This window comes from Chelatococcus sp. GCM10030263 (assembly GCF_042666455.1).
In the GTDB taxonomy this organism is placed as follows: domain Bacteria; phylum Pseudomonadota; class Alphaproteobacteria; order Rhizobiales; family Beijerinckiaceae; genus Chelatococcus.
In genome coordinates, this window is the sequence record NZ_JBHTDB010000002.1 from 739,296 (window position 1) to 796,114 (window position 56,819).

General features: G+C 65.2%; 50 protein-coding genes and 1 tRNA gene (2 of these 51 cut by a window edge). 41 read left to right on the forward strand and 10 right to left on the reverse strand.

Going from position 1 to position 56,819, the window contains the following annotated elements:
* The 4 genes from ACFQU1_RS03310 to ACFQU1_RS03325 form a co-directional block, all read left to right on the forward strand.
* A protein-coding gene (locus tag ACFQU1_RS03310; RefSeq protein ID WP_378129185.1) for a Re/Si-specific NAD(P)(+) transhydrogenase subunit alpha crosses the window boundary here: on the forward strand, positions 1-1,079 show its 3' portion. It extends 73 nt beyond the left edge of the window; only the last 1,079 of its 1,152 coding nucleotides appear in the window; the start codon falls outside the window, past its left edge; it ends in the stop codon at positions 1,077-1,079.
* Positions 1,080-1,131: 52 nt separating this feature from the next.
* The gene (locus tag ACFQU1_RS03315; RefSeq protein WP_378129187.1) at positions 1,132-1,581 is read left to right on the forward strand and encodes an NAD(P) transhydrogenase subunit alpha; all 450 of its coding nucleotides are present in this window, start codon (positions 1,132-1,134) and stop codon (positions 1,579-1,581) included.
* Between the two features lie 5 nt (positions 1,582-1,586).
* Positions 1,587-2,984, forward strand: a complete 1,398-nt coding sequence (locus ACFQU1_RS03320; RefSeq protein ID WP_378129189.1) for an NAD(P)(+) transhydrogenase (Re/Si-specific) subunit beta — start codon at positions 1,587-1,589, stop codon at positions 2,982-2,984.
* Positions 2,985-3,066: 82 nt separating this feature from the next.
* Complete coding sequence (locus tag ACFQU1_RS03325) at positions 3,067-4,026, forward strand: alpha/beta hydrolase (protein WP_378129191.1); 960 nt, start codon at positions 3,067-3,069, stop codon at positions 4,024-4,026.
* Between the two features lie 241 nt (positions 4,027-4,267).
* Here ACFQU1_RS03325 and ACFQU1_RS03330 read toward each other — a convergent pair whose 3' ends face one another.
* Positions 4,268-4,456 carry a YdcH family protein gene (locus ACFQU1_RS03330; RefSeq protein WP_378129193.1) on the reverse strand — a complete coding sequence of 63 codons (189 nt, stop codon included), beginning with the start codon at positions 4,454-4,456 and terminating at the stop codon, positions 4,268-4,270.
* A 162-nt stretch (positions 4,457-4,618) separates the two neighbouring features.
* Here ACFQU1_RS03330 and ACFQU1_RS03335 point away from each other — a divergent pair.
* A tRNA-Glu gene (locus ACFQU1_RS03335) sits at positions 4,619-4,694 on the forward strand.
* A gap of 80 nt (positions 4,695-4,774) precedes the next feature.
* Here the strand turns inward: ACFQU1_RS03335 and ACFQU1_RS03340 are convergent.
* Positions 4,775-5,872, reverse strand: coding sequence for a LacI family DNA-binding transcriptional regulator (locus ACFQU1_RS03340; protein WP_378129195.1), 1,098 nt, complete (start codon positions 5,870-5,872; stop codon positions 4,775-4,777).
* A gap of 87 nt (positions 5,873-5,959) precedes the next feature.
* On the opposite strand from ACFQU1_RS03340, the gene ACFQU1_RS03345 reads away from it, so the two are divergent.
* The 8 genes from ACFQU1_RS03345 (at position 5,960) to ACFQU1_RS03380 (ending at position 14,398) form a co-directional block, all read left to right on the forward strand.
* Entirely contained in the window at positions 5,960-6,811 is an 852-nt protein-coding gene (locus ACFQU1_RS03345; RefSeq protein WP_378129197.1) for an ABC transporter permease, read from the forward strand.
* A complete protein-coding gene (locus ACFQU1_RS03350) occupies positions 6,808-7,578 on the forward strand; it encodes an ABC transporter permease (RefSeq protein WP_378129199.1) in 771 nt (256 codons plus the stop codon). Before ACFQU1_RS03345 ends, ACFQU1_RS03350 begins: the two co-directional genes overlap by 4 nt.
* The gene (locus tag ACFQU1_RS03355; RefSeq protein WP_378129201.1) at positions 7,566-8,414 is read left to right on the forward strand and encodes an ABC transporter ATP-binding protein; all 849 of its coding nucleotides are present in this window, start codon (positions 7,566-7,568) and stop codon (positions 8,412-8,414) included. The genes ACFQU1_RS03350 and ACFQU1_RS03355 overlap by 13 nt, the downstream gene beginning before the upstream one ends.
* Positions 8,415-8,453: 39 nt before the next feature.
* On the forward strand, positions 8,454-9,680 hold the full coding sequence (locus ACFQU1_RS03360; protein WP_378129203.1) for an ABC transporter substrate-binding protein: 1,227 nt from the start codon (positions 8,454-8,456) through the stop codon (positions 9,678-9,680).
* Positions 9,681-9,712: 32 nt separating this feature from the next.
* Positions 9,713-10,615: an NAD(P)-dependent oxidoreductase gene (locus ACFQU1_RS03365; protein ID WP_378129205.1), complete on the forward strand. Its 903-nt coding sequence runs from the start codon at positions 9,713-9,715 to the stop codon at positions 10,613-10,615.
* A 1-nt stretch (position 10,616) separates the two neighbouring features.
* A complete protein-coding gene (locus tag ACFQU1_RS03370; protein WP_378129207.1) occupies positions 10,617-11,639 on the forward strand; it encodes an aldo/keto reductase in 1,023 nt (340 codons plus the stop codon).
* Positions 11,640-12,025: 386 nt separating this feature from the next.
* Complete coding sequence (locus ACFQU1_RS03375) at positions 12,026-13,216, forward strand: mandelate racemase/muconate lactonizing enzyme family protein (RefSeq protein ID WP_378129209.1); 1,191 nt, start codon at positions 12,026-12,028, stop codon at positions 13,214-13,216.
* A 384-nt stretch (positions 13,217-13,600) separates the two neighbouring features.
* Entirely contained in the window at positions 13,601-14,398 is a 798-nt protein-coding gene (locus ACFQU1_RS03380) for a cell wall hydrolase (protein WP_378129211.1), read from the forward strand.
* A 79-nt stretch (positions 14,399-14,477) separates the two neighbouring features.
* Here the strand turns inward: ACFQU1_RS03380 and ACFQU1_RS03385 are convergent, their stop codons facing one another.
* The gene (locus ACFQU1_RS03385) at positions 14,478-15,161 is read right to left on the reverse strand and encodes a Fe2+-dependent dioxygenase (RefSeq protein WP_378129213.1); all 684 of its coding nucleotides are present in this window, start codon (positions 15,159-15,161) and stop codon (positions 14,478-14,480) included.
* Between the two features lie 106 nt (positions 15,162-15,267).
* The gene (locus tag ACFQU1_RS03390) at positions 15,268-17,502 is read right to left on the reverse strand and encodes a TonB-dependent receptor (RefSeq protein ID WP_378129215.1); all 2,235 of its coding nucleotides are present in this window, start codon (positions 17,500-17,502) and stop codon (positions 15,268-15,270) included.
* Between the two features lie 230 nt (positions 17,503-17,732).
* Between ACFQU1_RS03390 and ACFQU1_RS03395 the strand changes: the two genes are divergently transcribed.
* Positions 17,733-18,578, forward strand: a complete 846-nt coding sequence (locus tag ACFQU1_RS03395; RefSeq protein WP_378129217.1) for a tetratricopeptide repeat protein — start codon at positions 17,733-17,735, stop codon at positions 18,576-18,578.
* 16 nt (positions 18,579-18,594) lie between these two features.
* Here the strand turns inward: ACFQU1_RS03395 and ACFQU1_RS03400 are convergent, their stop codons facing one another.
* Entirely contained in the window at positions 18,595-20,058 is a 1,464-nt protein-coding gene (locus ACFQU1_RS03400; protein WP_378129219.1) for an MFS transporter, read from the reverse strand.
* A 278-nt stretch (positions 20,059-20,336) separates the two neighbouring features.
* Between ACFQU1_RS03400 and ACFQU1_RS03405 the strand changes: the two genes are divergently transcribed.
* The 18 genes from ACFQU1_RS03405 (at position 20,337) to ACFQU1_RS03490 (ending at position 38,680) form a co-directional block, all read left to right on the forward strand.
* The gene (locus ACFQU1_RS03405) at positions 20,337-21,083 is read left to right on the forward strand and encodes a YebC/PmpR family DNA-binding transcriptional regulator (protein ID WP_378129221.1); all 747 of its coding nucleotides are present in this window, start codon (positions 20,337-20,339) and stop codon (positions 21,081-21,083) included.
* 107 nt (positions 21,084-21,190) lie between these two features.
* A complete protein-coding gene (gene ruvC / locus ACFQU1_RS03410) occupies positions 21,191-21,712 on the forward strand; it encodes a crossover junction endodeoxyribonuclease RuvC (RefSeq protein ID WP_378129223.1) in 522 nt (173 codons plus the stop codon).
* Entirely contained in the window at positions 21,709-22,326 is a 618-nt protein-coding gene (gene ruvA, locus ACFQU1_RS03415) for a Holliday junction branch migration protein RuvA (protein WP_378129225.1), read from the forward strand. The genes ruvC and ruvA overlap by 4 nt, the downstream gene beginning before the upstream one ends.
* Positions 22,327-22,825: 499 nt before the next feature.
* Entirely contained in the window at positions 22,826-23,869 is a 1,044-nt protein-coding gene (gene ruvB / locus ACFQU1_RS03420) for a Holliday junction branch migration DNA helicase RuvB (RefSeq protein WP_378129227.1), read from the forward strand.
* Positions 23,870-23,911: 42 nt separating this feature from the next.
* Complete coding sequence (locus ACFQU1_RS03425) at positions 23,912-24,541, forward strand: TetR/AcrR family transcriptional regulator (protein ID WP_378129229.1); 630 nt, start codon at positions 23,912-23,914, stop codon at positions 24,539-24,541.
* A gap of 81 nt (positions 24,542-24,622) precedes the next feature.
* Positions 24,623-25,045 carry a DUF2852 domain-containing protein gene (locus ACFQU1_RS03430; RefSeq protein WP_378129231.1) on the forward strand — a complete coding sequence of 141 codons (423 nt, stop codon included), beginning with the start codon at positions 24,623-24,625 and terminating at the stop codon, positions 25,043-25,045.
* A gap of 214 nt (positions 25,046-25,259) precedes the next feature.
* Positions 25,260-25,736, forward strand: coding sequence for a tol-pal system-associated acyl-CoA thioesterase (gene ybgC, locus ACFQU1_RS03435; RefSeq protein ID WP_378129760.1), 477 nt, complete (start codon positions 25,260-25,262; stop codon positions 25,734-25,736).
* Between the two features lie 249 nt (positions 25,737-25,985).
* Complete coding sequence (tolQ, locus tag ACFQU1_RS03440) at positions 25,986-26,702, forward strand: protein TolQ (protein WP_378129233.1); 717 nt, start codon at positions 25,986-25,988, stop codon at positions 26,700-26,702.
* A 27-nt stretch (positions 26,703-26,729) separates the two neighbouring features.
* Complete coding sequence (tolR, locus tag ACFQU1_RS03445) at positions 26,730-27,182, forward strand: protein TolR (protein WP_378129235.1); 453 nt, start codon at positions 26,730-26,732, stop codon at positions 27,180-27,182.
* Position 27,183: 1 nt separating this feature from the next.
* Entirely contained in the window at positions 27,184-28,299 is a 1,116-nt protein-coding gene (locus ACFQU1_RS03450; RefSeq protein WP_378129237.1) for a cell envelope biogenesis protein TolA, read from the forward strand.
* A gap of 44 nt (positions 28,300-28,343) precedes the next feature.
* On the forward strand, positions 28,344-29,696 hold the full coding sequence (tolB, locus tag ACFQU1_RS03455) for a Tol-Pal system beta propeller repeat protein TolB (RefSeq protein WP_378129239.1): 1,353 nt from the start codon (positions 28,344-28,346) through the stop codon (positions 29,694-29,696).
* 169 nt (positions 29,697-29,865) lie between these two features.
* A complete protein-coding gene (gene pal / locus ACFQU1_RS03460; RefSeq protein ID WP_378129241.1) occupies positions 29,866-30,384 on the forward strand; it encodes a peptidoglycan-associated lipoprotein Pal in 519 nt (172 codons plus the stop codon).
* Between the two features lie 277 nt (positions 30,385-30,661).
* Positions 30,662-31,594 (forward strand): tol-pal system protein YbgF, encoded by a 933-nt coding sequence (gene ybgF, locus ACFQU1_RS03465; RefSeq protein ID WP_378129243.1) that lies wholly within the window; start codon positions 30,662-30,664, stop codon positions 31,592-31,594.
* Between the two features lie 46 nt (positions 31,595-31,640).
* The gene (gene tilS / locus ACFQU1_RS03470; protein ID WP_378129245.1) at positions 31,641-32,705 is read left to right on the forward strand and encodes a tRNA lysidine(34) synthetase TilS; all 1,065 of its coding nucleotides are present in this window, start codon (positions 31,641-31,643) and stop codon (positions 32,703-32,705) included.
* Between the two features lie 165 nt (positions 32,706-32,870).
* Positions 32,871-34,793: an ATP-dependent zinc metalloprotease FtsH gene (gene ftsH / locus ACFQU1_RS03475; RefSeq protein ID WP_378129247.1), complete on the forward strand. Its 1,923-nt coding sequence runs from the start codon at positions 32,871-32,873 to the stop codon at positions 34,791-34,793.
* Between the two features lie 263 nt (positions 34,794-35,056).
* Positions 35,057-36,406: a phosphoglucosamine mutase gene (gene glmM, locus ACFQU1_RS03480; protein ID WP_378129249.1), complete on the forward strand. Its 1,350-nt coding sequence runs from the start codon at positions 35,057-35,059 to the stop codon at positions 36,404-36,406.
* Positions 36,407-36,825: 419 nt separating this feature from the next.
* Positions 36,826-37,653, forward strand: a complete 828-nt coding sequence (locus ACFQU1_RS03485; protein WP_378129251.1) for an outer membrane protein — start codon at positions 36,826-36,828, stop codon at positions 37,651-37,653.
* Positions 37,654-37,816: 163 nt separating this feature from the next.
* Positions 37,817-38,680 carry an outer membrane protein gene (locus ACFQU1_RS03490; protein ID WP_378129253.1) on the forward strand — a complete coding sequence of 288 codons (864 nt, stop codon included), beginning with the start codon at positions 37,817-37,819 and terminating at the stop codon, positions 38,678-38,680.
* 362 nt (positions 38,681-39,042) lie between these two features.
* On the opposite strand, the gene ACFQU1_RS03495 is transcribed toward ACFQU1_RS03490, so the two are convergent.
* Positions 39,043-42,762 (reverse strand): hypothetical protein, encoded by a 3,720-nt coding sequence (locus ACFQU1_RS03495; protein WP_378129255.1) that lies wholly within the window; start codon positions 42,760-42,762, stop codon positions 39,043-39,045.
* Positions 42,763-43,136: 374 nt separating this feature from the next.
* On the opposite strand from ACFQU1_RS03495, the gene ACFQU1_RS03500 reads away from it, so the two are divergent.
* Both ACFQU1_RS03500 and serA read left to right on the forward strand, forming a co-directional pair.
* Positions 43,137-44,312, forward strand: a complete 1,176-nt coding sequence (locus ACFQU1_RS03500; protein WP_378129257.1) for a phosphoserine transaminase — start codon at positions 43,137-43,139, stop codon at positions 44,310-44,312.
* A gap of 180 nt (positions 44,313-44,492) precedes the next feature.
* On the forward strand, positions 44,493-46,082 hold the full coding sequence (gene serA / locus ACFQU1_RS03505; RefSeq protein WP_378129259.1) for a phosphoglycerate dehydrogenase: 1,590 nt from the start codon (positions 44,493-44,495) through the stop codon (positions 46,080-46,082).
* Between the two features lie 20 nt (positions 46,083-46,102).
* Here serA and ACFQU1_RS03510 read toward each other — a convergent pair whose 3' ends face one another.
* Positions 46,103-47,008, reverse strand: coding sequence for a DMT family transporter (locus ACFQU1_RS03510; RefSeq protein ID WP_378129261.1), 906 nt, complete (start codon positions 47,006-47,008; stop codon positions 46,103-46,105).
* 332 nt (positions 47,009-47,340) lie between these two features.
* On the opposite strand from ACFQU1_RS03510, the gene ACFQU1_RS03515 reads away from it, so the two are divergent.
* Both ACFQU1_RS03515 and ACFQU1_RS03520 read left to right on the forward strand, forming a co-directional pair.
* On the forward strand, positions 47,341-48,633 hold the full coding sequence (locus tag ACFQU1_RS03515; RefSeq protein WP_378129264.1) for an adenylosuccinate synthase: 1,293 nt from the start codon (positions 47,341-47,343) through the stop codon (positions 48,631-48,633).
* Between the two features lie 31 nt (positions 48,634-48,664).
* A complete protein-coding gene (locus tag ACFQU1_RS03520; protein ID WP_378129266.1) occupies positions 48,665-49,903 on the forward strand; it encodes a histidine kinase in 1,239 nt (412 codons plus the stop codon).
* A gap of 99 nt (positions 49,904-50,002) precedes the next feature.
* Here ACFQU1_RS03520 and rpoH read toward each other — a convergent pair whose 3' ends face one another.
* Both rpoH and ACFQU1_RS03530 read right to left on the reverse strand, forming a co-directional pair.
* Positions 50,003-50,905 carry an RNA polymerase sigma factor RpoH gene (rpoH, locus tag ACFQU1_RS03525; protein ID WP_378129268.1) on the reverse strand — a complete coding sequence of 301 codons (903 nt, stop codon included), beginning with the start codon at positions 50,903-50,905 and terminating at the stop codon, positions 50,003-50,005.
* Positions 50,906-51,069: 164 nt separating this feature from the next.
* Entirely contained in the window at positions 51,070-52,149 is a 1,080-nt protein-coding gene (locus tag ACFQU1_RS03530) for an RluA family pseudouridine synthase (protein WP_378129270.1), read from the reverse strand.
* 191 nt (positions 52,150-52,340) lie between these two features.
* Between ACFQU1_RS03530 and ACFQU1_RS03535 the strand changes: the two genes are divergently transcribed.
* The 5 genes from ACFQU1_RS03535 to ACFQU1_RS03555 all read left to right on the forward strand — a co-directional run bounded on the left by ACFQU1_RS03535 (position 52,341) and on the right by ACFQU1_RS03555 (position 55,938).
* Positions 52,341-52,559: a YdcH family protein gene (locus ACFQU1_RS03535; RefSeq protein ID WP_378129272.1), complete on the forward strand. Its 219-nt coding sequence runs from the start codon at positions 52,341-52,343 to the stop codon at positions 52,557-52,559.
* Positions 52,560-52,713: 154 nt separating this feature from the next.
* A complete protein-coding gene (purE, locus tag ACFQU1_RS03540) occupies positions 52,714-53,211 on the forward strand; it encodes a 5-(carboxyamino)imidazole ribonucleotide mutase (protein WP_378129274.1) in 498 nt (165 codons plus the stop codon).
* Complete coding sequence (locus ACFQU1_RS03545) at positions 53,208-54,299, forward strand: 5-(carboxyamino)imidazole ribonucleotide synthase (RefSeq protein ID WP_378129276.1); 1,092 nt, start codon at positions 53,208-53,210, stop codon at positions 54,297-54,299. Before purE ends, ACFQU1_RS03545 begins: the two co-directional genes overlap by 4 nt.
* 169 nt (positions 54,300-54,468) lie before the next feature.
* A complete protein-coding gene (rpsU, locus tag ACFQU1_RS03550; protein WP_378129762.1) occupies positions 54,469-54,699 on the forward strand; it encodes a 30S ribosomal protein S21 in 231 nt (76 codons plus the stop codon).
* Between the two features lie 402 nt (positions 54,700-55,101).
* Positions 55,102-55,938 (forward strand): tetratricopeptide repeat protein, encoded by an 837-nt coding sequence (locus ACFQU1_RS03555; protein ID WP_378129278.1) that lies wholly within the window; start codon positions 55,102-55,104, stop codon positions 55,936-55,938.
* A 385-nt stretch (positions 55,939-56,323) separates the two neighbouring features.
* Here the strand turns inward: ACFQU1_RS03555 and ACFQU1_RS03560 are convergent, their stop codons facing one another.
* On the reverse strand, positions 56,324-56,819 hold the 3' portion of the coding sequence (locus ACFQU1_RS03560; RefSeq protein WP_378129280.1) for a sulfite exporter TauE/SafE family protein. Its footprint extends 260 nt past the window's final position; 496 of the gene's 756 nt are visible here — the last part of the coding sequence; its start codon lies off the right edge, out of view — the gene reads right to left on this strand; it ends in the stop codon at positions 56,324-56,326.

Sequence of the window (56,819 nt, forward strand, 5' to 3'; positions counted from 1 at the left end):
AATTTGCGGCGCTCGGCGCCGAGATCGTCGTGCAGAGCGGTGCTGGGACCGCCTCCGGCATCACCGACGCCGATTACATCGAAGCGGGCGCCCGCATCGCCGTCACGGCGGCCGAGACCCTGACCGGCGCCGATGTGGTGCTCAAGGTGCGCCGCCCGAATGCGACGGAACTCGCCGGCCTCAAGCGCGGCGCCATTGTCGTCGCGACCCTCGACCCCTATGGCGACGACCAGGCGGTGAAGACCTGGGCCGATGCCGGCATTGCCGCCTTCGCCATGGAATTCATGCCACGCATCACCCGCGCGCAGGTCATGGACGTGCTCTCCTCCCAGGCCAATCTCGCCGGCTATCGCGCGGTGATCGACGCCGCCGCCGAATATGGTCGGGCGCTGCCGATGATGATGACCGCCGCCGGCACCGTGCCTGCCGCACGCGTCTTCGTCATGGGTGCCGGCGTCGCCGGCCTGCAGGCGATCGCCACCGCCCGGCGCCTCGGCGCCGTGGTCTCGGCCACCGACGTGCGGCCCGCCGCGAAGGAGCAGGTCGCTTCCCTCGGCGCCAAGTTCATCGCCGTCGAGGACGAGGAGTTCAAGGCGGCCGAGACGGCGGGCGGCTATGCCAAGCAGATGTCGGCTGAGTATCAGGCCAAGCAAGCCGAACTGACGGCCAGCCACATCGCCAAACAGGACATCGTCATCACGACGGCGCTCATCCCGGGCCGTCCGGCGCCGAAGCTCGTCACATCAGCCATGGTCGCTTCCATGCGGCCGGGGTCGGTGATCGTCGACCTCGCGGTTGAGCGCGGCGGCAATGTCGAGGGCGTCAAGCCCGGCAAGGTGGCGGTGGTGAACGGCGTGAAGATCGTCGGCCATCTCAATATGGCGGGGCGGCTCGCGGCGACTGCGTCGAGCCTTTATGCCAAGAACCTCTACGCCTTCGTCGAGACGCTCATCGACAAGACCACGAAGGCGCTCGCCGTGAACTGGGACGACGAGCTCGTGAAAGCGACCTGCCTGACGCGTGACGGCACGGTCGTCCATCCCACTTTCGCTGCGCCGGCGCCCGCCGTCGCGAGCTGATCCCAATCGAACCGATCGAACAGAACACAGACTGAACGAGGGAGTGCGAGCCATGGCCAATCTCACGCCGGAGCAAGCGCTGGAGCGCGCCCGTGCGGCGGCCGATGCCGCCCGGCAGGCGGCCGAGGCTGCACAGTCCTATGCCGACTACGCCGCCGATGCATTGGGCAATGCCGCCCATGCGGCAACCGGTGGCGTGGTCGACCCGACGGTCTTCCGGCTCGCCATTTTCGTGCTCGCCGTCTTCGTCGGCTACTATGTCGTCTGGTCGGTGACGCCGGCGCTGCATACGCCGCTCATGTCCGTCACCAATGCGATCTCCTCGGTCATCGTGGTGGGCGCGCTGCTGGCCGTCGGCGTCTCGGCGGCGCCGGAACTCGGGACCGGGCCCTGGTGGGCGAAGGCCTTCGGCTTCATTGCCCTGATCCTCGCATCGGTGAACATCTTCGGCGGCTTCCTCGTCACCCAGCGAATGCTCGCCATGTATAAGAAGAAGGGCTGAGCGCTATGTCCGCCAATTTCTCGGCCCTTCTCTATCTCGCCTCGGGCGTCCTCTTCATCCTGGCGCTGCGTGGACTCTCCTCGCCGGCGACGTCCCGTCAGGGCAATCTCTACGGCATGGTGGGCATGGGGATCGCGATCCTCACGACCCTCGTCTTCCATCCGCCGACGGATGTCACGAGTTGGCTCGTCATCATCCTCGGCATTGCCATCGGCGGCGGCATCGGCGCCGTTATCGCCCGGCGCGTGCCGATGACGGCCATGCCGCAGCTTGTCGCGGCCTTCCACTCGGGCGTCGGCCTCGCCGCCGTCTTCGTCGCCGCCGGCGCGCTCTATGCCCCTTCGGCCTTCGGCATCGGCGATGCCGGCTCGATCCACGGCGGCAGCCTGGTCGAGATGTCGCTCGGTGTGGCGATCGGCGCCGTCACCTTCACCGGTTCGGTCATTGCGTTCCTCAAGCTCGACGGGCGCATGTCGGGCAAGCCGATCATCCTGCCGCAGCGCCATGCGCTCAATATCGCGCTGGGAGCGCTGCTCGTCCTGCTCGTGGTCGTCTTCGCGGCGACCGAGAGCCATCTCGCCTTCTGGCTGATCACCCTGGTTGCCTTCATCCTCGGGGTGACGCTCATCATCCCGATCGGCGGCGCCGACATGCCGGTCGTGGTCTCCATGCTCAATTCCTATTCGGGCTGGGCGGCCGCGGGCATCGGCTTCACGCTCGGCAATCTCGCGCTCATCATCACGGGCGCGCTGGTCGGCTCCTCCGGCGCCATCCTCTCCTACATCATGTGCAAGGGGATGAACCGCTCCTTCATCTCCGTCATTCTCGGCGGCTTCGGCGGCGACAGCGCCACGGCCGCCGCCGGCGTGGTGGAAAGCCGGCCGGTGAAGCAGGGCTCGGCCGAGGACGCGGCCTTCCTCATGAAGAATGCGTCGAAGGTCATCATCGTGCCCGGCTACGGCATGGCGGTCGCTCAGGCGCAGCATGCGCTGCGCGAGATGGCCGACAAGCTGAAGGAAGAAGGCGTGGAGGTGAAATATGCCATCCACCCGGTGGCCGGCCGCATGCCCGGCCATATGAACGTGCTGCTTGCCGAGGCCAATGTGCCCTATGACGAGGTCTTCGAGCTCGAGGACATCAATTCGGAATTCGCTCAGGCCGACGTCGCCTTCGTCATCGGCGCCAACGACGTCACGAATCCGGCGGCGAAGACTGATCCGACCTCGCCGATCTTCGGCATGCCGATCCTCGATGTCGAGAAGGCCAATACGGTTCTCTTCATCAAGCGCGGCATGGGCTCGGGCTATGCGGGCGTCGAGAACGAGCTGTTCTTCAAGGACAACACCATGATGTTGTTCGCCGACGCCAAGAAGATGGTGGAGAGTATCGTCAAGTCGCTGTGACGGGCTTCTCCCGCCTGAGCCAAAGGCGCGGCGCCGAGGGAGTTTCCCGCGCCGCGGCCGCGTGAACTGGATCGAGGATTGCGTGCCCGAAATCCCCTCCCGCCCGTCCGCCGAGGACTTCTCCGAGGGTGCACGACGCCGGGCGCGGCGGCTTCGTCGCGGCTCGCTCTGGCGCCGGGGAGGCGCCGCCGTTCTGGTCGTCGCCGCGCTCGCCTATCTCGCGGCAGTGGCGGCCCTCTACACGCAACAGGACGAGTATCTTTTCCCGCGTGATCCGACGCGCGCCGATCCGGCGCTTGCCGGCATCCCCGGCCTTCAGGAAGCGACGGTCACGACCACGGACGGTCAGCGCCTCGTCGCCTGGGTGCTGCCGCCGCGCGACGGCAAGCCGGTGATCCTCTATTTTCCCGGTCAAGCCGGCAATATCGGCCGTCCGGGCCGTCTAGACCGCTATCGCGCGCTCGCCGAGGACGGCGAAGGGCTCTTCGTCCTGAGCTACCGCGGCTATGGCGGCTCCACAGGCATACCCTCGGAACAGGGGCTCCGCGAGGATGCCCGCGCCGCCTACAAGGAGGCCGTCGCGCGCTTCGGCGACAATATCGTCCTTTACGGTGAGTCGCTCGGCACCGGCGTGGCGGTCGGGCTCGCTGCGGAAGTACCCGTGAAAGGGGTGATCCTGGAGGCGCCTTATCTCTCGGCCGCCGCCGTCGGCGCGGAGCGATACCCTTGGGCGCCGGTGCGGTTCCTGATGCGCGACCAGTTCCACTCCGACGCGTTGATCGGCAAGGTGACGGCACCGATTCTCATTCTTCACGGCGAGAAGGATGCCATCGTCCCCTTCGCCCAGGGTGAGGCCCTCTTCAATCTTGCCAAAGGGCCGAAACGGCTGGTGCGCTTTCCAGACGGAGGCCACGGGGATCTGCCCGATCAGGGCTCGATCCCGCAGATCCTCACCTTCCTGCGCGACATCGCCGGGCCGACCCCCCTGCCGCCGGCGCAGACCCGCGTCGTGCGCGAGGTGGCGGAGCCGCCGCAACCCTGAGCGGCCAACGGGCTTGCTTTCGGAAGAACAACCTGCAGCTCGTTCGCGCCTTATCGACGCGAACAGACATCTACTTCGCTCGAATATGCGCTGGTGTCGCGATGCTGCAAGACAACATCGACCACAGCCGTCGAGCTTACTGCTTCAGCGCTGGCGCACCTGGCAGCACGAGCGTGATATCCTAGAAAAAGAAAGACGCTGATCTTGGGACATCACGCTCGGGATCAGGCGTGAGCCCTGCTCAATGCACCGATTTGGATGCCATACCGAGCTTCAATTGCTCCAAGGTATCCTTGAGCTGAAGTTTCTTGCGCTTGAGTTCCGCGATCTTGAGGGGACTGGCGGAGGGGCATGCGAGTGTCGTCTGGATTTCCTCTTCGAGTGCCTGATGCCGCCGCTTGAGCTCCATCACGTGGGCTTCTAAAGACATCGGCTCATCTCCTCTCGTGAGTTTCAGCACAGAGTATTCTGACACAAGAGATGGGCGCTGTGGAGCCTTCCGCAACCGCACCTGAGGAAAACTTTATGGCGCTGGTGCCTGTCTGCCCTTGAACCGCGAGAGCTCGCGATATATAGGGACGGGCACTGCCGCGCTCCCATCGTCTAGCGGTCTAGGACGTCGCCCTCTCACGGCGAAAACAGGGGTTCGAGTCCCCTTGGGAGCGCCATTCCGGCGCAGAATCACCTCGAAAATCAACGTTGTCAGGACCTAAGGCGGCCGACTTTGCCGCGCGCTGCGCTGCCGCTCTCACTCTCCAGGTGAGCGCCGTCGGAAGGTGGTGCCCGCGACGGCGGGGCGGTTTGCGGCCTCGCGACTGGTCGATTCCCGCTCGATAATCTCGAAACCCATGTCGACCACCGGCGTCTCGATGGACCGGCCGGCAATGCGGTCGAGCAGCATCTCGCCGGCCTTGATGCCGATCTCGTAGCGGGGAATACGCACCGTGGTCAGCGACGGATTGAGATTCTCGGCGATTTCGAGCCCTTCGAAACCGGCGATCGCCAGGTCCCGCGGCACGGAAACCCCTAGTCTCTGGGCTTCGAACAAGGCACCCGCCGCAATGAAATCGCCCGTGCAGAACAGGGCCTCGACATCTGGACGCCGCGCCAGGAGCAGGCGCAGCTGCTGCGCGGCTGCCTTCAGGTCCATTTCGAGCTCAGCGATCAGACTCGGATCGTCGTCGAGGCCGAATTCCCGCACCGCGGCGCGATAACCGGCCTGGCGCTCCACCTGCCGTTCGTTATCCTTGGTGAAGGTCGAGAACAGGGCGATGCTCTGGTGGCCCTGTTCGGCGAGCATTTTCGTCACGGCATAGGCGGCGCCGAAATTCGAGAAGCCGACCGCTATATCGATGGGATCCTCGGGAAGGCTCGCGATCTCGACCGTCGGCACCGCATTGTCGCGCAGGAACTTGCGCGTGCGCTCGGTGTGGGTCGCGCCGGTGAGATAGATGCCATCGACCCGGCGCGCCAGGAATTCGACGACGATCGCCTCCTCGTCACCGGGCACGAATTCGCTGTTGCCGAGGAGGAGGTGATAGCCGCGGGCCCGCAGCACCCGGCTGAAGCCTTCGGCGAAATCTGCGGCGATCGAATTGCGCAGAGTCGGGATAACGGCGCCGATCGTCATCGTATGATTGGACGACAGGCTGCTCGCCACACGATTGGGAATATAGCCGATCGCCGCGACGGCCGCGGTGATCTTCTCGCGTGTTTCGGCCGAGACGAGGTCGGGAAATGACAAGGCGCGCGATACGGTCATGGGCGCCACCCCCGCCAGCCGTGCCACGTCGCGGATGCCGGCGCGTTTGATACCGCGACCCGCAGGATCGGAGATCTTTGCCATGCCCGCTCCATAGCTCCGGCGCTTGACGCTGTCGAATGATACCGGTACCATAGATCGTCAACAAGAAAAAACGCGTGGGAGAGGCCGTTGGCGGCTCAGGACGAGAATGGCGCCGCCGTCGCGCCGGGCGATACGACCGCCTATTGGCCGACGCCGCTGGCGGCGCGCCTCTATGCCTCGGTGGCCGGCGTGCTCGTCTATCTGCGCGCCATGGCCGTGTTCCTCGTCGTCTGGCATCTCGCCTCCCTGTGGATCGGCAATCCCATTCTCCTGCCGTCGCCCCTCGATGCGGCACGCGCATTGGTCGATCTCACCCTTCAGGGTGAGGTCTTCAGCAATGTGGCGGCAAGCCTGACGCGGCTCGGCGCGAGCTTCGCGCTCGCCGTCCTCCTCGGCGTGCCGCTCGGCTTCGCCATGGGCTTGAGCCGTGCCGTCTTCGAGATGGTCGATCCCTTGATCGAGCTCCTGCGGCCGATCTCCGGCATCGCCTGGATCCCGCTCGGCATGTTCATCCTGGGCGTCGGCGAGGCGCTGCCGACGGCCATCATGTTCTACGGCGCCTTCTTCCCCATCGTCATCAATACGGTGGTCGGCGTGCGCTCGGTCAATCCGAGCCTGGTGCAGGCGGCGCGCGTGCTCGGCGTCGGCCATGCGCAAATCGTGCGTCACGTGGTCTGGCCGGCGGCGCTGCCCAATATTCTGGTCGGGGCGCGGCTCGGCGCCGGCGCGGGCTGGATGGCGATGGTCGCGGCCGAGCTCATCGGCGCCCCCTCCGGCCTCGGCTTTGCCGTCGAATGGTACCGCGAGCTCCTCATGACGCCCAGCGTGCTCGCCTTCGTCTTCCTCATCGGCCTGCTCGGCTATCTCTTCGATCGGCTGTTGCGTTGGCTGCAGCGTGTCTTGACGCCATGGTCGCAGGCGGAAGGAGGCGTGTCGTGAGCTTCGCCGTCCGCCTTCGTCCAATCATCCTGCCGCTCCTCCTGCTCGCGTTGTGGCAGATCGGGGCGATGCGCGCCGCTCCGGCCGATCGCATGCCCGTGCCGGCCGAGGTCATCGCCACCGGCTGGCAGCTCATCGTGAGCGGCGAGCTGCCGCTCGCACTGCTGCAGAGCCTGCAGCGCGTCATGCTCGGCTTCGCCTCCTCTGCCGTCCTTGCGCTCGTCCTCGGCATGGCGATGGCGACCTATGCTCCCATCGGCCGCAACCTCGACCCGATCATCGAGAGCTTCCGGCCGATCGCACCGATCGCCCTCCTGCCGCTCGCCATCCTCTGGTTCGGCACGGGCACGCCGGCCGCCGCCTTCATCGTCGGCTATGCGGCTTTCTTCCCGATGATCGTCAACACGATCTACGGCGTGCGCAGCATCGATCCCGGCTTGATCCGCGCCGCACGCACCCTCGGCGTCGGCCGCCTCACGATTTTGCGCACCGTCGTGCTGCCGGGCGCCCTGCCCAATCTCTTCGTCGGGGGGCGCCTGGCGCTGGGCGTCGCCTGGACGTCGATCATCGCCGCGGAGCTTGCCGTCGGCGCCAAGGCGGGCGGCGGCGGCTCGGGCGGCGTCGGCCAGATGATGTTCGTCTTCTATGCCTATAGCGTCGATCTTTCGGGCATCATCGTCTGCATGATCGGCGTCGGGCTCGTCGCGCTCGTCATCGATCGCGGCGTGCGCGCTCTCGAACATTGGATGATTCCATGGAAGCGATAGATCCGGCCGCGGCGCCCAAGATTCGCCCGAAGATCCGTCTCGACGCCATCAGCAAGGAATATGTCGTCCCGCGCACCGGGCAGCGCACGCTCGCCATCACGGATGTTTCGCTGGATATCCACCAGGGCGAGTTCCTGTGCATCGTCGGCCCCTCCGGCTGCGGCAAGAGCACGATCCTCAATATGATCGCCGGCCTGGCGCAGCCATCTGGCGGGATTGTTGCCATGGACGGCGCGCCGATCCGCGCGCCCGGCGCCGAGCGCGGCGTGGTCTTCCAGGACTACGCCCTCTTTCCCTGGAAGACGGTGCGCGAGAACATCGAGTTCGGTCCGCGCTTCCGCGCCGATGCGCGGCTGTCGGCCGCGGAGCGCGACAAGCTCGTGCGCCATTACATCGATCTCGTCTCGCTCACCGGCGCCGAGAACAAATATCCGCACGAGCTCTCCGGCGGCATGCGCCAGCGCTGCGCCTTCGCGCGGGCGCTCGCCAACGAGCCCGAGGTCCTGCTCATGGACGAGCCCTTCGCGGCGCTCGATGCGCAGACGCGACTCATCCTGCAGGAGGAGCTTCTGCGCATCTGGGGCGAGGATCTGCCGCGGGCCGACCGCAAGACGGTGATCTTCATCACCCACGGCATCGACGAGGCCGTCTTCCTCGCCGATCGCGTCGCGGTGATGAGCAATCACCCCGGCCGCATCAAGACGGTGATGAATGTGGATCTACCGCGGCCGCGGCGCGAGAGCCTGCGGGCCACGGGCGAATTCCAGAAGCTCGCCGACGACATCTGGCAGCTCATTCGCCGCGAGGCCTACGAGGCCACCATCGACCGACACTGACGAGGGAAACCCGCGGCAAGCGGGCAAGGGAGGAATGACATGAGGGGTATTATTCATCCATCGCGCCGCCGCTTTCTGGCGACGGCCGGAGCGGCGGGGCTTGCGGCGGTGGCCGCGCCGCGCATCGCGCGTGCGCAGGCGGTCACCGTCTCCGTCGGGCGTCAGCCCTGGGCGGCCGGCAATTCGCCGGTCACCCAGCATATGATCAACAACAAGCTCTTCGAGAAGAAGGCGAAGGAGCTCGGTTACGAGCTCACCGTCGACTGGCGGGATTATCCCTCGGCGCAGCCGATGGTCGAGGCTTTCGTCAGCAATAATCTCGATCTCGGCATGTGGGGCAATACGCCGATCATCCGCGGGCTCGCGGCCAAGCAGCCGTGGAGCATCCTGAATGTCGGCGAGGGCCATTTCCGCTTCGTGGTCGCGACGCGAAAGGATTCCGAGATCCGCACCATCGCCGATCTCAAGGACAAGACGGTGGGCGCGCTCCTCGGCGGCGACCCCTACAACGCCTTCTCGCAGATCCTGCTGAGCGAGCTCGGCTCGGGCAATCCGCGCGATTTCGGCATCAAGATGATCAATACGCCGACGCAGGCGCAGGCCGCGACGATCCCGCGCGGCATGGACGCGGCCGTGCTGATCTATCCCGCTTTCCTGAAGGCGCAGAAGGAGGTCGGCACCGTCGGCATCGTCAATTCCTTTGGCTACACGGAAGACCATTACAAGGGACCGGCCGGGGATGGCGCGGGGCATCTCCTCGAATCGGTGAAGAAGTCGCCGTTCTACCCGGATGGCTATTATCTGCACCGCTCCTTCTGGATGGCGCGGGACGAGCTGCTGAACAAGCATCCGAAGCTCATCACGGCCTTCGTCGCGGCCCAGCAGGAGGCGGTCGATGCGCTCAAGGGCCTATCGCCCGGCGCCATCTCCGACACCGTCGAGAAATATTGGGGGCTGCCGTCCGATCTCGGCGCGAAGGTGGTGGAAGACGAGGTGCTTTTCCGCCGCGGCTGGGTCTGGCCCACCGAAGGCGATGTCGGCGCCGTCGTCGAGACCTCGAAATTTATGGTAGCGGGCAGGCTCATCCCGGCCCCGCTCGAGTGGAAGCTCGTGCTCGACAATGTGGCCAAGGCCGCTCCGCTCCTGCGCGAGGCCTATGATTTGTCCGGCAAGAAGCCCGACGAAAGCGCCTTCACGGCGACGGACGCCGGTGATCTGCGCGGTCTGCCCACCTGGCAGAAGGATCGCTGGAAGGCGAGAGACTGATCCCGCGAGGCGGGCAAGACAGGAAACCAAAGATGGACATGATCGGGTTTTTGGGGCTCGGCACCATGGGCGGCCCCATGGCGCGCAACATCCTGCGCAAGGGCTACCGGGTGAAGGGCTTCGACCTCAATCCGGCGGCCATGGAGGCGCATGTCGCCGCCGGCGGCGAGGCGGCAACATCGCTCGCCGGCCTCGCCGAAGGCTGCGATGTGGTCGTCACCATGTTGCCGGACGGACCTGATGTGGAACGAGCGGTGCTCGGCGAGGGCGGGCTCGCCCACGCCATGCGGCCGGGCACCGTGCTGATCGACATGAGCACCATCGATCCGGCGGTCACCCGCCGTGTCGGCCAGGCGCTCGCCGACAAGGGCATTGCCATGGTCGACAGCCCCGTGGGCAAGACCCAGGACCATGCGATCGCCGGCACGCTCACCCTGATGGTGGGTGGCGACCCCGCCGTGGTCGAGCGGGTGCGGCCGATCCTCGACTGCATGGGCAGCGATTTCTTCTACTGCGGCGGGCTCGGCATGGGCGAGGCGCTGAAGCTCACCAACAACTTCCTCGCCGCCACCATCCTGTCGGCAACGAGCGAGGCGCTCGTCATGGGCACCAAGGCGGGCCTGTCGCTCGAACTGATGACCGAGGTCATGCGCACGACGATGGCCTGGAACAACCAGTTTGCCGTCGCCCTCCCCAAGAAGGGCCTGGCCGGCGATTTCTCCCCCGGCTTCATGGTGAAGCTCGGCGAGAAGGACCAGCGGCTCGCCATCGGCATGGCCAAAGCGCTCGGCGTCGAAACACCGGTGGGCGCGGCCGCCCATGCGGTGCTTGCCGAGGCGAAGACCACGGGCTTTGCCGATCTCGACGTCACATCCGTGCTGCGCCTGCGCGAGGAGCAGGCGGGCGTCACCGTTCGCGCCAAGAAGGGCGTCTGAAATGGCGGTACATGGCGTTCCCAGCCGTAAGCTCGGCCGGACGGGGCTCTCCGTCTCGGTGCTCGGCTTCGGCGCCGCTCCGCTCGGCGGCATCTACCGTGCGCTCTCCGATGCCGAGGCGGATGCGACCGTCACGGCAGCCTTCGAGGCGGGCCTGCGCTACTACGATGTGGCGCCTTTCTATGGCCTCGGCCTGGCCGAGCACCGTCTCGGCCGCGCCCTGCGCAAGCGCCGCGACGACTGCGTCATCTCGACCAAGGTCGGTCGGCTGCTCCGGCCACTGCGCGGCCGCCAGCCGGACGGCATGTATGTCGATCCGCTACCCTTCGAGGTCGTCTACGACTACAGCTACGACGGCGTCATGCGCTCGATCGAGGATAGCCAGCAGCGCACGGGCCTCGTCGATTTCGACATCCTGTTCATTCACGACGTCAACCGACGCTGGCACGGCGATGACGTGGACCGCCGCTTCGACGAGGTGATGGCCGGTGGCTATCGCGCGCTCGATGAGCTGCGCCGCAATGGCCACGTGAAGGCGATCGGGGTGGGCGTCAACGACAACGACATTCTTCTGCGTTTCGCCGATGCCGGCCGCTTCGACTGCTTCATGCTGGCGGGACGCTATACGCTCCTGGAACAATCGCCGCTCGATGAGCTCTTTCCGCGCTGCGAGCGCGAGGGGATCGCGATCGTCGCCGCCGCTCCCTTCAACTCGGGCATCCTGGCGACGGGCGCTCGCCAGGGCGCCAAATATTTCTACACCGACGCACCGCCCGAGATCCTGGAGAGGACGCGCCGCATCGAGGCGGTCTGCGAGCGTCATGGCGTGCCGCTGGCCGCCGCGGCGCTGCAATTCGCGCTCGGCCATCCGGTCGTCGCGAGCGTTGCGGCAGGCTTCAGCTCGCCCGCCGAGGTCGAGACGAATGTCGCGATGATGACCTTGCCCATCCCGGCAGCCTTCTGGGAGGAGCTCAAGACTGAGGGCCTCATCCGCCAGGACAGCCCGACCGCGGCTGTGGTGTGAGCAGGGTTAGCGCCGTTGAGCAAGAGCCGGCGCCTCCAGTGCCCCTCCCCGTTGTGGGGAGGGGTGAGGGGTGGGGGTGAAAGATCGTCCTGCACGTCGGTCGAGGCCCTGGCCGCAGCCAGCGGAATTTCCTCGTCACCCCACCCCGGCTCGCTGGCGCTCGCCGACCCTCCCCATCGAGGGGAGGTCGGACGCCTAATCGGATGGTGAACCGCTTCGAACCTCGGTCCGTTCAAATGCTCTTCTCCCGGAATCGGCGAGAAGCTGGCCTGACGCCGGCGCCTGCCCCGACAAGCCGGCGGGCAGCCGGACCAGGTCGAGGTGAGGTGGAACGTGCCATCCCTCATGATATGGAACAGAGAAGCATTTTCGAGGAAGCCGATCCCATGAATGGCCAGTGGCCGCCCACCATCCGTTCCGTCGAGGCCTTCACCGTCCCGGTCTCCGTGAAGTCCGTCTGGATCTTTCTGGAGCTCAGCTTTGCAGACGGCACTGCCGGCTGGGGCGAGGCGACGCTTGCCGGTGCGGAAGAGGCGGTGCTCGCCGAAATCGGCCATGCGGGGACGCTTCTGTCCGGCCGTTCCTTCGCCGGTGCGGGCGAGGCGGTCGCGGTGCTGCGCATGGCGCATGCGTCGGAGGCGCGCGTCACGGTCATGCGCGCCGTCGAGCAAGCCTTCCTGGACGCCTTGGCGCGCCGGGCCGGCATGCCGCTCGCTGCCTTGCTTGGCGGGCCGGAACGGCCGACCGTCCCCGTCTATGCCAATATCAACCGCGGCATTTCGGATCGTTCTCCTGCCGGATTCGCAGCCCGGGCGCGGGAGGTCGTGACGGAGGAGGGCTACAAGGCCGTCAAGATCGCCCCCTTCGACGGGCTCGACTGGGCTCGTGTCGACCATGCCACCGGAACGCGCCTCCTTCGCGCCGGGATCGAGCGCATCGCCGCGGTGCGCGAGGCGATCGGCCCGGAATTGGCACTTCTGGTCGACTGTCATTCCCGCCTTTCGCCGGTCATGGCGCGCACCGTCCTGCGGGAGGCGGAAGCCTCCGGCCTCTATTGGCTGGAGGAGCCGCTCGCCGAAGACGCCTTCGAGGCTGAAATCGGCCGGGCGCTGCGCAGCTTCGCCAATGATCGCGGCATCCGCATTGCCGGCGGTGAAAATCTCACGACCATGGCCGAGGCGCGCCAATTCCTGGCACGCGGCATCTGCGACGCCATCCTGCCGGACATACGCTGGTCCGGCATCCGAACCGGCTTTGCCATGCTTGAGCTCGCGGCCGCCTCGGGTGTCGGCGTCAGCCTGCACAACCCGGTCGGCCCGGTGCTCGACCGCATCAGCGTCCAGGTCGCCGCCGCGCTGCCCTCCCTGCTCATTCTCGAACGGCAGGTGCGGGAAAGCCCGCTGTTCGACGAGATCCGCGGCGGCCCGCAACCACTCAACGACGGCGCCATCGTCCTCGATGCGACGCCCGGTTTCGGCCCCGCGCCGGATCGCGCTGCACTCGAACGCTACACCCGCCAGGGCTTCAGCCGCCCCGCGAGCCTCGCCGGTATCGGCGGCTCCGGGGCGGACGCATGACCGTGCCGGTGCGCCATCTCTCCAGCCCCGGCGCTCGGTGCGACCTCACCGGTCGGCGGGGGCTCGTCATTGGCGGGAGCAGCACCAGCGGCTTTCAGCTTGACAGCGCAGCCTGAGCCGACTTTTCTGATGGCCGTCTTTTGGGTGGGATTCCCGATCATTACGGCCGCTGCGATCTGCGGCCGTTTCCGAAGCAGGGCCATGTGCCGGCTGCGCCAATCTGCGGCCCGGTACGGGGTTAATTCTTTGGTGACGTATTGAAGCGTTTCTTATGGTGTGGCGTCAAAAAAATGCGGACGGTGCCATGGACGCGGTTATCCCCGTCAGTATAGTTCCCCGCGCTGAAGCAGGACCAGTGGAGTTGCAAGACGTGGAATCGATGGCATGACCGGGCGCAGCCTCGCTAAGGTCTTCCTGACGATCGCCATGCTGTCCGTGTCACTGTCGCTCGGTGGCTGCGGACTTTTCCGAGGATCATCGCTCGAAACGCGCGCCGACCTGGGCAGCCGTGAGTGCCTGGCGCGCGTGATGTATTTCGAATCGAACCGCTCCAGCGAGGACGGCATGCTCGCCGTCGGAACGGTCGTGATGAATCGCGTCAAATCACCGAAATTTCCCAAGACGGTCTGCGGCGTCGTGGGGCAGCGCAATCAGTTCGCGGATGGCGCCCTGAGGAAGCCGATGACCGAGAAGGCATCCCGCGCGCGCGCCTATCGCGTCGCCGATGCGGTCCTGTCCGGTCGCCGTCACGGGGGAGTCGGCACCCAGGCGATGTTCTTCCACACCGCCGGCCTTACCTTCCCTTACAAGAACATGCATTACGTCGTTGTCGCCGGCGGCAATGCCTTCTACGAGAAGCGCAGCAGGAAGCCGACCATCCCGCTCACGCCGGTCGAGCCCGCTTCGCCCGTCATCATGGTCGCCGACGCCCGCTCTGCGCCACGGCCGGAACCGCGCGAGGCGCCGGAAACGCGGAGCCGCTACGAGGTGGCGAGTTTCATGCCGCTACCGAATCCAACGTCGCGGATTGCCTCGAAACCCGTACTCACGCCGAAGCCGGTGGTCGTGGCTTCGCTCGCGGCGCCTCTGCCGCCGAGCCGTCCGGCGCGAGCCCCGAAGAGTATCGCCGATCTCATCCAGCAGACGTCGAGTTCCAGTTCGGCGCTTGGGCCGATCTATTGAGGACCCGGTGCGGCTGAGCCGCAGGTCCTGTGAACAGATCGCCGCCTGAACACAACGGCAGGCGGCGCCATTGCGGTCTTTACATCTCCGCCCAGCGCCGGAGCAGGTTGTGGTAGACGCTGGTCAGCGCCACCACGGCCCGGTTGTCATCCGGCAGCTGCTGGCGCGTCTTGATGATTGCCATGTCGAGGTCGTAGAGCAGCGTGCGCTCGCCGTCGTTCTTGACCATGGACTGCGTCCAGAAGAACGACGACCAGCGGCTGCCGCGCGTCACCTCTGTCACGGAATGGAGGCTGGAGGCCGGATAGACCACCATGTCGCCGGCCGGCAGCTTGACCACCTGCTTGCCGTAGGTGTCCTCGATGACGAGCTCGCCGCCATCATAATCCTCGGGCGGCGTCAGGAAGAGCGTGGTCGACACGTCGGCGCGCATGCGCATGCCGGCACCGGGGATGGCGCGGACAGCTCCGTCGACATGGGCGTCGAACTTCATGCCCACATCGTAGCGATTGAACATCGGCGGCAACACGCGCAGCGGCAGCGCGACGCTGTTGAACAGAGGGTTGCGCCCGAGCGCCCTGAGGACGAGGCTGCCGACCTCGCGCGCCGCGGGCGAATCTTCCGGGATCTGCAGGTTGAACTTGGCCTTGGCCGCCTGTTCGCCGGCCGTGACCTTGCCATCGACCCAGGCCGCCTCTTCGAGCACCCGGCGGGCATGGGCCACTTCCTCGGGCGTGAGCACGTGGGGGATGTGAACGAGCATGCGGTTTCCAGACTGGCTATGTCAGTGGGGCGCGGCTCGAGCCCTCCTGAGGAAGAGGCCCGAGCCGAGCTTCAACGTCGTGCGTTGTTACGCACCCGGCATGGGCTCAAAACGTCGCGCCGACGGTCAGCAGCAGCGTGCGGCCCGAAGCCGGGATGGCGCGCGCATTGAAGGAAGCGTTGTAGTTCAGCTCGTCCGTCAGGTTGTAGCCGTTGAGCGCGATGCGATAGTTCTGGTATTCATAGGAGATCATCGCATCGATCGAGAAATTGGCGGGCACTTCATAGAGATTGCTGCTCGCCGTGAACACCCCGCTCTGGTAGAATACGCCGCCGCCGAGGAGAAGCTTGCCGGGAAGCCTGGCGAGCGGGGCGATATCATAGGTCGTCCATAGCGAAGCGGCATTCTCCGGCACGTTGCCGACCTCGTTGCCGGTGAAATCGCCCGTCTGAACCTTGCTCTTCATGTAGGAATAGGCGGCATTGACCGTCCATTCCGCCGTGATCTGGCCCGTCGCGCCGAGCTCGATGCCGCGCACGCGCTGCTTTTCGCCGGTGGCGACCACGTCGCCCGACAGGGGATCGGTGTAGCGGGCATTGTCCTTTTCGATCTGGAAGAGCGCGCCGGTCAACCCGAGCTGCCCGTCGAGAAGCCCGATCTTGGCCCCGATCTCGTAGGACTTGTTCTTTTCCGGCTCGAGCGCGGACTGGTTCGGGTTCAATGGATTCGGCGCATTCGCCACATATTGCCCGGGCGGAGAGGCCGAGGTTGCATAAGAAATATAGTAGGTCTGGTTCTTCGTCGGCTCGAAGATCAGGCTCGCCTTGGGGCTCGCGAAGGTTGTATCTTCTTTGTATTGGTTCCAGCCGGTCGCATTGTGAAGGTTGTATTCGGAGGAATACTTGTCCCAGCGCACCCCACCCAGAATGGAGATCTGGTCCGTGAACCAGATGCGGTCGCTCGCGAAGAGGCCGATGTCGGTCCCCTTGGTGCGCTTGATGTTGTCCGGGTTCATGGCGAGGTAATAGGAGCCGACGGCACCCCAGTTCGGCATCCAGGCCGTCGGCGGCACCTTGCCCGGCGTGCCCGGCACGGCGACCGTGCTGATGCCATAGCGGTTGTCGTGCTGGTAGAACAGGTCGAGGCCGGCGACGAGCTCGTGGCGCAGGAAGCCCGTGTTGAACTTCATCACCGCGGTCGAGATGTTCTGGATGCCCCAGGACCGCTGCTGATAGGCGGGATTGCCGCCACCATAGGTGAATTGCGGATTGCCCCCGGCGAAGAAGCTCGCGCTGCAGGCGGCATTACAGCCCGGCGCGCTCGTCGAGAAATCGCGCGTGTAATAGGCGAGCCGCGTGTCGTTCTGCACGGTGAGCCAGTCGTTCACCGTCTTCGAGTAGCGTGAGGTCAAGAGATCGACGTCGGAGACGTCCCTGTCGGTCGCCTTGCCGTAGTTGAACGCGCGCGGCACGCCGAATTCGGTGATCGGCCTGCCCACGGCCGCGCCTGGGGGCGTCACGATGGGCACGCCGTACTCCGGCGTGCGGTCGCCGTGCTGGTGCAAGTAGTTGAGACGCCAGGTGGTGTCCGTGCCGAGGCCGAAACCGAGTGCGGCGCTGAAGCCCCAGCGGTCGGATTTCACATGGTCCCGGTCGGCGATGTCGGACTGGTGCATCATGCCGTTGAAGCGCGCGGCCGTGGTCGCGTCGAGCTGCTTGTTGATGTCGAAGGTGCCGCGGGCGAGCGGGCCCGTGCCGAACTGGCCTTCGATCTTATAGGCGTCGCCGAGATGCGCCTGTTTGCTCTGGATATTGATGGCGCCGCCGGTCGTGCCCATGCCGAAGCTTTCGGACGAAGGGCCCTTGAAGACCTGGACGGCGTCCATGTTGAAGCTGTCGCGCACATAGACGCCGAAGTCGCGCAGGCCGTCCAGATAGATGTCGCCCTTGGCATCGAAGCCGCGGATACGGAACTGGTCGCCGTTGAGGCCGCCATTGCCCTCGCCGATCGAGACGGTGACGCCCGGCACGTTGCGCAGCGCCTGGTCGAGCGTCGTCACGCCCTGCTGCTCCATGACGACCTGGGGCACCACATTGACGATCTGCGGCGTGTCCTGGATCGTGCCGGGCAGCCGGCCGAGGCTGGTGGTCGCCTCGAGCGTATTGGCGGGCGTACCTTCGCCGGTGATCACGACGGGCGGCAGTTCGACCGGCTCCTCCGCCGACGAGGCCGCCTGCTGCGCCATGGCCTCGAAGGGAATCATCGACGACAGGCCCGCCGCGATACCGAGCCACATGGCTCCCTGAGGCGTGTTCTCGCGCAGATCGGTTGCAGCAGTCATCGGATTTCCCCAGCTATTGACGCTGATCGCCCTATAAGCACCACTGCAAATGTCTGCAACATCTATGTTTTTGAAATGCTCTACAGTAGAAGAATTCAAACTATAATAGTTCTAGACTAGGTGTGTGGACGCTTGTCTTGACTGATAACGGCGTTCTATAGAGAGCGGTATCGTATGACGTGATCCAAACATCACGTCTGCGAATTCCTCAACACCACGACGGGTGAAGCGTGTTGAACATCCTGGCTGCCGCAGCGGCGAATGCGGGGGAGCCGGCGCTCGCTGCCGGCGGCGAGCCCGCAGTGGCAGCCCGGGCGGTGGCGGAGGTCATGCGTGCCCTGCGGCGCTCGGAGAGCGATGCCGTCACGGCACGGCTCGCGGCCGATCCCGCCGGCAGCATCGACGTGATCCGGAAGGCGGCACGCCGCGGCTATCTCGACGCGCAGGTGGCGCTCGGCCAATGCCATCTCGTCGGCTGGGGCGTGGCGCGCGATGCCAATATGGCTTTCCGTTGGTTCAGCCTCGCCGCCCATGCGGGCTCTGCGGAGGCGGCCAATCTCGTCGGTCGCTGCCGGGAATTCGGCTGGGGCACAACGGTCGATCTCGCACAGGCGGCCGCCTGCTATCGCCACGCGGCCCGCGCGGGCTTCCCCTGGGCCCAGTTCAACTATGCGGAAATGGCCTTCGCCGGGCGCGGCGTGCCGGCCGACCGCGCTGAGGCGCTCGTCTGGTACCGCCGCGCTGCCGCATCAGGCCATGCCAAGGCCATGAACATGCTCGGCCGCTATCACGAGGAGGGCTGGGAGATGCCGGCCGATCCGAGCGCCGCCGCTCGATGGTACAGGGCCTCCGCCGTGGCCGGCGACTGCCGCGGCCAGGTCAATCTGGCGAGCCGCCTCCTGGGCGAGGGGCGCATCGGCGAAGCGGCCAGCTGGCTGGGCAGGGCGGTGGAGGGGGCCCATCGCGACCTTCTCGCCGACCTTGCCGCAACCCTGGCGGAGAGCCCCCATGCTGCCTTGCGCGAACTGGCCGAGCGAGCGCGCCGCATGCTGGACGCGATGACCGAACTTGGCTGAGCAGTGATCGTGCGCCTCAGCTTTGCGAGCTGCTCCAAACCCTCACGCGCATGACGCCGACGCAGGCCGCGACGCCGGCGACGATAGCAGCGATCAGGATGACGACCATCGGCGCGGTATGGGTGAAAAGCCCGAAGACGGCCGCTGCGGCGGCGACGCCGAGCGTTTGGCCGACGAGCCGGGCGGAGGACTGCATGCCGCTCGCGCTGCCGCTGCGCAGGCGCGGAACGCTGCTGATGATCGTCAGGTTGTTCGGCGTCTGGAACAGCCCGAAGCCGAAGCCGCAGAGCGCGAGCCGCCACAGGAGATCGGCAACTGGTGGGGCGCTCGGCAGAAAGGCGAGGGCGACAAGGCCTGCCGTCATCAGTCCAAGCCCGACCGATGCGACGAAGACCGGCGGGTAATGATCCACGAGCCGCCCGGCGATGGGCGCTGCGACGGCGATGGCGACCGGCCAGGCGGTCATCAGGAGCCCGGCCTGGATCACCGGCCAACCCAGCGCGTCCTGCAGCAGGAAGGCGAGCGCCAGATAGCTCATGCTCTGCGCGCCGAAGGCGCAGATCGAGGTCGCGAGCGACAGGCTGAAGACCGGCCGCCGTAGGAGGTCGACCGGTAAAAGCGGTTCCGGCATCCGGATCTGCCGGCGCACGAAGATGGCGCCGATCAGCACCGCAGCCACGAGCTGGGCGAGCGGAATCGCAAGATCGGTTCCCGACCCGAGAAGATCGACGGAGCGGATGAACAGCCCGATGGTGAGCGCGCTGAGCACGGCGCTGAGCGCATCGAACCGCCGGCCGGAGCTCGGCGTATGCGGCAGATAGCGGGCCGATGCGGCGAAGGCGAAGAGGCCGAGCGGAATATTGATCAGAAACAGCCAGTGCCAGGAGGCGATGGACAGTATGAACGCGCTGATCGTAGGCCCTAGGGCGGTGGCGAGCGCCACGACGACCGCCATATTGCCGGCGCCGCGCCCGAGCAGCCTCGGCGGATAGATGATGCGCACCAGCGCGAAATTGACGCTCATGATGCCGGCCGCGCCGAGCCCCTGCAGGGCGCGGGCGGCGATCAGGATCTCCAGCGTCGGCGAGAAGGCGCAGAGCAGGGAGGCGACCGTGAAGACGGCAAGCCCCGCCATATAGACGCGCTTGTAGCCGCGGCCGTCGCCGAGCGAGGAGAAGGGCAGGAGCGCGACGGTGACGGCGAGCTGATAGGCATTGACGATCCAGATCGCCTCCGGCGCATCGACCGCGAGATCTCTCGCCATGCGCGGCAGGGCGAGATTGACCAGGGCGCCGTCGAGCACCGCCAAGGTGATGGCCGTGGCGATGGCGAGGAAGGCGAGCGCCCGGGCCGTACCTTCGAGACCGACCTCGTGGGCGGCGGGTGCGGCGCTGGCGACGGGGGCTGCTGTCTCGCCGGCCGGAGCAGCCTGGGCCTCCCCTAGGGTCTCCGGCCTGTCCTCATCCTTCGGCTGCTTCATCACCGTTCCATATCCACCGGCAGGGCGGCTCTGTCGCTGGAAGGCGAAGCCGCCACCTGCCGCAGCGCAGCGGCATGCGGAATGTCGGACGGACCTATCCTGTCGCCGAAGCCCCCGCAAGCAGGCTTTGCGCATGGCATGCATGGGCTGCAAGAAGGGCTCGGCCCGCCTTTATTTCCGCGCGCGTGCGGCCTATAAGGCGCTCCATTCCCATTCAAGCTGGACCGGACGCGGGATGGCAGCGCCCGCCGGGCCGGACCAGCCAGCCGGAGCAGACCATGGCCGGGCATTCCCAGTTCAAGAACATCATGCACCGCAAGGGCAAGCAGGATGCGGTGCGCTCCAAGCTCTTCTCCAAGCTCGCGCGCGAAATCACCGTCTCTGCCAAGCTCGGCCTGCCCGACCCCAATATGAACCCGCGCCTGCGCGCCGCCATCCTTGCGGCCCGTGCCGAGAACATGCCGAAGGACAATATCGAGCGGGCGATCAAGAAGGCCTCCGGCGGCGACAGCGAGAATTACGAGGAGATCCGTTACGAAGGCTACGGCCCGGCCGGTGCCGCGCTTATCGTCGAGTCCATGACGGACAACAGGAACCGCACCGCCTCCGACGTGCGCTCCTATTTTACCAAGGCGGGCGGCAATCTGGCGGAAACCGGCGCCGTCGCCTTCATGTTCGACCGGGTCGGCCTTATCGAGTTCGAGACGGGCGTCGCCTCTGCCGATGCCATGCTGGAAGCAGCTGTCGATGCCGGCGCCGACGATGTGGTGTCGAGCGAGAACGGCCATGAGATCTACTGCGATCAGGGCGCCCTCGCCGACGTTTCCAAAGCGCTCGAAGCGCAGTTCGGCGAGCCGCGCACGTCCAAGCTCATCTGGAAGCCGCAGAACACGGTGTCCGTCGACGACGAGACGGCGGAAAAGCTCATGCGCCTCATGGAGACGCTCGAGGACCACGACGACGTGCAGAACGTCTACGGCAATTTCGAATTCTCCGACGCCTTCATGGCGAAGATGGAGGAGTGAGGACTACCCCGGGTTTCACGAACACCGCCGCTCTCATCGTCGCGGAGGGACCGCCGCCCGGCATCGCCGCAGATGCGTTCGCCCTTTGTTTCCGCTAGGCTCCGCCCATGGCGACGCACGCGATTCGCATCCTCGGCATCGACCCCGGCCTCCGGCGCACCGGTTGGGGCGTAGTGACGACCGAGGGCACGCGGCTCTCCTTCGTCGCTTGCGGCTGCGTGGTGTCCACCGGCAGTCTCACCCTGGCCGAGCGCCTGCGCGAATTGCATGACGGCCTCGTCGATGTCTTGAGCCGGCACGCACCGGATGAAGTCGCGGTGGAAGAAACCTTCGTCAACAAGGATGCGCAGGCGACGCTGAAGCTCGGCCATGCCCGCGCGGTGGCGCTCCTCGTGCCGGCGCTGGCGGGGCTTTCGGTTGCCGAATATGCGACCAATCTCGTCAAGAAAACGGTGGTCGGCGTCGGCCATGCCGAGAAGGCGCAGATCGGCGCCATGGTCCGCGTGCTGCTGCCGAAGGCAGCGCCCGACAACGCCGATGCGGCCGATGCGCTCGCCGTGGCCATCACCCATGCGCAGCACCGGCAGGCGCGGGCGCTCGCGCGGCGTGTGGCGGAGGCGGCATCGTGATCGGCAAGCTCAAGGGTGTGGTGGATTCTTACGGCGAGGATTTCATCATCCTCGACGTCGGCGGCGTCGGCTATGTCGTGCATTGCTCGTCGCGCACCCTGCAGAACCTGCCCGGGGCAGGCGAGGCGGCGACCTTGTCGATCGAGACCTATGTCCGCGAGGATATGATCCGCCTCTACGGCTTCCGCTCCGACGCGGAACGCGAGTGGTTCCGCCTGCTGCAATCCGTGCAGGGCGTCGGCGCCAAGGTGGCGCTCGCCATTCTCTCGGTGCTCGACCCCGGCGACCTCGGCACGGCGGTCGCCATGGGCGACAAGGGCGCGGTGGCGCGCGCGCCCGGCGTCGGGCCGAAGCTCGCCGCGCGCATCGTTGCCGAACTGAAGGACAAGGGGCCGGCCTTCGGCGCGGTCGACCCGATCGTCGCGAGCCTCGCCGGCGCGGTCGAGGACCGCCGCGCGCCAAGGCCGGTGGCGGATGCCGTCTCGGCGCTCGTCAATCTCGGCTACGGCCAGCCGCAGGCCTCGGCCGCCATCGCGGCGGCGCTGAAACAGGCCGGGGAGGAAGCGGCGACCGCGACCTTGATCCGCCTCGGGCTCAAGGAGCTGGCGCGGTGACGGGGCCCATGTCTCGGTTACCGCCGCTCATCGCCGCGTCGACGCATGCTGGCAGGCAGATCCTCTCGGGAGGGCAACGGTCGTGCCGCAGGAGGCTCGGCAGCCGGTCGTGGCGGCTTGGAGCCCTGATCGACGCATTGGCCAGGCATCCACCGGTCGCATTCGTGTCCCGGAAACATGTTCGGCCAGCCGATTGGTGGCGTCGTCTCCGGTGCCACCTGTCGACGGAATTCCGCGAGTGCGTTGTTTGCTGTCCCGACGAGCAAAAGACAGGTGAAGTATATAAGTTTCTTACGCAAATACATCGCTGTCCCATGATCACGATTGACAATAGATCTGCGACTGTAATCCTGGTTGCTGGTCGTGGCCGTCGCGAGACGGGGCGAATGTCTGGCATCAGGCGCAGGAGGGCGGCTATCGCTGGTCAGTCAACGCGCCTTATGGAGACGGTCGGGGGCCGAGAAACCTACTGCCAGCGCATCGTATGTAGGCCCGCGTCATGACCACGCCCTCACGCCTCGTGACCGCCGAGAAGCGCGAAGACGATACCGAGACATCGCTCCGGCCGTTGGCGCTCGATGAATTCATCGGCCAGGCCCAGGCGCGCGCCAATCTCAGCGTCTTCATCCAGGCGGCGAAGGCGCGCGGCGAGGCGCTGGACCATGTCCTCTTCGTCGGGCCGCCCGGCCTCGGCAAGACGACGCTCGCCCAGATCGTGGCGCGCGAGCTCGGGGTCAATTTCCGCTCGACCTCAGGGCCGGTGATCGCCAAGGCTGGCGATCTCGCCGCCCAGCTCACCAATCTCGAAGAGCGCGACGTGCTCTTCATCGACGAGATCCACCGGCTCAACCCGGCGGTGGAGGAAATCCTCTATCCGGCGATGGAGGACTACCAGCTCGATCTCATCATCGGCGAGGGGCCGGCGGCACGCTCGGTGAAGATCGACCTGCCGAAATTCACGCTCGTCGGCGCCACCACGCGCCAGGGGCTGCTGACGACGCCGCTGCGCGACCGCTTCGGCATCCCGATCCGCCTGCAGTTTTACACGGTGGAGGAGCTCGAGCTCATCGTCACCCGCGGCGCGCGCGTCATCGGCATCGGCATGAGCGCCGATGGGGCCAACGAAATCGCCCGGCGCGCCCGCGGCACGCCGCGCATCGCCGGGCGCCTGTTGCGCCGGGTGCGCGACTTCGCCGTCGTCGACGGCGCCGAGAGGATCACGCGCACCATTGCCGACAAAGCTCTGCAACTCCTTGAAGTCGATGCCGCGGGCCTTGATCTGATGGACCGGCGCTATCTCACGACGGTCGCCGTTTCCTTCGGCGGCGGCCCCGTCGGCATCGAGACCATCGCCGCAGCGCTGTCGGAACCGCGCGACGCCATCGAGGAGATCATCGAGCCTTTCCTCATCCAGAAAGGCTTCGTGCAGCGCACGCCGCGCGGGCGTGTGCTCACCCCGCATGCCTTCCGCCATCTCGGCCTGCCCGAGCCGTCGCGGGAGGTCGGCCAGTTCGGTCTGTTCGCCGATGACGATGAAGCGTGACGCCATCGACGTGCGGCATCAGGTGATGTAAAGCCTTTTCACATGAGCTGGTCGAGACAGGGTCCGCGCGGCTACCACCACGGCAACCTCCGGGAAGCCCTGATGCAGGCGGCGCTCGATCTCATCGCGGAGAAGGGCACGGCGGGGGCGACCTTTGCGGAGGCCGCGCGGCGAGCGGGGGTCAGCCCCGCGGCGCCCTATCGCCATTTCCGCGATCGTGACGAATTGCTGGCCGCTGTGGCGGCTAGCGGTTTTCTGCGCTTCGCCGAGGCGCTCGAAGCTGCCTGGGACGGCGGCAGGCCGACGCCGCCGGCTGCCTTCGAGCGGATGGGCCGCGCCTATCTGGCCTTCGCCCGGGACAATCCGGCCTTCTATGTGGCCATGTTCGAGTCAGGGCTTCCGAGCGATGCTACGCCCGACCTTTCTGAAGCCGGCCAAAAGGCCTTCGGTGTGCTGCGCACCGCCGCCGAGGCGTTGGTCGCGACCATGCCGGCGCCCGGCCGTCCGCCGGCGATGATGGTTGCCCTGCATATCTGGGCGATGGCCCATGGCGTTGCCGGGCTCTTCGGCCGGGCGGATCCGGCGCGGCGGCGCGTGCCGATGCCGCCCGAGGAACTCCTGGAGGCCGGCTTTCTTATCTATCTCAAGGGACTCGGCGGCTCGCCGACCTAAATTTTCGGGTGCGACGTTGACAGAAGATAGGTCGCGCCCTACTATGTAAATGTGATTAACATTCACACAGGACGGAACGCTATGCAGCTCGCAGCGAAGCTGGACGAATTTGGCAAACCCGCCTGGATCGCCCTCATGGTGCTGGGCTTCGTGCTCTTCTGGCCGCTGGGGTTGGCGATCCTCATCTATTCATTCTGGAGTGGACGCATGGCATGCGGTAGCAGGCGCGGCTTCGGCCGCTGGCAGATGATGGAAGACGGTCGCGGCTGGGGCGGACGCGGCGGTTGGGGCGGACGCTGGGGCGGACCCCCGTCGAGCGGCAACCGCGCATTCGACGAATATCGTGAGGAGACGCTGCGCCGCCTCGAAGAGGAGCAGCGCGAGTTCAGGGAATTCCTCGAGCGTTTGCGGCTCGCCAAGGACAAGGCCGAGTTCGACCAGTTCATGGCCGATCGCCGCAACCGGCCGCCGGCCACGCCCGATCAGCCCGAGGCTAATGGCTGATTGCTCTGAACCAATCGGCTATTCATAGACGCCGCGTCCCTTGAAGACGCGGCGTTTTTTTTATGGCTTCGACACTCACGTCACCGCCGCCGCTTCATGGGACCTGGCATGTCCGGGGCTTGCCAGGCGCGGGGCGATCGTCGCATGGAGGTGGCGATTGGTGCCCCGTCGGGCCGAGACCCGGCGGCAGGAGGCGGGCGAAGGTGAGACGGCGATGAGCGAGCGACCGATGACCGGCGAGACGTCCAACCGGCAGGATGCGTCCTGGCCCGGTCTCGCCGGCCGGCTGGTCGAGGGCACGCATATCCTGCCGGTGCGTGTCTATTACGAGGACACCGATTTCTCGGGCATCGTCTACCACGCCGGCTATCTGCGCTTTCTGGAGCGCGGGCGGACGGACTTTCTGCGCCTCGCCGGCGTCGACCAGTCGGTTTTGCATGATGAAGGCGAGGGGCTCGCCTTCGCCGTGCGGCGTATGACCATCGACTTTCTCAAGCCCGCCCGCATGGACGACGTGGTCGAGGTCGAGACGCGAATCGTCGAGGTGCGCGGTGCTTCGCTCGTCATCGAGCAAGCCATTCGGCGGGGGAGTGACGTGATCGTGAAGGCCGATGTGCGCGTGGCGCTCATTCGTGCCGGTAACCCGGCCCGCATCCCCGATACGCTGCGCCGGATTCTCGGCGGGCGCTGATCGCCGATCGCGTGAAGATTAGCGTCGCAAGCACGCCTGCTAACCCCGTGTTAACCTTGCTACGTGCTTAACTCGAAGGCGGCTCGACAGGTAGCATCTGCCTCGTCCGCCTTGGAAAGCGCCCTCTTTTCGACAGATTCCAGGGCGAGTGAGAGGGCACGCGGATCATCCCACCCCTGTAGAGCCGTTCGGTCGTGCGTGGCTGCGCATGCGCCGTGAAGGTGAGATCGCGCGCTGAAGGAGTAGTCGATGAATCCCGCCGACGTCACGCAAGCGGCGCTCCCCGCTGTCAATGATGGGTCCCTGTTCGAACTGTTCTGGCAGGCCCACATCGTCGTCAAACTGGTCATGCTCGGCCTACTGGGCGCCTCGGTGTGGTGCTGGGCCATCATCATCGACAAGTCTCTTCTTTTTTCGCGCACCCGCCGGGCCATGGATCGCTTCGAAGAGGTGTTCTGGTCGGGGCAGTCGCTGGAGGAGCTCTACCGGTCGCTTCACAACCGTCAGACGCAGGGCATGGCGACCTTGTTCATGGCGGCGATGCGCGAGTGGAAACGTTCCTTCGAAGGCACCGGCCGCTCGATGGCGAGCCTGGCGCAGCGCATCGACAAGGTGCTCGACGTCTCCATCCAGCGCGAGGTGGAACGGCTGGAGCACCGCCTTCTGGTTCTCGCCACGGTAGGATCCGCCGCGCCCTTCATCGGCCTCTTCGGCACGGTCTGGGGCATCATGACGGCTTTTCGCTCCATCGCCGCCTCGAAGAACACGAGCCTCGCGGTGGTTGCGCCCGGCATCGCCGAGGCGCTGTTTGCCACCGCCATCGGCCTTTTTGCGGCCATTCCGGCGGTGATTGCCTACAACAAGCTGCAGGCGGAGGCCGCCAAGGCGCAGGGGCGCCTGGAAGGCTTCGCCGACGAGTTCTCGGCCATCCTCTCCCGCCAGATCGACGAACGGATGGCCGCCTGACGCGGCCTGCGATCAAGGAGATCGACCATGGGCATGTCGTTGGGCAGTGCGGCAGGCGGGGGCGGGCGACGGCGTCGCAGGCGCCGCCACGGCGCGATGGCCGAAATCAACATGACGCCGTTCATCGACGTCATGCTGGTGTTGCTCATCATCTTCATGGTGGCCGCGCCGCTGCTTGCCACCGGCGTGCCCATCGATTTGCCACAGACCGCAGCCAAACCGATCAATGTCGACCAGAAGCCCGTCACGATCGCGGTCGACACCGAAGGCCGCGTGTTTCTGAACGATGACGAGGTCCAGCTGCAAGACTTGGCGTCGCGGCTCTCGGCCTTGGCCGGCACCGGCGCCGCTGAGCAGCGCATCTATGTGCGCGGTGCCAAGGATGTGAATTACGGGCGCGTCGCCGAGGTCATGTCGCTGATCACCGCGGCGGGGTTCAAGAAGGTCGCGCTCATCACCGAACCGGATCAGAGAAGCTGATTTGAGTATTCGTGGTTTCCTGAAGCGTCAGCCCGGCCTCGTGGCATCGGGCACAGGGCATGCGGCGATTCTCGTCGCGAGCCTGGTCGCTTTCGCGTCGGCGCCGCCCTTCGCCGACCAGCAGGAATCGGTCGCGGTCGAGATGATCACGCCGACTGAATACACGGCCATGACGCGTGGAGAGCGTACTGCTCAGGACCTGAAGCCGGAGCCCAAGCCCAAGGTGGACAAGGTGGCCGAGACCGCCGAGGAGAAGCCGCAATCGGCCGAGGCGCCGCGCGACGTGCCGACGCCACCCTCGCGCCCGCCGGCACCTGCCGCCGAGAAGACCGAGGCTGCGCCGCCACCTCCGCCGCAGCAGCAGGCCAAGGCCGAGCCGCCGAAACCCACGCCTCCCAAGCCGGAACCGCCAAAGCCGGAGCCGGCGAAGGTCGAGCCGCCGAAACCGGAACCCGTCAAGGAAGCCGAGCCCAAGCCCGAGCCGCCGAAGCGCCCGGAGCCTCCGAAACAGGCGGAAGCCAAGCCGGAGCCGAAAAAGCCCGAGCCGAAAAAGCCTGATCCGCCCAAAACGGTGGAGAAGCCGGCGCCCAAGCGCGAGGACCTTGCCAAGCTCATCGAGGATAGTGCGCCGAAGGAAAAGCCGGCCACCGCCAAGCCGGCCGAGCAGGAGAGCAAGTTCAATCCGTCGGATATCCAGAAGCTCCTGCAGAGCAAGGAGAAGGCGCAGCGCGCGGCCTCCACGGGGCGTGAGGTGAACCGCACCGCCTCCATCGGCACGCGGACGGGCAGTTCCCCGAAGCTGTCGCTCTCGCAGCGCGACGCGATCGGCAATCTCCTGAAGGAGCAGATCTATCGCTGCTTCAACGCGCCTTTGGGCGCGCAGAGCGTGTCGGTGAAGCCCATGGTGAAGATGGAGCTTAATCCCGACGGCACGCTCGCGACCCAGCCCGTCGTGATGAATTCCTCCGGTGAACCCGGTTTCCGGCCCTTTGCGGAGAGCCTGGCGCGCGCCATCCGTCGTTGCGCGCCTTACCGCATCCCGGCCCAGTTTGCCCCCTATTATGCGGATTGGCGCGACTTCCAGGTCATCGCCGATCCTTCGGATTTTCTTGGTTGAGGCAGCTTGAGTCGAGCCAGACCAGATTGGAGCCTTTGAACCCGATGTTCGACACGCTGACTGCTCGTCGCCATGTCCGGCCCGCGTCTTTGGCGCGGCTTCTTCTGGTGCTCGTCACCGCCTTGGGGATTTTGCCACTCGCGATCCAGCCGCTCCGCGCGGAGATCGTCATCACTCTCGATCGCGCCAATTTCCAACCCTTGCCGATCGCGGTGACCGATTTCTCCGGCGACGGGGAGCTCGGAGCCAAGATCGCCGAAGTGATCTCCAACGATTTGAAGCGCTGCGGCTATTTTCTGCCCGTCGACAGGCAGAGCCTGGCGGGCCGGCCGGTCAATTTCGACGCCGTGCCGCAATTTGCCGATTGGCAGGCGCTCAATGTGCAGGGGCTGGTGACCGGCCGGGTGATACGCGACGGCTCGGGCCGCCTGCGCGTCGAGTTCCGGCTTTGGGATGTGGTCGCCGGCCAGCAGCTCACCGGCCAGCAATATTTCACCGATCCTGGCAACTGGCGGCGTATCGGCCACATCGTCGCCGATGCCGTCTTTTCGCGCCTGACCGGCCTCAAGGGCATGTTCGACACGAAGGTCGCCTTTGTCGATGAGACGGGTCCGAAGGAGCGCCGGCGCAAGCGCCTCGCCGTCATGGATCAGGACGGCGCCAATCTGCGTTATCTCACGCGCGGTGAGGATCTCGTCGTGACGCCCCGCTACTCGCCGACGAGTTCGGAAATCACCTATATGGCCCAGCGCAGCGGGCTGCAGCCGCATGTCCAACTGCTCAATCTCGACACCAATCAGCGCGAGATGGTCGGCAATTTCCCGGATATGACCTCGAGCCCGCGCTTCTCGCCGGACGGCCAGCGCCTCCTCCTCAGCCTGCAGCAGGGAGGCAACGCCAATATCTACATGATGGACCTGCGCTCGCGCACCACCACGCGCCTCACCTCCACCAATGCCATCGACACGGGCCCGTCCTTTTCGCCGGATGGCTCGCAGATCGCTTTCGAGTCCGACCGTGGCGGCTCCCAGCAGATCTACATCATGCCGGCCGGCGGGGGCGAAGCCCAACGCATTTCCTTCGGCGAGGGCGCTTACGGCCAGCCCGTCTGGTCGCCGCGCGGCGACTACATCGCCTTCACGCGCCAAGCCAACGGCAAATTCGGCATCGGCATCATGAAGCCCGACGGATCGGGCGAGCGGATCCTGACCGAGGGCTTCCACAATGAAGGCCCGAGCTGGGCGCCGAATGGCCAATTCATCATGTTCTGGCGCGACAGCGGCGGTGGCGGCAAGCTCTTCATGGTCGACATCACCGGCCGTGTCGAGGTGCCCGTGCCCACCCCGTCCTTCGCCTCCGATCCGGCCTGGTCGCCCATCCTCAGCGAGCTGCGCTGAGTGAGAGCGGCCCTGTTGATCTTTGGTTAACCGTAAGGCCGAAGTTTCGACAGTGGATGTCGTTTTCCCCTTTCGCGTCAAGATCCGGTCAAGGTTGACGGATCATTGAATTACACAACGGGGCCGGCGTGTGCCGCGAACCCTCGAACCTCGTCGACGGAGTGATCCGATGCTGTCCTCAATCTCACGTTCGCGCCGCCTACAGATCGCGGCGGTCTTCGCGGTCGTGTTCGCGCTCGGCGCCTGCGCCAAGGATAACGCCAGCCAAGCCGGTCTCGGTGGCGCCGGTGGTGGCTATGGGGCAGGCGGAGCGAGCACCCCTGGCTCCACGCAGGATTTCGTGGTCAATGTCGGCGACCGGGTCTTCTTCGAGACCGATTCGACCGATTTGACACCGACGGCCGTGGCCACGCTGAACAAGCAGGCGCAGTGGCTGCAGCAGTATCCGCGCTACACCTTCCTGCTCGAAGGCCATGCGGATGAGCGCGGCACGCGTGAATACAACTTCGCGCTCGGCGCCCGCCGTGCCGAGACGGTGCGTGACTATCTCGTGTCCCGCGGCATTGCCGCCTCGCGCATGCGCACCATCTCCTACGGCAAGGAACGGCCGGTGGCGGTCTGCGACGACATCTCCTGCTGGTCGCAGAACCGGCGCGTCGTGACGGTGCTCGACGCGCCCGGCTCCTAGTGGAGCGCTCACTGCGTTCAGAGCGACGAGTGGTCCTTTTGGCCGCATTGCCCGGATTGTGGTAAACAGCGACGAAGGTCGCTCTGGGCGGGTTCTTTCGGCGTGTCCGGCTTCGGCCGGGTACCCCGAGTGCCTGCTGCCATCCTTGGGCATGCCTTGGGCATGATGCCGGAAGCGGTCAGTCGTTTTCGGATCGCAGCATGCTCGAACGAAGAAGACAGAGCGGGATGATGCACGCGACGGCATTCTCCCGCTTTCTCCAAAGGCGGGTCGCTTCATGATTGCAGTTCAGCGTTCGCTCATCGTCATCGCCGGCGTCGTCGCCTTGCATCTCACAGGCAGCGTCGAGGCGAGGGCACAGGACGCCTCGGAATTCTTCCTGCGCCTCAACCGGCTCGAAAATCAGGTTCGCGATCTCTCGGGTCAGGTCGAGCAGCTCAAATTCGAGAACCGTCGTCTCCAGGATCAGGCTCGCAAGTTCCAGGAGGACGTGGACTTCCGCTTCCAGGAGCTGGGTGGTGGGGGCGGCAAGGCAGCGCCTGCGACGCCGCCGCGATCGCGCCCGGCAGCGCCCGAGCGGCGTGGCGATGCCTTCGATCCATCGGCCGACCCGAATGCGCCGGGAGCTCCTCTGCCGCTCGGCCAGCGGCAATCGGATCTCGCCCCGGCGGATCCCGAGGCGACGGGCGGCGTCGCCATTATCGATCAGTCGGCACCGGATGACGAGGCGGGCCGGCCGCTCGACCTGTCCGGTGTCGGGCGCACGCCGCCGGCCACGCGGCCGGCGGCCGGACCGCGCACGGCGAGCATCGCCGCGACGACGACGCTCGATCCCCGCGCGCAGTATCAGAGCGCCGTCGCCCTGCTCCAGCGCAAGCAGTATGAGGACGCGGAAATGGGCTTGCGCCAGTTCCTGCAGTCCAATCCGCGTGATCGGCTGGTGCCGGACGCGACCTATCTGCTCGGCGAAACCTATCTGTCGCGTGGCCGCTACCGTGAGGCCGCCGAACAGTACCTCAAGGTAACGACCGACTACGGCAAGAGCCGCCGCGCGCCCGACGGCATGCTCAAGCTCGCCATTTCGCTCAATGCGCTCGGCGCCCGTTCGCAGGCCTGCGCGACGCTCGGCGAAGTCGACCGGAAGTACCCTCAGGCCAGCGCGACGGTTCGCCAGGGCGTGGCCCGCGAGCAGGCGCGCGCCAAATGCTGAGCGCTTGCTGAAGACCCGGGCTGCAGTTCCAGCGCCCGAGCCGCCGATGAATGCGGCCGGTGGCCAGACGATGCCGATCTTTACGGATGACGAGATTGCGCGGCTTTTCGCGCCGCTTGCGACCGCATCCGGCCTTCTCCTTGCTGTTTCCGGCGGCCCGGATTCGCTCGCCCTTCTGCTTCTCACGCACCGCTGGCGTGCACGGGGCGAGGTGCCGCCTATCGCCGTCGCGAGTGTCGATCACGGCCTGCGGCCCGACGGCGCCGCCGAGGTAGCGGCTGTTGCTGCGCTTTGCGCGCGCCTCGGCTTGCCGCACCGGACCCTTCTCTGGCGCGGGCCGAAGCCGCGGGCCGGGCTCCAGGAGGCGGCCCGCACAGCGCGTTACGGCTTGCTCGCCGAGGCCGCCCGCGATCTTGGTGCGAGCCATATCGTCACGGCCCATCATCGCGACGATCAGGCCGAGACGGTGCTGATGCGGCTGGCGCGCGGCAGCGGCATCGGCGGGCTGGCGGCGATGCGGCCGCTGACGTCTGTCGCGCCGGACCTGATCCTCGCCCGACCGCTGCTCGCCGTTCCCAAGCCGCGGCTCGTCGCGCTCGTCGAGGAGGCGGGGATCAGCGCGGCGGATGATCCGTCCAACCGGGATCCGCGTTTCGCACGGGCGGTCCTGCGCCGTGAAGCCGAGGCGCGGGCCGCGCTCGGCTTGACGGACGAGCGCCTTTCGCTGCTCGCGGCGCGCGCGGCGCGCGCCGACGAGACGCTGGAAACGGTTGCCGGCCTGGCTTTTGCCCGGCTCGCGGATCGGCAGCACGATCAAGGCGAGGCTGGTGACCGGCGGGTCGTGCTCGCGCCCGCCTTCTTCGGGGAGGGGGAGGAGATCCGCTTGCGCGTGCTGCGCCGGGCGATCCTGGAGGTCACCGGTGCGACCGCGCTGGACGCCCACCGGCTGCGCCTGGAACGGCTCGAGGACATGGCCGGAGCCCTTGAGATCGCCCGAGCGGATGGACTGCCCCTTAAACGAAGTCTTGGGGGCGCGCTGCTAACTTTGGATCGAAACGGGCAGGTCGATCTGGTGCGGGAAGGGCCGCGTCGCCGGGGCCGTCCCCGCTGATTCGGCAGGCCAAAACGGGTATTCTGAAACCATAACCGAAGGCCGCTACTAACTTCCTGGGCCGCTTCTCTTGGCAAGGATGAAGCCCGGTCCTAAATTAGCCCTTGGGAGGCCTGCCGAATGACGCAGCCTCACCCCCTGCTGTGACGAGGATGACCTGACCCGATGAACCCCAATTTCCGCAATTTCGCCCTGTGGGTCATCATCTTTTTGTTGGTCCTGGCGCTCGTCACCCTGTTCCAGAACCCAGGTACCCGAGGCAGCGCGAACGACATTCCCTATTCGCAGCTCCTCAATGATGCCGACAGCGGCCGCATCACGAGTGTCGTGATCTCGGGCCAGGACATCACCGGGACCTACACGAACGGCGGGACTTTCCATACATTTGCGCCGAACGACCCGAGCTTGATCAGCAAGCTCAGCCAGAAAGGCGTGCAGATCACGGCCAAGCCGCCGTCGGAGTCGACGCCCTGGTTCATCGCGCTCCTGGTGAACTGGCTGCCGCTGCTCGTCTTCATCGGGGCGTGGATCTTCCTCTCGCGCCAGATGCAGAACGGAGCGGGCAGGGCCATGGGCTTCGGCAAGTCCAAGGCCAAGCTCCTCACCGAAGCGCATGGCCGCGTCACTTTCGAGGACGTGGCCGGCATCGACGAAGCCAAGGAGGATCTGCAGGAAATTGTGGAGTTCCTGCGTGATCCGCAGAAGTTCCAGCGCCTCGGTGGGCGCATCCCCCGTGGTGTGCTGCTCGTCGGGCCCCCCGGCACCGGCAAGACGCTGACGGCGCGCGCCGTCGCCGGCGAGGCGAACGTGCCCTTCTTCACCATTTCGGGTTCGGACTTCGTCGAGATGTTCGTCGGCGTCGGCGCGAGCCGCGTGCGCGACATGTTCGAGCAGGCGAAGAAGAACGCGCCCTGCATCATCTTCATCGACGAGATCGACGCGGTCGGCCGCCATCGCGGCGCGGGCCTCGGCGGCGGTAACGACGAGCGTGAGCAGACCTTGAACCAGCTCCTCGTCGAGATGGACGGCTTCGAGGCGAACGAAGGCGTCATCATCATCGCCGCGACGAACCGTCCCGACGTGCTCGACCCGGCGCTGCTGCGCCCCGGCCGCTTCGACCGGCAGATCGTCGTGCCGAACCCGGACGTCCTGGGCCGCGAGAAGATCCTGCGCGTGCATGTGCGCAAGGTGCCGCTGGCGCCCGACGTCGATCTCAAGGTCATCGCTCGCGGCACGCCCGGCTTCTCCGGCGCCGATCTCATGAACCTCGTCAACGAGGCGGCCCTGCTCGCCGCCCGGCGCGGCAAGCGCATCGTGACCATGTCCGAATTCGAGGACGCCAAGGACAAAGTGATGATGGGCGCCGAGCGCCGCACCCTCGTCATGTCCGAGGAGGAGAAGCGCCTCACCGCCTATCACGAGGCGGGTCACGCGGTCGTGGCGCTCAAAGTGCCGGCGACCGACCCCGTGCACAAGGCGACCATCATCCCACGCGGGCGGGCGCTCGGCATGGTCATGCAGCTGCCCGAGCGCGACAAGCTCTCCATGAGCTTCGAGCAGATGACGTCGCGGCTCGCCATCATGATGGGCGGGCGCGTCGCGGAGGAGATCATCTTCGGCCGGGACAAGGTGACCTCGGGCGCCGCCTCCGACATCCAGCAGGCGACCAAGCTCGCCCGCCTGATGGTGACCCAGTGGGGCTTTTCCGAGCAGCTCGGCACCGTGATGTATGGCGAGAACCAGGACGAGGTGTTCCTCGGCATGTCGGTCGGTCGCCAGCAGAACGTGTCGGAAGCGACCGCTCAGAAGATCGACGCCGAAATTCGCCGGCTGGTGGAAACGGGCTATGAGGAGGCGACACGGCTTCTCACCGATCACCGCGACGAACTCGAGGTCCTGGCCAAGGGCTTGCTCGAATACGAGACGCTGACCGGCGACGAAATTCGCGATCTGCTCAACGGCAAGCCGCCGCTGCGCGATAGCGGCGAGCCGAAGCCGCCGAGCCGCAGTTCGGCGATCCCCACAGCTGGCCGCAATCGTCCGCGCGGGGAGCCCGACACCGGCCTGGAGCCCCAGCCGCAGGTCTGACCCGCTACACGGATCAACGCTCAAGAGAAACGCCCCGCAAGGGGCGTTTTTGCTATGCTCTCCTCGCCAGCACTCGCTTGGCGCGCGTCCCCTGAAAGAAACGCTCATATTTTTTGAACGAAGTCCTGCCAAGAATAGCGATCCGCTCTGCTATAACGCGGATCGCTTCGTGAGTAGCGGAGGATGGTATGGCGCGAAATCGCCGCGGCGCGCGCCCGGAGCAGAACGCCCCGACCAGGCAAGGTCATGTGCAGGAGGCCGAGATGAGGCGCAATTACTTCGGAACGGACGGCATTCGTGGGCGGGCGAATGGCACGATCACGCCCGAGCTTGCGCTCAAGGTCGGCCAGGCGGCGGGGCTTCTGTTTCAGCGCGGCGAGCATCGCCATCGCGTCGTCATCGGCAAGGACACTCGCTTGTCCGGCTATATGATCGAATATGCGATGGTGGCCGGCTTCACCTCCGTCGGCATGGACGTGCTCCTGCTCGGCCCGATGCCGACACCCGCCGTCGCCATGTTGACGCGGTCCATGCGCTGCGATCTCGGCGTGATGATCTCGGCGTCGCACAATCCTTACGAAGACAATGGCATCAAGCTTTTCGGCCCTGACGGCTACAAGCTGTCGGACGAGATGGAGCAGGAGATCGAGTCGCTCATCGGCGCCGATCTCCGCCTCCGGCTGTCGAAGCCGGAGAGCCTCGGCCGGGCCAAGCGCATCGAGAGCGTGCACGCCCGCTATATCGAGTTCGCCAAGCGCACGCTGTCGCGCCAGCTCGATCTCGACGGTATCCGCATCGTCGTCGATTGCGCCCACGGTGCCGCCTACAAGGTGGCCCCCGAAGCGCTCTGGGAACTCGGCGCGGATGTCATCGCGATCGGCGTCGAGCCGGATGGCTTCAACATCAACCGCGAAGTCGGCTCGACGGCACCCAACGCACTGATCGCCAAGGTACGCGAGACCCGCGCCGATATCGGCATCGCCCTCGACGGTGACGCGGACCGCGTCATCATCGTCGACGAGAAGGGACATATCGTCGACGGCGACAGCCTCATGGCGACGATCGCCACGAGCTGGAAGGAAGACGGGCGGCTCGCCCGGCCCGGGATCGTCGCGACGATCATGTCCAACCTCGGGCTCGAGCGCTATCTCGAGGGCATCGGCCTCAGCCTGATCCGCACCGCTGTCGGCGACCGCTATGTGCTCGAGCGCATGCGCCAGGACGGCTATAATCTCGGCGGCGAACAGTCCGGCCATATCATCATGTCGGATCATGCGACGACCGGCGACGGGCTCGTCGCGGCGCTGCAGCTCCTCGCCGTGGTCAAGGGGCGCAACCGCCCCGTCAGCGAGATCTGCCAGTGCTTCGAGCGGCTGCCGCAGATTCTGAAGAACGTCCGCTATCCGAAGGACCGGGTCCCCTCCGAGGAGGCGATTGCGCCTGTGGTCGAAGCGGCCCGCAAACGGCTCGGCGCCGGCGGACGGCTCGTCATCCGTCCCTCGGGCACCGAACCGCTGATTCGCGTGATGGGCGAGGGCGATGACCGCGATCTCGTCGAGCGCGCCGTCGACGATGTGGTCGAGGCGCTGACCCAGGCCGCCGCAGCCGCCTGATTTTACCGACGTACGTCCCCTGGTTCGCCGCAGCAGGCGAGCCCGGGCATAGAGAGCATTGTCGAGCGAAGTGGATCTCGGTTCGCGTTAAGACAACGCGGCGAAGCTTTCGCGATCCAAGGCGCGAAAAGCTCCAGACGCGGGATGAATTCTCATCCCGCTTCAATCTGCATCAAGTTTGATTTTTTCGACCGCGATCTCGGCAGTGCCGAAGGCTTGCCGACCTGTCGACGGATGCGCTTTTGCGCCCCTCTGACCAACTTTGCTGCCGCTAAATAAGGTTCGTTCGATTGTCTTCTGACTTCACGATCAGGGTAAATAATTAAGGTTAAGTCCTGCTTAAGAATTCTATGCGAGCGTCTTCCTGTGCATCGCGGCATCCGCGATTGGGAGTAGCCCCTACAGGAAGGAAACTTAGTATGTGCGGCCTGAAACCTCTCGTTCTGGCGGGCGGCTTGGTGGTCGGCTTTTCGGGCGCCGCCCTGGCTGCCGACCTGCTTCCGCCTCCTCCCCCCCTTGCTCCGCCCGTTCCGATTGAAGTCAGCGGCTGGTATCTGCGCGGCGACATCGGCTTCAGCAACCAGGATGTCGACAAGCTCGACAACGCCCTCTACGGCAACGGCCTTGTCCAGAACCTGAACAAGGGCTTCGACTCCGCGCCCTTCATCGGCGTCGGTGTCGGCTACAAGTTCAACAACTGGATCCGCGCGGATGTGACCGGCGAATATCGCGGCAAGTCCAGCTTCACGGGTCTCGACCGCTATGCTGATTCCTTTCTCCCTACCGGTTGGGGCACGGACAGCTACACGGCCACCAAATCCGAATGGACGACGCTCGCGAATGTCTATTTCGATTTAGGCACGTGGAACGGCGTCACGCCCTTCGTCGGCGCGGGCATTGGCATGTCGCGTAATACGATCTCGGACTTCACCGACACGAATGTCGTGACGGCGGCTCTCGCCTATGGCCGCGAGCATTCGCAGTGGGAGTTCGCCTGGGCGCTCTATGCCGGTCTCGCCTATCAGGTGACGCCGAACTTCACGGTCGAACTGGCCTACCGCTATCTCGATCTCGGCGAAGCCCAATCCGGCGACCTGATCGGCTACAACGGCGGCAACGGCTCCTATAACCCGATGAAGTTCAAGGACCTTACCTCCCAGGACATCAAGATCGGCATGCGCTGGCTTCTCGGGCCGGCGGTCGCCTCCGCGCCGGAGCCCTATCCGCCGCTGGTGCGTAGCTACTGAACCCGCTCGCGGCGCCGGCCTTCCCGCCGGTGCCGCCGCCCGGGCCATTGCAACGATGGCCCTAAGGAATGGTCGATAATCGGTCGAATGGCGTGTGCGCTCTGCCCCGCGGTCTTTGGGCAGGCGCTGCACGGGGCTGCCGGGCAGCTTCGGGGGAGCGACGATGATCCGCAGGATTGTTCTTGGCGCGGGCATGGCGACGGCCGTCTTCGGCGGGGCGCTGGCCGGCTTGGCCGGTACCGCGAGCGCCGCCGACCTCGGCTATGAGGAGTTGCGCGGCGCCATTCTCGACGACGAGCCTGTCGGCCAGCCCGACTGGAGCGGCGTCTATGCCGGCGTCCAGGCCGGCTATGCCAATGCCAATGTGGACTTCGGCAATGCCACGAGCGACCTCGTCGCCCATGTATTGCGCAACACCATCATAGAAAATGAAGCGCAGGTCTCGAATTGGACCACCCTGTCGGACCGGGATGCGCGACGCGGAGCATATGGCGCCTTCATCGGCTATAACAGCCAGTGGGACGATGTCGTTCTCGGCTTCGAGGCCAACTATAATCACAGCGATCTGGAAGCAAAGAGCAGCGATCAGCTCGGGCGCGGCTTTGTCACTTCTGACAACTATACGTATAACGTCGGGATCGATGCCCAGTCCTCAGTGAAAATCACCGATTACATGACGTTCCGCGGGCGCGCGGGCTATGTGCTCGGCAGCTTCCTGCCCTATGCGACGCTCGGTCTTGCCGTTGGCCGCGCCAATGTCCAGCGCTCCGTTGCCGTCTCCGCGGATGCTTTCGACTACAGCGGAGCGGGACGCCCGCCACTCTCGCTCGATCCCAATCCGACGGTTCTCACGGACAATAAGAACAACGATTTCACCTACGGCCTTGCGGCCGGCGTCGGCATGGACGTGCTGGTCGCGCAAAACGTCTTCCTGCGCGGCGAATATGAATATATCCGCTTCACGTCCTTCTCCAAGGCCAAGGCCGATATCAGCACGGTGCGCGGCGCCGTCGGCGTGAAATTCTGAGAGCTTCAGCCTGAACTCCGCCCCCGGCGGGAGGCCGCGCAAAGCGGCAGACTCCCGCTGCTTTGCAGCGTCAGATGAAGGCGGTGTCGTTCTGTAGGGGCGGCGGCTGGATCCCGACGGTTGGCATCGTGAACGCTTCGGCCTCGACCGCAACCGGTTCGGTCGTCATCCAGGAGCCAGCCTGCTGTAAGTCCAACGGCACAGACCGATCGGCCTCACCCGTGAGGTCGGCGGTGCGCTCTAGCGCATCGGCACACCGGTTGGCGTATAGTTCTGCCATGACCCTTGCTGCGCCAGCGGCGCCGGTTCCCTGTGCCGCAGGGGGCGGCTGCGTGCGGGCGGCCTCCCCCTGCTCAGGGGGGTTACAGCCAGGACGAGTTGTTTTGCGCCGACGGCAGCTGAATCCCGATAGTGAACATCGTGAGTTCCTCCTCTGCCTCCACTCCGGCCTCCTGCGCCTCGACCGGAGCGCCGTGCGACACCTCCCCTGTGGGCTCGAAAGGCGCTGTCCTTGACGGCCGCTCGGCGGAGCCAGCCTCTACATTCTGGTTGCCCGCGAGTAACCCGCGGAGATCGATGGTCTCGCCCGCCCCAGCAAAGCCATTGAACAGAACTACCAATACGGCATCGGGTGCTTCCAATTGCGATCCTCGCGCCGCGTCCGAAACTTGCGGGATGTCTGGCAGCGGGTCAGCTGTGCTTTCAGCCTCGGCATGGACCGCCGGCTCCTCGCAAGACACAGACCGCCGATTCCGCGGGGGCGGTGTCAGGCTTGGCGCTGGTAGGCCGTATCTGCCGAACTCTTCGGGCGGTATCCCCGGTATGACGGCGACCAATTCGGGGAGCTGATCCCCCGTCACCCACGCGACGGAGGCCTCCCGGCCAGGCATACCGTAAAGAGCGTTCCAGCTTTGCGCTTCGCTGTAGGCATCCTCAGTGAATTTAACGTATCTTCCATCGAAATAGTAGACGCCAGGATAACCGGAAACCGGATCTCCGTGCTGCTGTATATGAGCTTGGGAATAGTCCCAGGCATCTTCGCGAACATTGTTCGAGGGATAGGGTGGTGCCGGTGTACCTTCCGGGGGCGGTACATAATGTCCTTCCGGCGGAATATGAGGTTCGGGAACGCTCTCCCCTTCGATATCTGTCTCGAACGGTCCGCCGAAGCCGTGCTCCTCGTCGGAAAATGCCTCTCTCCACATCCCTCTGTCCACACCTGGGATAAACAGTCCGATCTCGCCGCTGTTGTCCCAACGCACGACCTCTGCCGTGTTAAGGACTTCGGGCGACAGGTCGCCCAAGCGATTCTCGTAGACATCGCGCCACCTCGTTTGGGCGATTCGGGCCTCTTGCAGATTGGGATAGAAGGCAACGTAGCCAGTATCATACCCATAAACATTGGGGTAATGCGGCACAGGATCGCCTATCTCGCGAATTTCGCGAGGGGAAACGGACCATTTGCTGACGTCGGCAGAGGTGCTCATGTCAGGGAGTCGTCCTCTCACCGGCGGTGGGATATAATATCCGCGATCGGGGAAATCCACCTTGGGTCGATAGTGCCGGACTTCATAAAGAAATTCGTTCGAATCGAGACCGTTAACGCCGGGAGTGTAGACCGCAACTTCGTCGCTGCCTCTCCATCGCAGGATTGCCGCCCTATCGTTTTGCCCGTCCCATCTTGCTTTGTAGGCTTTTGCTTCCTCGAGATTATTCAGGAATGTCACATAGCCTTGTCGATAACCGAAGACGTTCGGGTAGCCCGGAACGGGATCGCCAAGTACCCGAATGCCGTTCGGGGAAACGAACTCCGGGAGCTCTTCGGGGATAGGTTTGGGAACGTTACCGGCTTTCCAGTTCTGATACGCCGGGAAAAAGTGATCTCGTTTTTGCTGCTCTACTAGTCTATCCAAAATACCGCTGGCGGACGCCGGAGCTTCCCGGAAGATGCCCCATCTATCGCCCCTTTCCCAAATGACGATATCGCCAAGGCCCTGGGGCTTCGAAGTTCCCATCAGGAAGTCCCAAGCGGAAGCGATTTCTTCGGCCGCGCTCCGGTCGGCCACATTTGTTAGTTCTACGAACACGCGACCGTCGCGCCAAAGTAATTCGCCGCGTCCGCCTTCTTTAAGACTAATAGCCTCACTCTTATCAGGACTCCAGCTGATCTCCTCGACTCTATACCGGGCTGGGTGGGGATCCCATTCGATAATTACCTCGCCTATGCCCGCCGAAGTCTCAATCCGGTGCGCGACCACAAAGACGCGCCCCTCCTCCACTCTCACCCACACTTCATCTTCACGATAGCCTCCCTCTTCAATGATCCTCGCCCTGGTGATCGCGGCGTTCTGCAGACGGTCATCTAAGGTCCACCCTCCAACTTCCTCTTCAATCTGCTGAGGAGTTAAATCGCCGAAGGGGCCCGGCGCGCCTCCTTTCAACCTAGGCGGGGGCTTCAGCTCGCCGGAGATCTCGTCATAAACGAGCATGGGCCCGCGCTCTCCGTCGGTCTTCTTCCAGTACCTGTCCGTGGTGCCGTACACCTTTTCGAAGGTCTCCAGCTCGCCGGTCCGACTGTTTAGGACTTTCAGTTCCTGCCCGGCATTGGACTTTCCTAAAACCTGCCAAATGCCGCCGCCGCTCTCGATATCCAGCTGAATTATACTGGTCGACATATTTCCCGTTTCTAGCCGAGCGGCTGAGGCTGCCATACGCGTAACGAGCGGCGCGGCCGCTTCCATAGCTGCAGCCCTTACTCCGGCTGCGCGAGGACCTTTACCTAAGCTGGCAAATTCCAGTACCATGCTTGTTGTGCCTAACCCGAGTTTTTTCAGGTCGTTGCACGAATACCCTTCATACATCATCTTGCCTGAGCCGTAGAAGGGAGCCGAAGCAGGGTTGTTGATAATCCCCTTTATCATGCCGAAGCCGGACTGGAGCATTCCCTGCGCGCTCGCTTGCGCGATTTCCAACAGGCTCGGGCCCGGCTGCTTCGAACAGAAGGCGGGCATTTCCGCATGTTCAGTCTTAAGTACATGTGAGGCGTTATCTAACCAGTCCTCGAACACGGATTTAGCCTTGTGCTCGCCGGCGGCGTTCTCGACGCGCATACCGATCGACCGCGCAAGGTGCAGCGCTGCCTGCTCTTTGGGGTCCATTCCTTGCGGATGCTCTTGCCACCGGTTGCACGCAAGTTTGAATTCCTTTAGCAGCTGCGCGCGGTCGCCTAATCCGTTGGGAATGTCCTGGCCGTGAGAGGCCGCACGTTGAAGAAGCGCGGAGGCCATGGCCCACTCGGGACTGCCGATCGGATGGTGGTGATCGAGATTGTGTTTTCGGAACCAGGAAATCAGGAACTCTTCGACGTCCGGTTTAGCCTGCTTCAGCGTCTGTTCGCCCGGTTTCGCCAGAACGCGATTGACGTGAGGCGTCTCGGCGAGTTCCTTATAGGTCATGCCGACGGCGTTGAGGATCGTGCCATGCGCGTAGCGCGGTGCGGTGTCGGCTTCGTCCTCGCGAAGCGGCGGATCGAAAAGCTCTTCATCTTTCCATTGCGCAACGAGGGCATCGAGGAACTTCTTTCTCAAGTTCGCAAGATAATGCTCCGATTGTGGATGGTCGGAGATCTCCTCCGGCTTCACCTTGTTGAACAGCAGCGCGGCTTGGGCGATGTGCTTCTTGTCCCGCCCAGGTGTGCTGTCCAATGGGTCGTTCCAGAGATGTTCGCTTTTGGCGGCGACCATCCCAAGCCTTTTCGGATCCTGGTGAAAATGGCCGGGGTCGTGGTCGGCCAAGGCTTGCAATGCCCCGAACGGTGAATAGTTGAGGCTGCCCCAGTCGGTAACCCAGCTGAGCGCCTTCTTCACGCTTAGCGCCGTCTCGAAAGAAGGTGCCGTTTGCCGTGCCGGGTCATCCCCCGGTACGGATGACGGCTTCGCGATCGGCCCCTGGGCATCCTCTTGTGCTTCGAAATTATTGGCGCGGCTGGGGTCGGGATGTGTCTCTGCTCGTGCTTGCGAGCCCAGCATGCTCTGCTGGTCGTCTTTTGGAGTGGTAGGGTCCTGGGGTTTCGTCGTCGTCATCATGTATCTCCCGTAAAGCCGGCAGATACGCATAGAAAAATTTGCATATCATCTTTAATATTGTGTTGGTCTGTGCATCAAACCGCGTCATACGAGAATATGCGCTAATCATCATATGTATAATATCAGATATATATATGATATAATTTAAATAAAGACAAAAATAAGAGATTTATATACATACGAATCCCTGAGGGGGTGTCGACCTGTTGCGCCTCTCGTAAGCAACCTCTGCTTGCGATCAGTGGGACGTCATCCGCAGCCACAAAACCGCAGGATGCAAAATTCCCTTGCCTCCCGTCCGGGTTTCGACTACCTCCATCCGCGGGACACCTTCCCCCAACGGAAGGCGCCCATCTGTAAGGATGGACCAAATGACAGAGACGATGCCCGCCGCGCGCCCCGCGCGGCCTTACTTTTCGTCCGGCCCCTGCGCCAAGCGCCCCGGCTGGAGCCTCGCCGCCCTCGATGACGCGGCGCTCGGCCGCTCCCATCGCGCCAAGATCGGCAAAGCCAAGCTCAAGCAGGCGATCGATCTCACCCGCGAGATCCTCGACGTCCCCGCTGACTATCGCATCGGCATCGTGCCGGCGTCCGACACCGGCGCCGTCGAGATGGCGCTCTGGTCGCTGCTCGGCGCCCGCCCGGTCGATCTGATCGCCTGGGAATCCTTCGGCGAAGGCTGGGTGACGGATGTCGTCAAGCAGCTCAAGCTCGCCGACGCGCGGGTCATCAAGGCGGGCTACGGCGAATTGCCGGATCTCGCGCAGGTCGACACCAAGACCCGCGACGTCGTCTTCACCTGGAACGGCACCACCTCGGGCGTGCGTGTCGCCGATGCCGACTGGATCGCTGCCGACCGCGAGGGCCTCGCGATCTGCGATGCGACCTCGGCAGCCTTCGCCCAGAAGCTCGATTGGGCCAAGCTCGACGTGGTCACCTTCTCCTGGCAGAAGGTGCTCGGCGGCGAAGCGGCGCACGGCATGCTCATCCTTTCGCCGCGTGCCGTTCAGCGTCTCGAGAGCTACACACCCGCCTGGCCGCTGCCAAAAATCTTCCGGATGACCAAGGGCGGCAAGATCGTCGAGGGCATTTTTCAGGGCGAGACCATCAACACGCCCTCCATGCTGGCCGTCGAGGACTATATCGACGCGCTCCTTTGGGCGAAGCAGATCGGCGGGCTTGATGGGCTCGTCGCCAAGGCTGACGCCAATGCCCAGGTGATCTTCGACTGGGTCGAGAAGACTCCGTGGGTGGAGAACCTCGCCAAGGTGCCGGCGACGCGCTCCAACACCTCCGTCTGCCTGTCCATCGTCGACGCGGACATCGTCGCCAAGGGTGCGGAGGCCGTCGTCGCCGTCGCCAAGGGGCTCGCCTCCGCGCTCGACAAGGAAGGCGTCGCCTTCGACATCGGCGCCTATCGCGACGCGCCTCCCGGCCTCAGGATCTGGTGCGGCGCGACCGTCGAGGCCGACGACCTGAAGGCCTTGACCGCGTGGCTCGACTGGGCCTTCGCCCAGGAAAAGGCCAAGCTCGCCAAGGCCGCCTGACACGCTTTTACCCTCTCCTTGAGGGGAGGGTCGACGCCGTTAGGGCGACGGGACTCAGCTCGCCGCTCGCCGCCGAATAATCACAGCAATTCGCCGCTCACCCCACCCCGGACGGCTGACGCCGTCCGGCCCTCCCCATCAAGGGGAGGGTGGAGGTGGCGCCCTCGCGAGGACGATTCCATGCCCGCTCCAAAGGTTCTCATTTCCGATGCGCTCTCTCCCGCCGCCGTCCAGATCTTCAAGGACCGTGGCATCGAGGTCGATTTCCAGCCCGATCTCGGCAAGGACAAGGACCGGCTCGCCGAAGTCATCGGCAATTATGACGGCCTTGCCATCCGCTCGGCCACCAAGGTCACGCCGAAGATCCTGGAAAACGCCAAGAATCTGAAAGTCGTCGGCCGCGCCGGCATCGGTGTCGACAATGTCGATATTCCGGCCGCGACCGCCAAGGGCATCATCGTGATGAACACGCCCTTCGGCAACTCCATCACCACCGCCGAACATGCCATCGCCATGATGTTCGCGCTTGCCCGCGAGATCCCGGCGGCGGATGCTTCCACCCAGGCCGGCAAGTGGGAGAAGAACCGCTTCATGGGCGTGGAGATCACGGCCAAGACGCTCGGCATCATCGGCTGCGGCAATATCGGCTCCATCGTCGCCGAGCGTGCGCTCGGGCTCAAGATGAAGGTCATCGCCTATGACCCCTTCCTGTCGCCGGAGCGGGCACTCGATCTCGGCGTCGAGAAGGTCGAGCTCGACGATCTGCTCGCCCGCGCCGACTTCATCACGCTGCATACGCCGCTGACGGAAAAGACGCGCAACGTCCTTTCGGCTGAGGCGCTGGCCAAGACCAAGAAGGGCGTGCGCATCGTCAACTGCGCCCGCGGCGGCCTGGTCGACGAGGCGGCCCTGAAAGCCGCGCTCGATTCCGGCCATGTGGCGGGTGCTGCCTTCGACGTCTTCTCGGCCGAGCCGGCGACCGACAATGTGCTCTTCGGTCACCCTCACGTGGTGTGCACGCCGCATCTCGGCGCCTCCACCAGCGAGGCGCAGGAGAATGTGGCGTTGCAGGTCGCCGAGCAGATGTCGGATTACCTCCTGCGCGGCGCGATCTCGAATGCCGTGAATTTCCCGTCGATCACCGCCGAGGAAGCGCCGAAGCTGAAGCCCTTCATCGCGCTCGCCGAAAACCTCGGCTCCTTCGCCGGGCAGCTCACCGAGACCGGCATCAAGAGCGTGCGGCTGACCTATGAGGGGACGGTCGCCAGCCTCAAGATCAAGGCGCTGACGTCATCGGCCGTCGCCGGGCTGCTCAGGCCGATGCTCTCCGACATCAACGTGGTCTCGGCGCCGGTCGTCGCCAAGGAGCGCGGCATCGTCATCGAGGAGACGACGCGCGAGGCGCAGAGCGATTACGAGGCCCTGATCACCTTGACGGTGGTCACCGAGACGCAAGAGCGTTCGGTGGTGGGCACCGTCTTCGCCGATGGCAAGCCGCGCATCGTTGCCATCAAGGGCATCAAGGTCGACGCGGAATTCGCGCCATCGATGGTCTATGTGACCAATGAGGACAAGCCGGGCTTCATCGGCCGCTTTGCAAGCGTGCTCGGCGACGCCGGCATCAATATCGCGACCTTCGCCCTCGGCCGCGATCAGCCCGGCGGATCGGCCATCGCTCTCGTCGAGGTCGATGGCCCGGTGCCGCCGGCGGTGCTCAACGCCACCCAGACGATTCCGGGCGTGAAGCAGGCCAAGGCGTTGAAGTTCTGAAGCGATCTCGGCGCGACTCGTCAGCGGCGTTCGGCAATCAGAATGCCGCTGACGACGAGCACGACGGCGAGCGCCTGATAAAGCCCGAAGGCTTCGCCGACCATGAGCACCGAGAGAATGATGCCGAAGACGGGCACCAGATTGGTGAAGACCCCCGCCCGGTTCGGCCCGACGAGCTGCACGGAGCGGATGAAGAAGAGCTGGGCGAGCAACGACGGGAAGATGGCGATGAACGTGAGCACCGCCCAGCCCGTCGGCGTCGGCCAGAAGCTCTGCCCGAGCGCGATCTCGGCCGCCAGAAGCGGCAGCGACGAAACGAAGGCGGCAAGCGAAAGGCCGGTGAAATAGACGAGGTCCGGCACCTTGGGCTTATTGCGCAGGTGAAGGATGTAGCCTGCATAGATGACGCAGGCGATCAGCATGAAGAGATCGCCGCGGTTGAGCGAAAGGTGGAGCAGCTGTTCCACCTCGCCATGCGAGGCCGTGACGAGCACGCCCACCACGGTCAGGAGCAGTCCCGCGACAATGGCCGGCGTGATGCGCACGCCGAAGACGAAGAGCGCGCCGATCAGAACGAGGACCGGCATGGCGCTCTGAAAAATGGTCATGTTCACAGCGGTCGTATGATAGGCCGCGAGGTAGAACAAAGAGTTGAAGCCGGTGAAGGCGAGCGTCCCCATGATGAGGACGATCCGCCAATGGGGCGCCAGAGCGCGCATCTCACCGGCGATCGCCTGTCGGCGGAAGGCGACGAGAAACAGGCTGACGATCCCCCAGCGCAGGCAGACGATGGCCATCGGTGACACCTCGCCGATGGCATATTTGCTGGCGATGATATTGCCCGCCCACATCAGCATGGTGATCGGCAGGAGCAGATAGGGCTGGTCGTTGATCCAATGCCAGCCGCGTTCGACGATGGCCTTCACGAGTGCCGCCCGATCAAACGTCGCACGGTCCGGCACGCGAGGGCGCCAATGGATGTCGCGATCATGTGATGGGTGCTCCCCGCCCGGAAATCGGCGCGACGATAAAGATAGCCGCTTTCCGGGGTAAGTCGCCGGGGTGCAAAGCAGACATGCGTAGCGACGGCAAGCGCGCAATGGCTGCACCGGCCCGCGGGAGATCGGACGGGTTGACCTTTCAGGCTCAATCGCCGATGAGAGGTTGCAAGGAACCCGGCCTTGCGCCGAGGCGTGCCCCGGCCCTTGCGCCGGGGCTTATCATGTGAGGGGCCGGCGCCGTGCCGGCTTATCGGACAATGGCGAATGTCGTCGTAGTAGGCGCCCAGTGGGGCGACGAGGGCAAAGGCAAGATCGTCGACTGGCTGTCGGAGCAGGCGGACGTCGTCGTGCGCTTTCAGGGCGGTCACAATGCCGGCCATACGCTCGTCGTCGAGGGCACCACCTATAAGCTCTCTCTTCTGCCGTCCGGTGTCGTGCGGCGGGGCAAGCTCGGCGTCATCGGCAATGGCGTCGTGCTCGATCCGCAGGCGCTGGTCGACGAGATCACGCGTCTGAACGAGCAGGGACTGTCGATTACGCCGGACAACCTGCGCATCGCCGACAATGCCTCGCTCATTTTGGGGCTGCATCGCGAACTCGACGCTCTGCGTGAGAATTCCAACAGCGGCACCAAGATCGGCACCACGCGCCGCGGCATCGGCCCCGCCTACGAGGACAAGGTCGGGCGCCGGGCCATCCGGCTGATGGACCTCGCCGATCTCGATACGCTCCAGGACAAGATCGAGCGGCTTCTGGTGCATCATAATGCGCTGCGCCGGGGCTTCAGCCTCAGCGAGATCAGCGCGTCCGAAATCTATGCCGAGCTTGCCGCGGTCGCGCCCAAGGTGCTGCCCTATATGGGCGTCGTCTGGAGGCTGCTGGACGAGGAACGCCGGGCCGGCAAGCGCATCCTGTTCGAGGGGGCTCAGGGCGCCCTGCTCGACGTGGACCACGGCACTTACCCCTTCGTGACATCGTCCCATACGGTCGCCGGCCAGGCTGCGGCGGGTTCCGGCCTCGGGCCGGGCGCCATCGGCTATGTGCTCGGCATCGCCAAGGCCTACACGACCCGCGTCGGCGAGGGGCCGTTCCCCACCGAGCAGGACAATGCCATCGGCGAGACGCTCGGGCAGCGCGGCCGCGAATTCGGCACCGTCACCGGGCGTAAGCGCCGCTGCGGCTGGTTCGACGCGGTTCTGGTGCGCCAGACTGTCAAGACCTCCGGCATCAACGGCATCGCCTTGACGAAGCTCGACATCCTCGACGGCTTCGAGAGCATCAACGTATGCGTTGGCTACCGGCTCGATGGCCAGGAGCTCGACTATCTGCCGGCGGGCCAAGGCCAGCAGGCGCGTGTGGAGCCGATCTACGAGACGATTCCCGGCTGGGGCGGCACGACGGCGGGTGCGCGCTCCTGGGCGGATCTGCCGGCGCAGGCCATCAAATATGTTCGCCGTATCGAGGAATTGATCGGAGCACCGGTCGCGCTTCTGTCCACGAGCCCGGAGCGCGACGATACGATCCTGGTCCATAACCCATTCGAAGGTTGACGGGGCCGGCGATTCGGGACATTCGACCTGAATGGCGGATTACTACACCCTGCTGCAGCGGGCGATAGCCGGCCTGCCGGAAAGCACGCCCGAGAGCCGTGAAGCGATTTATGAACGAGCCCGTGCGGTGCTCGTTCAACAGTTGCGAAATGTTCAACCGCCGCTCGCCGATGCCGAGATCGATCGCGAATATGCCGCGCTCGACGCGGTGATCGCTCGGATCGAAGCGGAAATCCAGCCGCTGCAGGAGCCGGACTGGACGCAGGGCGAGGATCTGCGCGATTTCGAGCTGCCGCCCGACGACACGCAGGCGGCCGATCACGCCATCGCGGAGCCACGCTCCCAGGAAGCCCGGGACGCCGACTATCAGGCAAACGGTTCTCCTTCTCGCGAGCGTCCGCGGCTCACGCCGGCACGGCCCAAAACCGACCTGCGCGTCCGGCTCAGACGCTGGCTGGTGGCCGGCGTTCTCGCCGTCGCGATCGCAGCCATCGCGGGCGTTGCCTACATGCTCCGCGACCAGGCGCCGGACCTGTCGCAACAGACCGGCCAGGCGCCGCCGCAGGAGCAGGGCGACGGCAAGATCGCCGAGCGGCTCGGCGGTCCCGGTGAGGCCGCGTCCGAGGCGGCCCCCGCGGCTCCCGCTCCAGCGGCACCGACACAGCCGGCACCCGGAGAGGCCGCTCCTCCGGCTGGCAGCCCGCCTGCTCCCGGAGCGCCGGCCGTTGCCGTCGCACAGCGGGCGGTCCTCTACGAGGAGAGCCCCGAGAACCCGCAGGTGCCGACCACCCATGCCGGACGGACCGTGTGGCGAATCGACAGCCTCAATCCCGGACAGGGCGAGCAGCTCGAGACGGTCGTGCACGCCGACATCGATATTCCCAGTGCCGGTTTCGCGGTCACCATGGTGATCCGCCGCAATACGGACGCGACGCTGCCGGCCTCGCATACGGTGGAGCTCAGGTTCCGCAACACGTCGGGCGATGCGAACCGCGACGTGCGCGATGTCGGTGTCATGCAGCTGAAGTCCGAAGAGGGCGGCCGCGGCACGCCGCTCGCCGGCTTGCCCGTGCCTGTCACGGAAAACTTCTTTCTTATCGGCCTCTCCAATCTGAGCGCCGACGTGGATCGCAATACCGACCTCCTGAAGACGCGCGGCTGGATCGACCTGCCGCTGCGTTTCGCCAACGGACGGCGGGCAGTGCTGACCTTCGAGAAGGGCGTGGCCGGCGATCAGGCGATCAACGAGGCCTTCCGCCTCTGGCAGTAAGCCTTCCGCCTCAGGCAACAAAAAAGCGAAGGCCGCTTCCGACGGATCGGAAACGGCCTCCGCTGCTGTTCCAGGCTGACGTTAAGGGGATCTCGCCGATTACGCGGCGGGCAAAGCCGCCGCCGGCCCCGTCGTCTCGATTTTGGCAAGGCCCTTCTTCACGGCCTCCTGGATCTTCTCGAAGGCCCGCACCTCGATTTGGCGCACGCGCTCGCGTGAGACGCCGAATTCGGTGGAGAGCTCCTCCAGTGTGATCGGCTCGTCCCGCAAGCGCCGCGCCTCGAAAATGCGCCGTTCACGGTCGTTGAGCACGCTGAGTGCATCGCGAAGGGCGGTGAGGCGATTCTGCCCCTCTTCTTCCTCCACGAGCAGGCTTTCCTGGTCCTTGCTGTCATCGACCAGCCAGTCCTGCCATTCGCCTTCGCCTTCCTGGCGTAGCGGCGCGTTGAGCGACGCATCGCCGCCGAGACGGCGGTTCATGTCCACGACGTCCTGTTCGGAAACGCCGAGGCGCGTGGCGATGCTCTTCACCTGCTCCGGGCGGAGGTCACCCTCCTCATAGGCCGAGATATGGCCCTTGGCCTTGCGCAGGTTGAAGAACAGCTTCTTCTGGTTGGCCGTGGTGCCCATCTTCACGAGCGACCAGGAGCGCAGGATGTACTCTTGAATCGCCGCCTTGATCCACCACATCGCATAGGTCGCGAGACGGAAGCCCTTGTCGGGCTCGAAGCGCTTCACCGCTTGCATAAGGCCGACATTGCCTTCCGACACGACTTCGGAAATCGGCAGGCCGTAGCCGCGATAGCCCATCGCGATCTTGGCTACGAGCCGCAAATGCGAGGTGACAAGTTTGTGGGCCGCTTCTCGGTCGCCATGCTCACGCCAGCGCTTGGCTAGCATAAATTCTTCGTCCGGCTTCAGCATGGGAAACCGGCGGATTTCGTCGAGATAGCGCGACAGGCCGCCTTCATTGAGCAGCGCGGGGAGAACTGTCGAAGCCATGGATCTTACCTCCTTCCGACCCCCCTGTCAGGCAGGTCGTCGTCAGCCGCCAATCTGGCCGGCTAGGGAATTGTAGCATACTTGCCGCTATTTCGATCAGCGGCGAAGGCATGCCTTTTGCGTCGGTTTATAGTGTGCGGCGCAGGGGCTGAAACGACCGTGCGCTACCGCACATCTCTCCGGGCGCCAAACGCTTCAGCGCGGGGCAAAGCCGTGATGAGCCGCGCGAGCTCGGTAGGCGGCGCGCTCTCGAATCGCATGAAAGCCCCCGTATAGGGATGCGCGAAGCCGAGCGTGCTCGCGTGCAGGGCCTGCCGGCCCAGTGCGTTCAAAGCTTCCCGCGCATTCGCTTCGAGAAGCTGTTCCTTCGTCTTGAAACCCCGCCCATAGAGCTGGTCGCCCAAGAGAGGATGGCCGATATGGGCCAAGTGCACCCGGATCTGATGTGTGCGTCCGGTTTCAAGGCGACAACGGACGAAGCTTCCGATCGGTTCCGCCTTCTTGACCTCGATCTTCTCGCCCCCGAAGACGCCGTCGACCTCGTAATGGGTGATGGCGGTCCGGCCGCGGCCGTCGCGCGTCACCGTCATCTTCTCACGGTTGTGAGCGGCCCGTTCGATCGGCAGATCGATCGTGCCCTTCTTCGCCGGCATGGCCCCCCACACGACGGCGGTATAGATTCGCTCCAGCGGGCCGGTGCGGCCGTGGTCGGCGAACTGCGCCGACAGTGCCAGATGCGCCCGATCGGTCTTGGCCACCACCATGATCCCGGAGGTGTCCTTGTCGAGCCGGTGCACGATGCCGGGCCGGCGCACCCCACCGATGCCGGAGAGGCTTTCGCCGCAATGCGCGATCAGCGCATTCACCAGCGTGCCCGCCGCATGGCCTGCAGCCGGATGAACGACGAGCCCGGCGGGCTTCTCGATGACGATCAGCGCATCGTCTTCGTAGAGCACGATGAGCGGAATGTCCTCGGCCTCCGGCACTGCGGGTTCCGCCGGCGGCACTTCGAGCGTTACCACCGATCCGGCCGCAACCTTACGCTTCGGGTCGCTGATCACCTCGCCGTTGATCGTCACCTGGCCGGCGCGCACGAGCTGCTGCAGGCGCGACCGCGATAGATCGTCGAGTTCGGCCGCGAGGAAGCGGTCGAGCCGCTCCCCGGCCCGATGCTCGGCGACCGTCAGGATGCGAGTGGCAACCGCCTCGGTGGCCACGGCTCGAGGATCATCGATTGAAGTCATTATTGCCGGTGTGGTGGATCGAAAAGGTGACCGCCTGGGCTTGATTGCCCTGCGACATTGATGACGCCTATACCGCACAGCCTGCCGTTTCCGGCCGCTTGCGGGGGTTCGCACCACGCGGCATATATAGGGTCGCTACATGAGAATCGCAAGGTTTGTTCGGGGCGGCGCACGTGAGGGCGGCGAGGGTGATGGCGGTCGATCTGAACGATGAGGAACGATCGACGCTGGCAGCCGAGCTCCACCGGCTGAGGCAGGAGCACCGGGATCTCGACGCGGCGATCGCCGCCCTGGAACTCGTCGGCCAGGCCGAGCAGTTGCAGATCCAACGGTTGAAGAAGCGCAAGCTCGTCCTCAAGGATCGCATCTCCTTCATTGAGGACCAGTTGACGCCCGATATCATCGCCTGATCAGCAGAAGGCTCGGCCCTCCTGGATCATCGGCTCCGGAGGGGCTTGCGCCGGCGGGCGGCAGGCGTTAAGCGGCGCGATCCGACGAGGAGCTGAGCGCCATGGACAGCGCCGTGAACAAGGATTTTGCAGGCGGCATCGGGGAGACGAGGCGATGAGCGCCGTCGCACGCCCGGTTGCGGTCATCATGGGCAGCCAGTCCGACTGGGCGACGATGCGCCATGCGGCCGAGACGCTCGAAGCTCTCGGCATCGGCTTCGACGCCAGGATCGTCTCCGCCCATCGTACGCCGGACCGGCTCTATGGATTCGCCAAGGGTGCGGCCGCGGCCGGCTACAAGGTCATCATAGCGGGTGCCGGCGGTGCGGCCCATCTGCCGGGCATGACGGCGGCGCTCACGGCCCTGCCGGTTTTCGGCGTGCCGGTGGAATCGAAGGCCCTGTCGGGCCAAGATAGCCTCCTCTCCATCGTGCAGATGCCGGCCGGCATTCCCGTCGGCACGCTCGCCATCGGCCGTGCTGGTGCGGTCAATGCCGCGCTCCTTGCCGCGGCCGTTCTCGCGCTTTCCGACGAGGATCTCGCCGCGCGGCTGGCCGAATGGCGGGAAAAGCAGACCGCGGCCGTTGCCGAAGAACCCGAGACCGCGGCATGACGCAACGCCTTTCTCCCGGTGCGACGGTCGGCATTCTCGGCGGCGGCCAGCTCGGCCGCATGATGGCGATCGCGGCGGCTGCCTATGGACTGAAGACGCATATCTATGCGCCGGATCCCGAAAGCCCCGCCTTCGAGGTCGCCGGACGGCACACCCTTGCCGCCTATGACGACGAGGCGGCGCTCGTGGCGTTTGCAGCCGCCGTCGATGTCGTCACCTATGAATTCGAGAATGTGCCGGCCGACACGGTGCATCTCTTGAGCCGCCATGTGCCGCTGTTCCCGGACGACAAGGCGCTCGCCATCACCCAGGACCGCCTGACTGAAAAGACTTTCGTCGCAGGTCTGGGCATTCCGACGGCGCCCTTCAACGATGTCGCTGAGGTGGCGGATCTCGAGGCCGCACTTGCGGCCTTCGGTCGGCCGGCGATCCTGAAGACGCGCCGCTTCGGCTATGACGGCAAGGGGCAGGTGAAGATCGGTCCGGGGGACGATGCCGCGGCAGCTCTCGCCGCCATCGGCCATGTGCCGGCGATCCTGGAGGGCTTCGTGCCCTTCACACGCGAGATCTCCGTGGTCGCCGCGCGTGACCGGGAGGGCAATTTCGCGGCCTATGACGTCTGCGAAAACGAGCATCGCAACCATATTCTCGACGTGACCCGGGTGCCGAGCGCCATCCCCGCGAAGCTTGCGGACGAGGCGATCGCCGCCACCCGGCGGATCGCCGAGGCGCTCGGGTATGTCGGCGTCATCGCGGTCGAGATGTTCGTGCTCGAAGGCGATGCGGATGCCCCGGACGGGCGCATTATCGTCAACGAGATCGCGCCGCGCGTTCACAACTCCGGCCATTGGACCATCGAGGGAGCCGTCACCTCGCAATTTGCGCAGCATATCAGGGCGGTCTGTGGCTGGCCGCTCGGCTCCACCCGGCGGACCGGGCGCGTGGAGATGCGCAATCTGATCGGCGAAGACGTGGACCGGTGGCAGGAGATCGCCGGCGACCCCGAGCTCCATCTCCACCTTTATGGCAAGGGCAGCGCCCGCCCGGGGCGCAAGATGGGGCATGTGACGCGCGTCGTACCGGAGTGAAGCGCAATCGGCGCCGTCGTGAGCGGCATGCGACAAGATAACGCCGAAGCGGCTGTGGCTGGTGGACAAGGTGGGGGATATCTGCTATCCGTACCACCCTATAGCTGCGGCGCACTTCGGGCGCCGCTTTGGCTTTGAACCCCCCCTTTGGAAACGGGAAGAGACAGGCGTGCAGGTCCTCGTTCGCGACAATAATGTCGATCAAGCGCTGCGTGCGCTGAAAAAGAAGATGCAGCGTGAGGGCATCTTTCGTGAGATGAAGCTTCGCGGGCATTACGAGAAGCCGTCTGAAAAGAAGACCCGAGAAAAGGCCGAGGCCAAGCGCCGGCATCGCAAGTTGATGCGCAAGCGGCTGCAGCGGGAAGGGCTTCTGCCCTCCAAGCCGAAGCCGACGCGCTGACAGGCCGACGCGACGGTTATGGCGCGGCGCCACTCGCTGCGCCCCGCGTGTTCCGGATTGGGGGGCTTCACCGGACGTGTCTTCGTTCGGACCGCCCTGCAGGAAGTGAGATGATTGTCGGCGCCCAGGTCCCCCGGGGCGCCGTTTGTGTTCTTGCCGCAATGATAGCCGAGAACAGGTCGGACGACGGGTTTGGTTCGGTTAACACTTTGGCCTTATTGACCGATCGGAACGATTCAGAAACCCGGTTCCGCAAGAATCGCCAGGCCGGCCGGTTATCATGTGGAACGTGAGGCGTATGGAGGATCTGCGGTGAGGAAGACAGGCACGGCGCATATCATGGCAAACCGCGATGGAGAGACCTGGATGGGACGTTCCTCGGCGGTTGGAATGAGCGCCAGCATGGCCGCCCGTCTGCTGCTCGCGACAGGGCTCGCCCTCGGCGCCACGGCTTGCGAGACGGTTGCTCCCAACGGCCCGAATGTCGCGGAACTCGTCAAAGAGAATTCCACCGTCACCACGACGAACATCACTTCGCTGACCGACGTCATCAAGGCCAATCCGAGCGACCCGCAGGCCTACAACACGCGCGGCGTTGCCTATGCGCGCACCGGCCACTACAGCGAAGCGATCGCCGACTTCAACCAGGCCGTCAAATTCGATCCGAATTACGCGCCGGCCTATACGAATCGGGCGCTCGCCTATCGCCAGACCGGCCGCGACGATGCTGCCTCGGCGGATTTCAACCGCGCCATCGCCGCCGACCCCAACTACACCGCCGCCTATATCGGCCGGGCCAATCTCCTGCGCGTGCAGGGGCATTTCGATCAGGCGCTGGCCGACTTGAGCAAGGCCATTCAGCTCAATCCGGAATCGGCCGAGGCCTACCATGCCCGCGCGCTGGTTTATCAGCGGCAGGGGCAGAACCAGCTCGCGATCAAGGATTTCGATTCGGCTCTCGACCGGGACCCGTTCGTCGCCGCGCCTTATACGGGACGCGGCCAGAGCCTGGTCGCGGTGGGCGCCTATGACAAGGCGATCGAGGATTTCAACGCCTCCCTGAACGTCGACAACCGCAATGGTGATGCCTGGGCCGGCCGTGGCCTCGCCTATGAGCGCAAGGGCGATAAGCAGCAGGCGATCGAATCCTACCAGCGCGCGATCTCGGTCGATCCCAACAACGCAACCGCGAAGCAGGGCCTGAGCCGGCTTCAGGGTGGGGGCGGGCTCTTCGGCTGAAGGCTGAAAGCTGGCCGCTCGACTGCTGCAGCCGCTCCCTCGAGAGTTGGGAAGACCGCGGCTTGGCCGCGTTCGGCGTCGAGACGCGGATCGAGAGCGTCCGAGATCCGCTGGGAAGGCGTGTGATTCCGCTGGCTGGCGAACAGGCGCTCAGCCAATCGACCTTTCAAGCGCCACAGGACATAAGCAACCCCGGCCCAGAACGACGCCGCTGCCAAGGCCGTCGTGATCTTTGCAACAGACATCGCAACCGACATGGGTAACACCGGCTCCTTGGCCGCGGACGCCCGAGGGCATCAATTCCCGTCCGGCGGAGCGACCATAGGGCGGACTTTTGTTCCGGCAATGGCGCTTATGTATCAAAGTGTTGCAATCAAGGGCGGGGTCACAGCAGGCCGACGATGCCGTCGTAGACGAGCTTGAGGCCGACCATGAACAGCAGCGCATAGATGACGCGATAGAAGCCGTCGGATCGCATGCGCCGCACCAGCCAGACACCGGCCACCGTCGAGGCGACGGCCAGCGGCAGAAGCGCTGCCGAGGTCAGAAGGTTTTCTCGCGTGAATTGCCCCAGCCAGAGATAGGGGATCACCTTGAACAGGTTGACACTGGCGAAGAACCAGCTCGTCGTGCCGACGAGGATGTCGCGCGGCAGGCGCTGCGGCAACACATAGATTTGGAACGGTGGGCCGCCCGCATGGCTCACGAAGCTCGTCAGACCCGAGACCGCTCCCCAGAACAGCCCCGCAAGCACCCCGCCTGGCTTTGCCTTGGCGGCCTCCTTGCTGAGCCCCAGCCACCAATTGGCCGAGAAGACGATGGAGATCAGGCCGACGGCGAGCCGCACATAGGCATCCGAAACGACGGTTGCGGCGAGGGTG

What these genes read in the sequence shown, in the direction of transcription:
- ACFQU1_RS03360 (WP_378129203.1), top strand. Translation starts at nt 8,454, where the DNA reads ATGAGGGGTATTATTCATCCATCGCGCCGCCGCTTTCTGGCGACGGCC.
- ruvB (WP_378129227.1), top strand. Translation starts at nt 22,826, where the DNA reads ATGACCACGCCCTCACGCCTCGTGACCGCCGAGAAGCGCGAAGACGAT.
- ACFQU1_RS03340 (WP_378129195.1), bottom strand. Translation starts at nt 5,872, where the DNA reads ATGGCAAAGATCTCCGATCCTGCGGGTCGCGGTATCAAACGCGCCGGC.
- ACFQU1_RS03545 (WP_378129276.1), top strand. Translation starts at nt 53,208, where the DNA reads ATGACGCAACGCCTTTCTCCCGGTGCGACGGTCGGCATTCTCGGCGGC.
- ACFQU1_RS03520 (WP_378129266.1), top strand. Translation starts at nt 48,665, where the DNA reads ATGGCGGATTACTACACCCTGCTGCAGCGGGCGATAGCCGGCCTGCCG.
- ybgC (WP_378129760.1), top strand. Translation starts at nt 25,260, where the DNA reads ATGAGCGAGCGACCGATGACCGGCGAGACGTCCAACCGGCAGGATGCG.
- ACFQU1_RS03355 (WP_378129201.1), top strand. Translation starts at nt 7,566, where the DNA reads ATGGAAGCGATAGATCCGGCCGCGGCGCCCAAGATTCGCCCGAAGATC.
- ACFQU1_RS03515 (WP_378129264.1), top strand. Translation starts at nt 47,341, where the DNA reads ATGGCGAATGTCGTCGTAGTAGGCGCCCAGTGGGGCGACGAGGGCAAA.
- ACFQU1_RS03430 (WP_378129231.1), top strand. Translation starts at nt 24,623, where the DNA reads ATGCAGCTCGCAGCGAAGCTGGACGAATTTGGCAAACCCGCCTGGATC.
- ruvC (WP_378129223.1), top strand. Translation starts at nt 21,191, where the DNA reads ATGGCGACGCACGCGATTCGCATCCTCGGCATCGACCCCGGCCTCCGG.
- ACFQU1_RS03315 (WP_378129187.1), top strand. Translation starts at nt 1,132, where the DNA reads ATGGCCAATCTCACGCCGGAGCAAGCGCTGGAGCGCGCCCGTGCGGCG.
- ACFQU1_RS03490 (WP_378129253.1), top strand. Translation starts at nt 37,817, where the DNA reads ATGATCCGCAGGATTGTTCTTGGCGCGGGCATGGCGACGGCCGTCTTC.
- ACFQU1_RS03555 (WP_378129278.1), top strand. Translation starts at nt 55,102, where the DNA reads ATGGCCGCCCGTCTGCTGCTCGCGACAGGGCTCGCCCTCGGCGCCACG.
- ACFQU1_RS03535 (WP_378129272.1), top strand. Translation starts at nt 52,341, where the DNA reads ATGGCGGTCGATCTGAACGATGAGGAACGATCGACGCTGGCAGCCGAG.
- ACFQU1_RS03380 (WP_378129211.1), top strand. Translation starts at nt 13,601, where the DNA reads ATGACCGGGCGCAGCCTCGCTAAGGTCTTCCTGACGATCGCCATGCTG.
- purE (WP_378129274.1), top strand. Translation starts at nt 52,714, where the DNA reads ATGAGCGCCGTCGCACGCCCGGTTGCGGTCATCATGGGCAGCCAGTCC.
- ACFQU1_RS03320 (WP_378129189.1), top strand. Translation starts at nt 1,587, where the DNA reads ATGTCCGCCAATTTCTCGGCCCTTCTCTATCTCGCCTCGGGCGTCCTC.
- serA (WP_378129259.1), top strand. Translation starts at nt 44,493, where the DNA reads ATGCCCGCTCCAAAGGTTCTCATTTCCGATGCGCTCTCTCCCGCCGCC.
- glmM (WP_378129249.1), top strand. Translation starts at nt 35,057, where the DNA reads ATGAGGCGCAATTACTTCGGAACGGACGGCATTCGTGGGCGGGCGAAT.
- ACFQU1_RS03390 (WP_378129215.1), bottom strand. Translation starts at nt 17,502, where the DNA reads ATGACTGCTGCAACCGATCTGCGCGAGAACACGCCTCAGGGAGCCATG.
- pal (WP_378129241.1), top strand. Translation starts at nt 29,866, where the DNA reads ATGCTGTCCTCAATCTCACGTTCGCGCCGCCTACAGATCGCGGCGGTC.
- tolQ (WP_378129233.1), top strand. Translation starts at nt 25,986, where the DNA reads ATGAATCCCGCCGACGTCACGCAAGCGGCGCTCCCCGCTGTCAATGAT.
- ACFQU1_RS03405 (WP_378129221.1), top strand. Translation starts at nt 20,337, where the DNA reads ATGGCCGGGCATTCCCAGTTCAAGAACATCATGCACCGCAAGGGCAAG.
- rpoH (WP_378129268.1), bottom strand. Translation starts at nt 50,905, where the DNA reads ATGGCTTCGACAGTTCTCCCCGCGCTGCTCAATGAAGGCGGCCTGTCG.
- ACFQU1_RS03385 (WP_378129213.1), bottom strand. Translation starts at nt 15,161, where the DNA reads ATGCTCGTTCACATCCCCCACGTGCTCACGCCCGAGGAAGTGGCCCAT.
- ftsH (WP_378129247.1), top strand. Translation starts at nt 32,871, where the DNA reads ATGAACCCCAATTTCCGCAATTTCGCCCTGTGGGTCATCATCTTTTTG.
- ACFQU1_RS03530 (WP_378129270.1), bottom strand. Translation starts at nt 52,149, where the DNA reads ATGACTTCAATCGATGATCCTCGAGCCGTGGCCACCGAGGCGGTTGCC.
- ACFQU1_RS03330 (WP_378129193.1), bottom strand. Translation starts at nt 4,456, where the DNA reads ATGTCTTTAGAAGCCCACGTGATGGAGCTCAAGCGGCGGCATCAGGCA.
- ACFQU1_RS03400 (WP_378129219.1), bottom strand. Translation starts at nt 20,058, where the DNA reads ATGAAGCAGCCGAAGGATGAGGACAGGCCGGAGACCCTAGGGGAGGCC.
- ACFQU1_RS03485 (WP_378129251.1), top strand. Translation starts at nt 36,826, where the DNA reads ATGTGCGGCCTGAAACCTCTCGTTCTGGCGGGCGGCTTGGTGGTCGGC.
- ACFQU1_RS03375 (WP_378129209.1), top strand. Translation starts at nt 12,026, where the DNA reads ATGAATGGCCAGTGGCCGCCCACCATCCGTTCCGTCGAGGCCTTCACC.
- ACFQU1_RS03370 (WP_378129207.1), top strand. Translation starts at nt 10,617, where the DNA reads ATGGCGGTACATGGCGTTCCCAGCCGTAAGCTCGGCCGGACGGGGCTC.
- ybgF (WP_378129243.1), top strand. Translation starts at nt 30,662, where the DNA reads ATGATTGCAGTTCAGCGTTCGCTCATCGTCATCGCCGGCGTCGTCGCC.
- ACFQU1_RS03495 (WP_378129255.1), bottom strand. Translation starts at nt 42,762, where the DNA reads ATGACGACGACGAAACCCCAGGACCCTACCACTCCAAAAGACGACCAG.
- ACFQU1_RS03365 (WP_378129205.1), top strand. Translation starts at nt 9,713, where the DNA reads ATGGACATGATCGGGTTTTTGGGGCTCGGCACCATGGGCGGCCCCATG.
- tolB (WP_378129239.1), top strand. Translation starts at nt 28,344, where the DNA reads ATGTTCGACACGCTGACTGCTCGTCGCCATGTCCGGCCCGCGTCTTTG.
- ACFQU1_RS03425 (WP_378129229.1), top strand. Translation starts at nt 23,912, where the DNA reads ATGAGCTGGTCGAGACAGGGTCCGCGCGGCTACCACCACGGCAACCTC.
- tilS (WP_378129245.1), top strand. Translation starts at nt 31,641, where the DNA reads ATGAATGCGGCCGGTGGCCAGACGATGCCGATCTTTACGGATGACGAG.
- tolR (WP_378129235.1), top strand. Translation starts at nt 26,730, where the DNA reads ATGGGCATGTCGTTGGGCAGTGCGGCAGGCGGGGGCGGGCGACGGCGT.
- ACFQU1_RS03500 (WP_378129257.1), top strand. Translation starts at nt 43,137, where the DNA reads ATGACAGAGACGATGCCCGCCGCGCGCCCCGCGCGGCCTTACTTTTCG.